At 53.9% G+C, this 52,709-nt stretch carries 44 protein-coding genes, 1 tRNA gene and 2 rRNA genes (1 of these 47 cut by a window edge); 29 read left to right on the top strand and 18 right to left on the bottom strand.

Features of this window, described 5'->3' with window-relative positions:
* Positions 1 to 140: 140 nt before the first annotated feature.
* From SK47_RS01615 to SK47_RS01605, 3 genes are all read right to left on the bottom strand, one after another.
* Positions 141 to 3,044, bottom strand: a 23S ribosomal RNA gene (locus SK47_RS01615).
* A gap of 182 nt (positions 3,045 to 3,226) precedes the next feature.
* Positions 3,227 to 3,302: transfer RNA gene (locus tag SK47_RS01610), tRNA-Glu, on the bottom strand.
* A gap of 84 nt (positions 3,303 to 3,386) precedes the next feature.
* A 16S ribosomal RNA gene (locus SK47_RS01605) occupies positions 3,387 to 4,928 on the bottom strand.
* Together the 16S and 23S rRNA genes with 1 tRNA gene alongside form the textbook arrangement of a ribosomal RNA operon.
* A gap of 455 nt (positions 4,929 to 5,383) precedes the next feature.
* On the opposite strand from SK47_RS01605, the gene SK47_RS01600 reads away from it, so the two are divergent.
* Both SK47_RS01600 and mdtD read left to right on the top strand, forming a co-directional pair.
* Complete coding sequence (locus tag SK47_RS01600; protein WP_003862405.1) at positions 5,384 to 6,091, top strand: FadR/GntR family transcriptional regulator; 708 nt, start codon at positions 5,384 to 5,386, stop codon at positions 6,089 to 6,091.
* Positions 6,088 to 7,521 (top strand): multidrug transporter subunit MdtD, encoded by a 1,434-nt coding sequence (mdtD, locus tag SK47_RS01595; protein ID WP_022652092.1) that lies wholly within the window; start codon positions 6,088 to 6,090, stop codon positions 7,519 to 7,521. The genes SK47_RS01600 and mdtD overlap by 4 nt, the downstream gene beginning before the upstream one ends.
* Here mdtD and rbsR read toward each other — a convergent pair.
* The 7 genes from rbsR to kup all read right to left on the bottom strand — a co-directional run bounded on the left by rbsR (position 7,487) and on the right by kup (position 15,435).
* Positions 7,487 to 8,479, bottom strand: coding sequence for a ribose operon transcriptional repressor RbsR (gene rbsR, locus SK47_RS01590; protein ID WP_072200116.1), 993 nt, complete (start codon positions 8,477 to 8,479; stop codon positions 7,487 to 7,489). The two genes, mdtD and rbsR, sit on opposite strands and share 35 nt — an antisense overlap.
* A gap of 3 nt (positions 8,480 to 8,482) precedes the next feature.
* Positions 8,483 to 9,412 (bottom strand): ribokinase, encoded by a 930-nt coding sequence (gene rbsK, locus SK47_RS01585; RefSeq protein WP_022652094.1) that lies wholly within the window; start codon positions 9,410 to 9,412, stop codon positions 8,483 to 8,485.
* A 108-nt stretch (positions 9,413 to 9,520) separates the two neighbouring features.
* Positions 9,521 to 10,411 carry a ribose ABC transporter substrate-binding protein RbsB gene (gene rbsB, locus SK47_RS01580; RefSeq protein ID WP_048243382.1) on the bottom strand — a complete coding sequence of 297 codons (891 nt, stop codon included), beginning with the start codon at positions 10,409 to 10,411 and terminating at the stop codon, positions 9,521 to 9,523.
* A 27-nt stretch (positions 10,412 to 10,438) separates the two neighbouring features.
* Positions 10,439 to 11,404, bottom strand: a complete 966-nt coding sequence (rbsC, locus tag SK47_RS01575; RefSeq protein ID WP_003862395.1) for a ribose ABC transporter permease — start codon at positions 11,402 to 11,404, stop codon at positions 10,439 to 10,441.
* Positions 11,405 to 11,408: 4 nt separating this feature from the next.
* Positions 11,409 to 12,914, bottom strand: a complete 1,506-nt coding sequence (gene rbsA / locus SK47_RS01570; protein ID WP_003862393.1) for a ribose ABC transporter ATP-binding protein RbsA — start codon at positions 12,912 to 12,914, stop codon at positions 11,409 to 11,411.
* 7 nt (positions 12,915 to 12,921) lie between these two features.
* Entirely contained in the window at positions 12,922 to 13,341 is a 420-nt protein-coding gene (gene rbsD / locus SK47_RS01565) for a D-ribose pyranase (protein WP_003862392.1), read from the bottom strand.
* Positions 13,342 to 13,566: 225 nt separating this feature from the next.
* Positions 13,567 to 15,435 carry a low affinity potassium transporter Kup gene (gene kup, locus SK47_RS01560; RefSeq protein WP_003862390.1) on the bottom strand — a complete coding sequence of 623 codons (1,869 nt, stop codon included), beginning with the start codon at positions 15,433 to 15,435 and terminating at the stop codon, positions 13,567 to 13,569.
* 222 nt (positions 15,436 to 15,657) lie between these two features.
* Between kup and ravA the strand changes: the two genes are divergently transcribed.
* Positions 15,658 to 17,154: an ATPase RavA gene (ravA, locus tag SK47_RS01555; protein ID WP_003862389.1), complete on the top strand. Its 1,497-nt coding sequence runs from the start codon at positions 15,658 to 15,660 to the stop codon at positions 17,152 to 17,154.
* Positions 17,148 to 18,599 carry an ATPase RavA stimulator ViaA gene (gene viaA, locus SK47_RS01550; protein WP_048243380.1) on the top strand — a complete coding sequence of 484 codons (1,452 nt, stop codon included), beginning with the start codon at positions 17,148 to 17,150 and terminating at the stop codon, positions 18,597 to 18,599. The genes ravA and viaA overlap by 7 nt, the downstream gene beginning before the upstream one ends.
* On the opposite strand, the gene asnA is transcribed toward viaA, so the two are convergent.
* The gene (gene asnA, locus SK47_RS01545) at positions 18,600 to 19,592 is read right to left on the bottom strand and encodes an aspartate--ammonia ligase (protein ID WP_003862385.1); all 993 of its coding nucleotides are present in this window, start codon (positions 19,590 to 19,592) and stop codon (positions 18,600 to 18,602) included.
* Positions 19,593 to 19,743: 151 nt separating this feature from the next.
* On the opposite strand from asnA, the gene asnC reads away from it, so the two are divergent.
* The 24 genes from asnC (at position 19,744) to phoU (ending at position 45,032) form a co-directional block, all read left to right on the top strand.
* Positions 19,744 to 20,202, top strand: coding sequence for a transcriptional regulator AsnC (gene asnC, locus SK47_RS01540; RefSeq protein WP_003862383.1), 459 nt, complete (start codon positions 19,744 to 19,746; stop codon positions 20,200 to 20,202).
* A gap of 90 nt (positions 20,203 to 20,292) precedes the next feature.
* A complete protein-coding gene (gene mioC / locus SK47_RS01535; RefSeq protein WP_003862381.1) occupies positions 20,293 to 20,742 on the top strand; it encodes an FMN-binding protein MioC in 450 nt (149 codons plus the stop codon).
* A 374-nt stretch (positions 20,743 to 21,116) separates the two neighbouring features.
* Positions 21,117 to 23,006, top strand: a complete 1,890-nt coding sequence (gene mnmG, locus SK47_RS01530) for a tRNA uridine-5-carboxymethylaminomethyl(34) synthesis enzyme MnmG (protein ID WP_003862379.1) — start codon at positions 21,117 to 21,119, stop codon at positions 23,004 to 23,006.
* A gap of 107 nt (positions 23,007 to 23,113) precedes the next feature.
* Positions 23,114 to 23,737, top strand: a complete 624-nt coding sequence (rsmG, locus tag SK47_RS01525) for a 16S rRNA (guanine(527)-N(7))-methyltransferase RsmG (RefSeq protein ID WP_003862377.1) — start codon at positions 23,114 to 23,116, stop codon at positions 23,735 to 23,737.
* Positions 23,738 to 24,353: 616 nt separating this feature from the next.
* The gene (gene atpI / locus SK47_RS01520; RefSeq protein WP_003862375.1) at positions 24,354 to 24,734 is read left to right on the top strand and encodes a F0F1 ATP synthase subunit I; all 381 of its coding nucleotides are present in this window, start codon (positions 24,354 to 24,356) and stop codon (positions 24,732 to 24,734) included.
* Between the two features lie 8 nt (positions 24,735 to 24,742).
* Positions 24,743 to 25,558 (top strand): F0F1 ATP synthase subunit A, encoded by an 816-nt coding sequence (gene atpB, locus SK47_RS01515; protein WP_003862373.1) that lies wholly within the window; start codon positions 24,743 to 24,745, stop codon positions 25,556 to 25,558.
* Positions 25,559 to 25,607: 49 nt separating this feature from the next.
* Positions 25,608 to 25,847 (top strand): F0F1 ATP synthase subunit C, encoded by a 240-nt coding sequence (gene atpE, locus SK47_RS01510; RefSeq protein WP_000429386.1) that lies wholly within the window; start codon positions 25,608 to 25,610, stop codon positions 25,845 to 25,847.
* Positions 25,848 to 25,895: 48 nt separating this feature from the next.
* Positions 25,896 to 26,366, top strand: a complete 471-nt coding sequence (gene atpF / locus SK47_RS01505; RefSeq protein ID WP_003862370.1) for a F0F1 ATP synthase subunit B — start codon at positions 25,896 to 25,898, stop codon at positions 26,364 to 26,366.
* Positions 26,367 to 26,380: 14 nt separating this feature from the next.
* Entirely contained in the window at positions 26,381 to 26,914 is a 534-nt protein-coding gene (atpH, locus tag SK47_RS01500) for a F0F1 ATP synthase subunit delta (protein WP_003862369.1), read from the top strand.
* Positions 26,915 to 26,926: 12 nt separating this feature from the next.
* Complete coding sequence (gene atpA, locus SK47_RS01495) at positions 26,927 to 28,468, top strand: F0F1 ATP synthase subunit alpha (RefSeq protein ID WP_003862367.1); 1,542 nt, start codon at positions 26,927 to 26,929, stop codon at positions 28,466 to 28,468.
* A 51-nt stretch (positions 28,469 to 28,519) separates the two neighbouring features.
* Positions 28,520 to 29,383 (top strand): F0F1 ATP synthase subunit gamma, encoded by an 864-nt coding sequence (gene atpG, locus SK47_RS01490; RefSeq protein WP_003862364.1) that lies wholly within the window; start codon positions 28,520 to 28,522, stop codon positions 29,381 to 29,383.
* Between the two features lie 31 nt (positions 29,384 to 29,414).
* A complete protein-coding gene (gene atpD / locus SK47_RS01485; protein WP_003862362.1) occupies positions 29,415 to 30,797 on the top strand; it encodes a F0F1 ATP synthase subunit beta in 1,383 nt (460 codons plus the stop codon).
* Positions 30,798 to 30,817: 20 nt separating this feature from the next.
* Positions 30,818 to 31,237 carry a F0F1 ATP synthase subunit epsilon gene (locus SK47_RS01480; protein WP_003862360.1) on the top strand — a complete coding sequence of 140 codons (420 nt, stop codon included), beginning with the start codon at positions 30,818 to 30,820 and terminating at the stop codon, positions 31,235 to 31,237.
* A gap of 138 nt (positions 31,238 to 31,375) precedes the next feature.
* A complete protein-coding gene (gene glmU, locus SK47_RS01475) occupies positions 31,376 to 32,746 on the top strand; it encodes a bifunctional UDP-N-acetylglucosamine diphosphorylase/glucosamine-1-phosphate N-acetyltransferase GlmU (protein ID WP_023315069.1) in 1,371 nt (456 codons plus the stop codon).
* Between the two features lie 240 nt (positions 32,747 to 32,986).
* Positions 32,987 to 34,816, top strand: a complete 1,830-nt coding sequence (glmS, locus tag SK47_RS01470) for a glutamine--fructose-6-phosphate transaminase (isomerizing) (protein WP_048209822.1) — start codon at positions 32,987 to 32,989, stop codon at positions 34,814 to 34,816.
* 448 nt (positions 34,817 to 35,264) lie between these two features.
* Positions 35,265 to 35,828 carry a chaperone-usher fimbrial major subunit gene (locus tag SK47_RS01465; protein ID WP_023315071.1) on the top strand — a complete coding sequence of 188 codons (564 nt, stop codon included), beginning with the start codon at positions 35,265 to 35,267 and terminating at the stop codon, positions 35,826 to 35,828.
* An 81-nt stretch (positions 35,829 to 35,909) separates the two neighbouring features.
* Positions 35,910 to 36,602: a fimbrial chaperone gene (locus SK47_RS01460; RefSeq protein WP_044596304.1), complete on the top strand. Its 693-nt coding sequence runs from the start codon at positions 35,910 to 35,912 to the stop codon at positions 36,600 to 36,602.
* 21 nt (positions 36,603 to 36,623) lie between these two features.
* Positions 36,624 to 39,155: a fimbria/pilus outer membrane usher protein gene (locus tag SK47_RS01455; RefSeq protein WP_048243378.1), complete on the top strand. Its 2,532-nt coding sequence runs from the start codon at positions 36,624 to 36,626 to the stop codon at positions 39,153 to 39,155.
* Positions 39,152 to 40,195, top strand: a complete 1,044-nt coding sequence (locus SK47_RS01450) for a fimbrial protein (protein WP_052686666.1) — start codon at positions 39,152 to 39,154, stop codon at positions 40,193 to 40,195. Before SK47_RS01455 ends, SK47_RS01450 begins: the two co-directional genes overlap by 4 nt.
* Positions 40,196 to 40,441: 246 nt before the next feature.
* Complete coding sequence (gene pstS, locus SK47_RS01445) at positions 40,442 to 41,482, top strand: phosphate ABC transporter substrate-binding protein PstS (RefSeq protein ID WP_022652104.1); 1,041 nt, start codon at positions 40,442 to 40,444, stop codon at positions 41,480 to 41,482.
* Between the two features lie 127 nt (positions 41,483 to 41,609).
* Positions 41,610 to 42,569 carry a phosphate ABC transporter permease PstC gene (pstC, locus tag SK47_RS01440; protein ID WP_003861158.1) on the top strand — a complete coding sequence of 320 codons (960 nt, stop codon included), beginning with the start codon at positions 41,610 to 41,612 and terminating at the stop codon, positions 42,567 to 42,569.
* On the top strand, positions 42,569 to 43,459 hold the full coding sequence (gene pstA / locus SK47_RS01435) for a phosphate ABC transporter permease PstA (RefSeq protein ID WP_003861156.1): 891 nt from the start codon (positions 42,569 to 42,571) through the stop codon (positions 43,457 to 43,459). The genes pstC and pstA overlap by 1 nt, the downstream gene beginning before the upstream one ends.
* Before the next feature lie 47 nt (positions 43,460 to 43,506).
* Positions 43,507 to 44,280, top strand: a complete 774-nt coding sequence (gene pstB / locus SK47_RS01430; protein ID WP_003861154.1) for a phosphate ABC transporter ATP-binding protein PstB — start codon at positions 43,507 to 43,509, stop codon at positions 44,278 to 44,280.
* A 26-nt stretch (positions 44,281 to 44,306) separates the two neighbouring features.
* Positions 44,307 to 45,032 carry a phosphate signaling complex protein PhoU gene (gene phoU, locus SK47_RS01425; protein ID WP_003861153.1) on the top strand — a complete coding sequence of 242 codons (726 nt, stop codon included), beginning with the start codon at positions 44,307 to 44,309 and terminating at the stop codon, positions 45,030 to 45,032.
* A 94-nt stretch (positions 45,033 to 45,126) separates the two neighbouring features.
* On the opposite strand, the gene yieH is transcribed toward phoU, so the two are convergent.
* Positions 45,127 to 45,792, bottom strand: coding sequence for a 6-phosphogluconate phosphatase (gene yieH / locus SK47_RS01420; protein WP_003861151.1), 666 nt, complete (start codon positions 45,790 to 45,792; stop codon positions 45,127 to 45,129).
* A gap of 165 nt (positions 45,793 to 45,957) precedes the next feature.
* Here yieH and adeP point away from each other — a divergent pair, with 165 nt between their 5' ends.
* Positions 45,958 to 47,295: an adenine permease AdeP gene (adeP, locus tag SK47_RS01415; protein WP_003861149.1), complete on the top strand. Its 1,338-nt coding sequence runs from the start codon at positions 45,958 to 45,960 to the stop codon at positions 47,293 to 47,295.
* Between the two features lie 86 nt (positions 47,296 to 47,381).
* On the opposite strand, the gene SK47_RS01410 is transcribed toward adeP, so the two are convergent.
* From SK47_RS01410 to yidC, 6 genes are all read right to left on the bottom strand, one after another.
* Complete coding sequence (locus SK47_RS01410) at positions 47,382 to 47,948, bottom strand: NADPH-dependent FMN reductase (protein WP_003861147.1); 567 nt, start codon at positions 47,946 to 47,948, stop codon at positions 47,382 to 47,384.
* 36 nt (positions 47,949 to 47,984) lie between these two features.
* Positions 47,985 to 48,731: a 4'-phosphopantetheinyl transferase family protein gene (locus tag SK47_RS01405; protein ID WP_003861145.1), complete on the bottom strand. Its 747-nt coding sequence runs from the start codon at positions 48,729 to 48,731 to the stop codon at positions 47,985 to 47,987.
* A gap of 122 nt (positions 48,732 to 48,853) precedes the next feature.
* The gene (gene yidZ, locus SK47_RS01400) at positions 48,854 to 49,825 is read right to left on the bottom strand and encodes an HTH-type transcriptional regulator YidZ (protein ID WP_022652106.1); all 972 of its coding nucleotides are present in this window, start codon (positions 49,823 to 49,825) and stop codon (positions 48,854 to 48,856) included.
* A complete protein-coding gene (locus tag SK47_RS01395) occupies positions 49,794 to 50,969 on the bottom strand; it encodes an MFS transporter (protein WP_003861141.1) in 1,176 nt (391 codons plus the stop codon). Before SK47_RS01395 ends, yidZ begins: the two co-directional genes overlap by 32 nt.
* A 111-nt stretch (positions 50,970 to 51,080) precedes the next feature.
* Positions 51,081 to 52,445: a tRNA uridine-5-carboxymethylaminomethyl(34) synthesis GTPase MnmE gene (mnmE, locus tag SK47_RS01390; RefSeq protein ID WP_048243376.1), complete on the bottom strand. Its 1,365-nt coding sequence runs from the start codon at positions 52,443 to 52,445 to the stop codon at positions 51,081 to 51,083.
* A 72-nt stretch (positions 52,446 to 52,517) separates the two neighbouring features.
* Positions 52,518 to 52,709, bottom strand: the 3' end of a protein-coding gene (gene yidC / locus SK47_RS01385; RefSeq protein ID WP_003861138.1) for a membrane protein insertase YidC. Its footprint extends 1,452 nt past the window's final position; 192 of the gene's 1,644 nt are visible here — the last part of the coding sequence; its start codon lies beyond the right edge, outside the window; its stop codon occupies positions 52,518 to 52,520.

The raw sequence follows: 52,709 nt of genomic DNA, 5'->3' as shown, positions 1-52,709 counted from the left end.
TCGGCGCTACGGCGTTTCACTTCTGAGTTCGGCATGGGGTCAGGTGGGACCACCGCGCTAAAGCCGCCAGGCAAATTCTGTTAATCTGTATCAGGCTGAAAATCGTGTCTGTCTCTTCGCCAAAACACCTTCGGCGTTGTAAGGTTAAGCCTCACGGTTCATTAGTATCGGTTAGCTCAACGCATCGCTGCGCTTACACACCCGACCTATCAACGTCGTCGTCTTCAACGTTCCTTCAGGAGACTTAAAGTCTCAGGGAGAACTCATCTCGGGGCAAGTTTCGTGCTTAGATGCTTTCAGCACTTATCTCTTCCGCATTTAGCTACCGGGCAGTGCCATTGGCATGACAACCCGAACACCAGTGATGCGTCCACTCCGGTCCTCTCGTACTAGGAGCAGCCCCCCTCAATTCTCCAGCGCCCACGGCAGATAGGGACCGAACTGTCTCACGACGTTCTAAACCCAGCTCGCGTACCACTTTAAATGGCGAACAGCCATACCCTTGGGACCTACTTCAGCCCCAGGATGTGATGAGCCGACATCGAGGTGCCAAACACCGCCGTCGATATGAACTCTTGGGCGGTATCAGCCTGTTATCCCCGGAGTACCTTTTATCCGTTGAGCGATGGCCCTTCCATTCAGAACCACCGGATCACTATGACCTGCTTTCGCACCTGCTCGCGCCGTCACGCTCGCAGTCAAGCTGGCTTATGCCATTGCACTAACCTCCTGATGTCCGACCAGGATTAGCCAACCTTCGTGCTCCTCCGTTACTCTTTGGGAGGAGACCGCCCCAGTCAAACTACCCACCAGACACTGTCCGCAACCCGGATCACGGGTCTACGTTAGAACACCAGCCATTAAAGGGTGGTATTTCAAGGGCGGCTCCACGCAGACTGGCGTCCACGCTTCAAAGCCTCCCACCTATCCTACACATCAAGGACCAGTGTTCAGTGTCAAGCTATAGTAAAGGTTCACGGGGTCTTTCCGTCTTGCCGCGGGTACACTGCATCTTCACAGCGAGTTCAATTTCACTGAGTCTCGGGTGGAGACAGCCTGGCCATCATTACGCCATTCGTGCAGGTCGGAACTTACCCGACAAGGAATTTCGCTACCTTAGGACCGTTATAGTTACGGCCGCCGTTTACCGGGGCTTCGATCAAGAGCTTCGCGTTGCCGCTAACCCCATCAATTAACCTTCCGGCACCGGGCAGGCGTCACACCGTATACGTCCACTTTCGTGTTTGCACAGTGCTGTGTTTTTAATAAACAGTTGCAGCCAGCTGGTATCTTCGACTGATTTCAGCTCCGCCCGCAGGGGCTTCACCTACATATCAGCGTGCCTTCTCCCGAAGTTACGGCACCATTTTGCCTAGTTCCTTCACCCGAGTTCTCTCAAGCGCCTTGGTATTCTCTACCTGACCACCTGTGTCGGTTTGGGGTACGATTTCGTGTTACCTGATGCTTAGAGGCTTTTCCTGGAAGCAGGGCATTTATCACTTCAGCACCGTAGTGCCTCGTCATCACACCTCAGCGTTAAAAGGTACCGGATTTACCTGGAACCTCCGCCTACATGCTTAAACCGGGACAACCGTCGCCCGGCTGACATAGCCTTCTCCGTCCCCCCTTCGCAGTAACACCAAGTACAGGAATATTAACCTGTTTCCCATCGACTACGCCTTTCGGCCTCGCCTTAGGGGTCGACTCACCCTGCCCCGATTAACGTTGGACAGGAACCCTTGGTCTTCCGGCGAGCGGGCTTTTCACCCGCTTTATCGTTACTTATGTCAGCATTCGCACTTCTGATACCTCCAGCATGCCTCACAGCACACCTTCAACGGCTTACAGAACGCTCCCCTACCCAACAACACATAGTGTCGCTGCCGCAGCTTCGGTGCATGGTTTAGCCCCGTTACATCTTCCGCGCAGGCCGACTCGACCAGTGAGCTATTACGCTTTCTTTAAATGATGGCTGCTTCTAAGCCAACATCCTGGCTGTCTGTGCCTTCCCACATCGTTTCCCACTTAACCATGACTTTGGGACCTTAGCTGGCGGTCTGGGTTGTTTCCCTCTTCACGACGGACGTTAGCACCCGCCGTGTGTCTCCCGTGATAACATTCTTCGGTATTCGTAGTTTGCATCGGGTTGGTAAGCCGGGATGGCCCCCTAGCCGAAACAGTGCTCTACCCCCGAAGATGAGTTCACGAGGCGCTACCTAAATAGCTTTCGGGGAGAACCAGCTATCTCCCGGTTTGATTGGCCTTTCACCCCCAGCCACAGGTCATCCGCTAATTTTTCAACATTAGTCGGTTCGGTCCTCCAGTTAGTGTTACCCAACCTTCAACCTGCCCATGGCTAGATCACCGGGTTTCGGGTCTATACCCTGCAACTTAACGCCCAGTTAAGACTCGGTTTCCCTTCGGCTCCCCTATACGGTTAACCTTGCTACAGAATATAAGTCGCTGACCCATTATACAAAAGGTACGCAGTCACCCCATGAAGGTGCTCCCACTGCTTGTACGTACACGGTTTCAGGTTCTTTTTCACTCCCCTCGCCGGGGTTCTTTTCGCCTTTCCCTCACGGTACTGGTTCACTATCGGTCAGTCAGGAGTATTTAGCCTTGGAGGATGGTCCCCCCATATTCAGACAGGATACCACGTGTCCCGCCCTACTCTTCGAGTTCACAGCATGTGTGTTTTCGTGTACGGGACTATCACCCTGTACCGTCGGACTTTCCAGACCGTTCCACTAACACACAAGCTGATTCAGACTCCGGGCTGCTCCCCGTTCGCTCGCCGCTACTGGGGGAATCTCGGTTGATTTCTTTTCCTCGGGGTACTTAGATGTTTCAGTTCCCCCGGTTCGCCTCGTTAACCTATGTATTCAGTTAACGATAGTGTGTCGGATTGCACTGGGTTTCCCCATTCGGACATCGCCGGGTCAAGGGTTCATATCACCTCGCCGGCGCTTTTCGCAGATTAGCACGTCCTTCATCGCCTCTGACTGCCAGGGCATCCACCGTGTACGCTTAGTCGCTTAACCTCACAACCCGAAGATGTTTCACTTCTGATTGCGAAAATTTGAGAGACTCGAACACACATGAGCTGTGTGTCGTTTCAATTTTCAGCTTGATCCAGATTTTTAAAGAGCAAATATCTCAAACGTGACTCGTAAGTCAGTTTTGAGATATGACGGCAGGTGACTTTCACTCACGAACCAGCAAGTGGCGTCCCCTAGGGGATTCGAACCCCTGTTACCGCCGTGAAAGGGCGGTGTCCTGGGCCTCTAGACGAAGGGGACGTACAGTCTCAATCGCAAGACGCCTTGCTATTTACTTTTCATCAGACAATCTGTGTGAGCACTACAAAGGCAGGTTCTTTAAGGTAAGGAGGTGATCCAACCGCAGGTTCCCCTACGGTTACCTTGTTACGACTTCACCCCAGTCATGAATCACAAAGTGGTAAGCGCCCTCCCGAAGGTTAAGCTACCTACTTCTTTTGCAACCCACTCCCATGGTGTGACGGGCGGTGTGTACAAGGCCCGGGAACGTATTCACCGTGGCATTCTGATCCACGATTACTAGCGATTCCGACTTCATGGAGTCGAGTTGCAGACTCCAATCCGGACTACGACGCACTTTATGAGGTCCGCTTGCTCTCGCGAGGTCGCTTCTCTTTGTATGCGCCATTGTAGCACGTGTGTAGCCCTACTCGTAAGGGCCATGATGACTTGACGTCATCCCCACCTTCCTCCAGTTTATCACTGGCAGTCTCCTTTGAGTTCCCGGCCTAACCGCTGGCAACAAAGGATAAGGGTTGCGCTCGTTGCGGGACTTAACCCAACATTTCACAACACGAGCTGACGACAGCCATGCAGCACCTGTCTCAGAGTTCCCGAAGGCACCAAAGCATCTCTGCTAAGTTCTCTGGATGTCAAGAGTAGGTAAGGTTCTTCGCGTTGCATCGAATTAAACCACATGCTCCACCGCTTGTGCGGGCCCCCGTCAATTCATTTGAGTTTTAACCTTGCGGCCGTACTCCCCAGGCGGTCGACTTAACGCGTTAGCTCCGGAAGCCACGCCTCAAGGGCACAACCTCCAAGTCGACATCGTTTACGGCGTGGACTACCAGGGTATCTAATCCTGTTTGCTCCCCACGCTTTCGCACCTGAGCGTCAGTCTTTGTCCAGGGGGCCGCCTTCGCCACCGGTATTCCTCCAGATCTCTACGCATTTCACCGCTACACCTGGAATTCTACCCCCCTCTACAAGACTCTAGCCTGCCAGTTTCGAATGCAGTTCCCAGGTTGAGCCCGGGGATTTCACATCCGACTTGACAGACCGCCTGCGTGCGCTTTACGCCCAGTAATTCCGATTAACGCTTGCACCCTCCGTATTACCGCGGCTGCTGGCACGGAGTTAGCCGGTGCTTCTTCTGCGGGTAACGTCAATTGCTGAGGTTATTAACCTCAACACCTTCCTCCCCGCTGAAAGTACTTTACAACCCGAAGGCCTTCTTCATACACGCGGCATGGCTGCATCAGGCTTGCGCCCATTGTGCAATATTCCCCACTGCTGCCTCCCGTAGGAGTCTGGACCGTGTCTCAGTTCCAGTGTGGCTGGTCATCCTCTCAGACCAGCTAGGGATCGTCGCCTAGGTGAGCCGTTACCCCACCTACTAGCTAATCCCATCTGGGCACATCCGATGGCAAGAGGCCCGAAGGTCCCCCTCTTTGGTCTTGCGACGTTATGCGGTATTAGCTACCGTTTCCAGTAGTTATCCCCCTCCATCAGGCAGTTTCCCAGACATTACTCACCCGTCCGCCACTCGTCAGCGAAGCAGCAAGCTGCTTCCTGTTACCGTTCGACTTGCATGTGTTAGGCCTGCCGCCAGCGTTCAATCTGAGCCATGATCAAACTCTTCAATTTAAAAGTTTGATGCTCAATGAATTAAACTTCGTAATGAATTACGTGTTCACTCGTTGAGACTTGGTATTCATTTATCGTCCGAGGACGTTAAGAATCCATGTCACTTTGAGTGCCCACACAGATTGTCTGATAAATTGTTAAAGAGCAGTGCCGCTTCGTTTTCGCTGCGGCGCGGGGTGTGCATATTACGCTTTCCCGCTTCAGAGTCAAGCGTTTGTTTTGCTTTTCTCTGCTGACCCGGCGGCTTGCGTGCCGTTGTTCCGTGTCAGTGGAGGCGCATTATAGGGAGTTCTTCTGAAGTGACAAGAGGAAATTTAAAAAAAATTTCTGACCGTGTTTTTTTTCACCAAAAGAGATGAGATCCAGCTACAAATTGTTCTATTTGATGTATCTGCAACCACAATCACACCTGAGATGGCATAATTAGCCGCATCAATATCTAAGGAATAAAAGCGATGCCATTAAGCGCACAACAGCTGGCAGCTCAAAAAAACCTGTCCTATGTGCTGGCAGAGAAACTGGCGCAGCTGATCTTAGCGGGTAAATATGCTCCAGGTAGCATCCTGCCCAGCGAGATGGAGCTGGGAGATCAGTTTGGCGTTAGCCGTACAGCCGTTCGCGAAGCGGTAAAAACATTAACGGCGAAAGGGATGGTGCTTCCACGCCCGCGCATTGGCACCCGCGTTATGCCTCAGGGAAACTGGAACTTTCTCGATCAGGAGTTGCTCACCTGGTGGATGACCGAAGATAACTTTAATCAGGTCGTCGATCACTTTCTGGTCATGCGCAGCAGTCTTGAACCTCAGGCCTGTCTGCTTGCCGCCACGCTCGGCACAGCAGAGCAAAAAGCGCAGCTCAATACTTTGATGGAAGAGATGGTGGATCTGAAAAAGCACTTTAACCGCGAGCGCTGGATAGCGGTCGATATGGCCTGGCATGAACATATCTATAATATGAGCGGAAATCCTTTCCTGACCTCCTTTGCTTCTTTATTCCATTCTGTGTACCACACTTACTTTACCTCTATCACACAGGATGAGGTGGTGAAGCTGGATCTGCATCAGGCGATAGTCGATGCCATTCAGGAGAGCGACGGGCAGCGAGCCCTGAGTGCGTGCCAGGCGTTGCTGGCCGCGCCAACCCACCAGCAGGTAAATAAATGACAGAGAAAAAAGCACGCAGTATGGCCGGATTGCCGTGGATTGCAGCCATGGCGTTCTTTATGCAGGCACTTGATGCCACTATCCTCAATACCGCCCTTCCCGCCATAGCCCAAAGCCTTAACCGCTCCCCGCTGGCGATGCAATCCGCCATCATCAGCTACACCCTGACGGTGGCGATGCTTATTCCGGTCAGCGGCTGGCTGGCCGATCGTTTCGGCACGCGTAAAGTATTCATGCTGGCGGTGACGTTGTTCACCCTCGGTTCTCTGGCTTGCGCCCTCTCCACCTCTCTGATGGAACTGGTTATCTTCCGCGTTCTACAGGGGATAGGCGGCGCGATGATGATGCCCGTCGCGCGTCTGGCGTTATTGCGCGCCTATCCGCGCAGCGAACTGCTCCCGGTGCTCAACTTTGTGACTATGCCGGGGCTGGTCGGCCCGATACTTGGCCCGGTTCTCGGCGGCGTCCTGGTGACCTGGGCAAGCTGGCACTGGATCTTCCTGATTAATATTCCGATTGGTGTGGCAGGGCTGATTTATGCTCGCAAATATATGCCGAACTTCACCACGCCAAGACGCAGCTTCGATATGGGCGGCTTCTTTCTGTTTGGCCTGAGCCTGGTCCTGTTCTCCAGCGGGATGGAGCTGTTTGGCGAGAAAATCGTAGCGACGTGGCTGGCGCTGGCCGTCATCCTCAGCGGTATTCTGCTGTTCCTTCTATATATACGTCATGCGCGTCGCCATCCGACACCGCTTATCTCTTTATCTCTGTTTAACACCCGAACGTTCTCCGTCGGGATTGCGGGCAACATTGCCTCACGTCTGGGCACGGGCTGCGTACCGTTCCTGATGCCGCTGATGCTCCAGGTCGGTTTCGGCTATCCGGCCCTGATTGCTGGCTGCATGATGGCGCCCACGGCGATGGGCTCGATTCTGGCAAAATCGACGGTCACGCAGGTGCTGCGCTGGTTTGGCTATCGTAAGACGCTGGTTGGCGTGACGATCTTTATCGGATTGATGATTGCGCAGTTCTCTCTGCAATCTGCGGCGTTACCAATCTGGATGCTGATCCTGCCGCTGTTTGTGCTGGGTATGGCCATGTCGACGCAGTTTACGTCGATGAACACCATCACCCTTGCGGACCTCACCGACGAGAATGCCAGCAGCGGCAACAGCGTACTGGCGGTCACTCAACAGCTGTCGATCAGCCTCGGGGTTGCCGTGAGCGCGGCGGTACTGCGGTTTTATGAAGGGTTTGACGGTACAAATACCGTTGAGCAGTTCCACTATACCTTTATCACCATGGGCGCGCTTACCGTCGTATCGGCGGTGGTCTTTATGTTGTTAAAACCAAAAGACGGCCGGAACCTGATTAAAGAGCGTCACAAAGAGAAGGCTAAACCGAACCGCGTTCCATCAGAACAGGAGTAAGCTGCAAACGTTGCTGTTGCAGCGTGGGCTGGGCCATGCGGTGGATCAACACATCGATGGCCAGCTCGCCCAGTTCATCTTTCGGCTGATGGATGGTGGTCAGCGGCGGCGTCATGTAGCGCGCCAGTTCGATATCATCGTAACCGACGATCGCCATGTCGTCCGGGACACGTAATCCCGCCTGATAAAGCGCCTGATAAGCTCCGAATGCCATCGCATCATTACCGATAAACACCGCCTGCGGGCGCGGCTCTTGCGCCAGCAATTTCTGCATTGCTTCAAATCCACCGTTAAATTCGAAATCGCCGGTGATGCAATAGCCATCAGGAATGGCAAGCCCCGCACGTTCCATGGCCGAAAGATAGCCTTCCAGACGCAGGCGCGCCGGGGTTTTATCCAGCGGGCCGGTAATACAGGCAATGCGGGTATGACCTTTATCGATCAGATGCTGAGTCGCCATATCGCCGCCCAGCAGCGAGTTATCCTGGATCAGATCGCTGGTGCCGTCGAACGGCGCCCAGTCCATCATCACCGTGGGAATAGAAGGGTAGCGCTGGATGATCTCTTTCGAAGGTTGATGCGTTTCGGTACAGAGCAGCAGCAGCCCGTCGACGCGTTTTTGCATCAGCGTTTCCAGGTTACGGTTCATGCGCTGCTCATCGCCTTCGGTATTGCACAGCACCAGGCTGTAGCCGCGCTCGAAGCAGCTGCGCTCCACGCCGCGCACCAGTTCAGAATAGAAAGGATTGGTACTGGCCGTGATCAGCATGCCGATGGTGCGCGTCTGGTTAAGCTTAAGGCTGCGCGCCAGCGCGGACGGCGCATAGTTGAGTTCTTTAATTGCAGCGTCAACTTTCTCCCGAATCGCCTCGCTGACGAAGCGATCGTTATTGATAACGTGGGAAACAGTCGAGGTAGAAACGCCCGCCATACGGGCGACATCTTTCATTGTGGCCAAGCGTTACCCCTGCTGACTTAAGAATTCATCAATCTCTTTACGCCATGGAACAGAAGGCTGAGCGCCTTTACGCGTCACCGCGATCGCAGCGGCGGCATGCGCGAAGCGGATCGCTTCATCCATTGCTTTTCCTTCCAGCAGCGCCGTTACCAGCGCACCGTTGAAGGTGTCTCCTGCGGCGATGGTATCAATGGCTTTGACCTTAAAGCCCGGCACGCGACGACCTTCGCCATTGACGCTAGCCCACACCCCACGGCTGCCGAGGGTGATGATCACGGTGCCGATGCCTTTATCATGCAGCGCAAGCGCGGCACGCGCTGCATCGTCATCATTTTCGACACGGATACCCGTCAGCTTTTCCGCTTCGGTTTCGTTCGGGGTGATAATATCCACCAGCGCCAGCAGCTCGTCTGATAATACACGGGCAGGTGCCGGGTTAAGTACGACAGAGGTATGATTTTCATGCGCAATTTTCGCAGCGGCCAGCACGCTTTCAACCGGTGACTCCAGCTGCATCAGCAGGGCTTCCGCTCCGGCGATGATTCCACGCTGCGCTTCGACGCGTTCAGTCGTTAACGCGGCATTAGCCCCCGCATGAATACCGATGACATTCTCACCTTCCGCATTGACGAAAATCAGCGCCACGCCGGTAGATTCCCCTGCAACCACGCTGACGGGTGCGATGTCGATGTTGTCGCTTGCGAGCTGTTTGCGTACGCGTTCGCCGGTATCGTCATCACCCGTACAGGCGATAAACGCGATATTCGCCCCGCTGCGTCCGGCGGCAACCGCCTGGTTTGCGCCCTTACCGCCGAACGCCACCTGATACTGATTGCCGGTGACGGTTTCGCCCGGAGTGGGGAACGTTTCAAGGTTAAGAATGTGATCGGCATTGATACTGCCAAGGACGACGAGGTTGCCTGCGGTTTTCATGTATTGAGGTGTCCATCTGAGAGCGCCACCGGTATTACCCGGTGGCGTATGCCACACTTTTCTTTTATTTGGTGTCCCTCAGGCAGCCAGCGACTGCCTGAATCGCCTTTACTGCTTAATGACCAGTTTCAGGTCAACAGGATATTTGGCCTGAACTTTTTCGCCCTTCAGCACTTTATCGGCAGTTTGCACGCCAGTCGCGCCAATCTGCTCAGGCAGCTGAGCGATGGTCGCAGCCAGTTTGCCATCATTTACTGCTTTTTCACCATCCGGCGTGCCGTCAAATCCGACAACCATCACATCTGATTTACCCGCAGTCTGGAGCGCACGCAGCGCACCGAGCGCCATTTCGTCGTTCTGTGCGAATACCGCCTGCACATCAGGATGCGCGGTCAGCAGGTTCTGCATGACGTTCAGACCCTTTGTACGGTCGAAGTCTGCCGGCTGGCTCGCCAGCACGTTGAATTTGTGCGCCGCTACAGCCTGCTGGAAACCTTCACCACGTTCACGGGCCGCGGAAGTCCCGGCGATACCCTGCAACTCAATCACTTTCGCGCCTTCACCGGCTTTCTTCGCGATGTAGTCGCCGGCGATTTTTCCGCCCAGTACGTTATCAGACGCAATGTGGCTGACCACATCCCCTTTCGTTGCCTGACGGTCAAGGGTGATTACCGGGATCTTCGCCTGGTTTGCCATCTTCACGGCATTACCGACCGCGTCGGAATCGGTTGGGTTGATCAGCAGGATTTTGGTGCCACGAACGGTTAAGTCCTGAACGTTAGCCAGCTCTTTCGCCGGGTTGTTCTGAGAATCCAGCACCACCAGGTTGTAGCCCAGTTTATCTGCTTCTTTCTGCGCGCCATCCTTCAGGGAGACGAAGAACGGGTTGTTCAGGGTAGAGACAACCAGCGCGATGGTGTCCTTCGCCATGGCGTTAGCACTTACGGTTGCGCTCAGCGCGACAGCAGAAACCAGGGTAGTCAGTTTTTTCATGTTCATATCTAAGATGTCCTGTAGTGTCGTCAGTTACTGTTTTTTGTTGTCTACCAGTACCGCCAGCAAAATCACCACTGCCTTAACGATCATCTGGTAATAGGAGGAAACACCTAACAAATTCAAACCATTATTCAGGAAACCGAGGATCAGTGCGCCGATCAATGTCCCAACAATGCGACCTTTACCGCCCGCAAGACTCGTACCGCCCAGAACCACTGCCGCGATGGCATCCAGCTCATAGCCCGTACCCGCCGTTGGCTGTGCGGAAGAGAGGCGCGCCACTTCGATGATGCCCGCCAGAGACGCCAGCAGGCCGCACAGGGAGTAAACGATAATTTTGACTTTATTAACGCTGATACCGGACAGGCGCGTTGCCGCTTCGTTACCGCCCAGCGCATAGATATAACGACCCAGACGGGTATGGTGCAGCATGTACCACGCCGCCAGGAAAACGATAGCCATGATCCAGACCGGGGTCGGGACACCCAGCGGGCGACCGATACCGAACCAGCCAAACAGATCGGCGTTATCGGTAAAGCCGGTATTAATCGGGCTGCCGTTGGTGTACACCATGGTCACACCGCGCAGCAGCAGCATCATCACCAGCGTGGCGATGAACGCCTGAACGCGACCTTTCGCCACAATTACGCCGGTTACGGCGCCAATTGCCGCACCTGCCGCCAGCGCAGCGGCAACGGCCACCAGCGCGTTGACCTCAATACCGACAATCGACGCGGCGATCGCGCCGGTGAGGGCCAGCAGGGAACCGACGGACAGATCGATACCCGAGGTCAAAATCACCAGCGTCATCCCCACCGCCATAATGGCGTTGACAGAGGTCTGCTGAAGAATGTTGAACAGGTTATTGACGGTAAAAAAGTTCGGGCTCATGGTCGAGACAATCGCGATCAGCACCAGCAGGGCAATCAGCGATTTTTGTTCCATCAGCCATGCCTTTGTGAAATAGCGGCGACCAGAAACAGCCTGGGTAGTCATCTTCTTACTCCTGATTCACGCGATTAAGCTTGCCCACAGCGGCAGCCATCAGAACTTCCTGGGTGGCCTGCTCGCGAGTGAATTCACCACCGAGATGCCCTTCATGCATGACGATAATGCGATCGCTCATGCCTAATACTTCTGGCATCTCGGAAGAGACCAGAATGATGCTCAGACCGTCGGCCTTGAACTGGTTAATCAGCTGATAGATCTCTTTTTTCGCGCCCACGTCCACGCCGCGGGTGGGCTCATCGAGGATCAGTACTTTCGGGCGCGTCATCAACCCGCGGGCAATCGCCACTTTCTGCTGATTACCGCCGGACAACAGGCCAATCGCCTGCTCCATCGATGGGGTTTTAACGTTAAAGAGACGGATAAAATCGCTGACCGCCTGCTGCTCATCTTTGTGTTTCAGGCTGCCGCCGCTGCGGCTGAAATAGCCTAGCGCAGTCAGGGACATGTTCTCTTTTACCGACATGCCCAGCACTAAGCCGTCGCGCTTACGGTCTTCAGAGATATAGACGATGCCATTCGCCAGCCCGTCCTGCGGCGAGCGGGTGACCACTTCATGGCCGTCAAGGGTAACGTAGCCGCTGGTGCGCGGCAGTGCGCCATAGAGCACTTTCATCAGTTCAGTACGCCCCGCCCCCATCAGGCCCGCGACGCCAAGGATCTCGCCCTTGCGCAGGGTAAAGGAGACGTCATTCACGCCCGGTCCGCAGAGGTTATCCACCTTCAGGCGGATCTCACCCGGCGCTTTCTCCAGATGTGGATACTGATCTTCGAGCTTACGTCCCACCATCATTTCGATCAGCGAATCTTCGGTCAGGGTTGCTACTTCGCGCTCGGCAATAAACTGCCCGTCGCGAAAGACGGTGACGTCGTCGCAGATTTCGAAGATCTCTTTCATGCGGTGTGAGATATAGACAATGCCGCGGCCCTGGGATTTCAGCTCACGGATCACGCGGAACAAGGATTCGGTTTCGGTATCGGTCAGGGCGTCGGTCGGTTCATCCATAATGATGACCTTCGACTCGAAGCTCAGCACCTTCGCGATTTCCACCATCTGCTGATCGCCGATGGAAAGGTCGCCCACCAGTCGGTCGCTCTTAAAGCGCAGATTCAGCTTCGCCAGCAGTTTGTCCGCTTCGGCATACATGGTTTTCCAGTCGATTTTGCCAAACCGGTTCACGAACTCACGGCCGAGGAAGATGTTCTCCGCAATGGTGAGCTGCGGGATCAGGTTCAGCTCCTGGTGGATGATGCCGATGCCCGCTTCCTGAGAGGATTTCGGGCCGTTGAAGGTGGTCTCTTTACCCAGCCACAGCAGCGAACCGGCATCGCGTTGGTAGATACCGGTCAGCACTTTCATCATGGTGGATTTGCCGGCGCCGTTTTCGCCCACCAGCGCCATGACGCGCCCGGAATAGACGTTCAGCGCCGCGCCGGAGAGGGCTTTTACGCCCGGGAACGATTTATCGATCCCTTTGAGTTGCAGTAATGCGTCCATGATGGCCTCAGAAGGTGACGCCAGCACAGAGAATGATATTCGCATACGGGGAACACTCCCCGCTGCGAATCACCGCCTGACTGTCTGCGGTTTGTTGTTTGAACTGCTCGTGCGTTGTGTAACGAATTTCTATGGTGTTTCCCTGGTGCTGTTGCAGTTGCTCAATGTGGCTGAGCAACGTTTCGTGGAGTTGCGGATTATGTTGTTTGATTTCCGCCGCGAGAATGGCCGCCTCAACCTGCATCTCCGCGGTGACCACTTCCAGTACCTGCATGAACGAGGGCACGCCCTGCGTTAACGCCATATCGATACGGGTTGTGCTGCGCGGAACCGGTAAGCCTGCATCGCAAACCACCAGCGTATCGGTATGCCCAAGACGGGAAATCACCGATGAGATTTCTGAGTTGAGTACTGTGCCTTTCTTCATTTTTTGCTCCACTAGCGAAACGTTTCGCTAAAAACAGTGTAGCCGCAGAAGTGTTCAGAAAACCATCATGACGTAACGGATTTGTGATCAACGTCGAAACGTTTCGCTAAGTGAAATGCAGAGGAGGTAAATGCAAAACGGTAACCGTCAGGTTACCGTATTTTATGGTTGCGCCCTCTCCCTGTGGGAGAGGGTCGGGGTGAGGGCATCAGCCCGCACGGAGTCTTAAATCTCGACCTGCGTGCCCAGCTCAATCACGCGATTAGGCGGGATCTCAAACTGGTCAGGCGCACGCAGGGCGTTACGTTGCAGAATGAGATACAGCTTGCCGCGCAGGCGCAGATACCATGGGCGCTTGCCGATGATCAGCGACTCGTGGGACATAAAGAACGACGTCTCCATCATGCGGCAACTCAGGCCTTCCAGACCGCAGCGGTGGAACACCTCTTCCACGTTCGGCGTTTCGCGCCAGCCGTAGCTTGCCACCACGCGCCAGAAGGTTGGCGACAGCTGTTCAATCTGTACGCGACGCACGTTGTGAACGTACGGCGCATCTTCAGTACGCAGCGTCAGCAGGATCACGCGCTCGTGCAGCACTTTGTTGTGCTTGAGGTTATGCATCAGCGCAAACGGGATTACGTTCAACGCGCGAGACATATACACCGCCGTGCCCGGCACGCGCACCGGTGGGGATTTCTCCAGCGAGGCAATCATCGCCTCCAGAGAGTTACCGTGCTCATGCATACGACGCAGCAGGCGGAAACGTTCGCTCTTCCACGTCGTCATCACAATAAACATCACCAGACCCAGCGTCAGCGGCAGCCAGCCACCGGAGACAATCTTGTCGAGATTCGCAGAAAACAGCGGCACGTCGATACAGAGGAAGCCAACCAGGATCAGCCCCACGAGGAACTTATTCCAGTGCCAGTTACGGTACGCCACGGTGGTGGAGAGAATAGAGGTCAACACCATCGTTCCGGTTACCGCGATACCGTACGCCGCCGCCAGATTACTGGAGTGCTCAAAGCTGACGATGACAATCACCACCGCGAAGTAGAGCAGCCAGTTGACGAACGGAATGTAGATCTGGCCAGACTCCATCTCTGAGGTATGGATAATGCGCATTGGGGAGAGATAACCCAACCGCACGGCCTGACGCGTCAGGGAGAATACGCCGGAAATGACAGCCTGAGAGGCAATGACCGTCGCCAGCGTCGCCAGGATCAGCATCGGAACCAGCGCCCAGTCCGGCGCCAGCAGGAAGAACGGGTTTTTAATCGCTTCAGGGTGTGCAAGCAGCAGCGCGCCCTGACCGAAGTAATTCAGCACCAGTGAAGGCAAGACCACGCTAAACCATGCGACGCGAATAGGGAGTTTCCCGAAGTGGCCCATATCCGCATACAGCGCTTCAACACCGGTAATGGAAAGTACCACCGCGCCCAGCGCCACAAACGACACCACTTTATATTCCAGGAAGAAATGCACCGCCCACAATGGGTTCAGCGCGTGCAGGACATCCGGGTTGGCGATAATACTGCGTAAGCCCAGCGCCGCCAGGATCAGGAACCAGGCCAGCATAATAGGCGCGAACAGCTTACCCACCAGCCCGGTACCGTGTTTTTGTATAGCAAACAGCAACGTCAGCACGATAATAGCGAGTGGCACCACCCAAGTATCAAGCTGTGGCGCGACAATCTCCAGCCCCTCTATGGCCGACATTACCGAAATCGCCGGCGTAATCACGACTTCTCCATAGAAGAAGCTGCCGCCAATCAGGCCAATGATAACCAGCACGGAGGTCATTCTTGCAGACGTATTGCGCCCGGCAAGGGACATCAGGGTCAGAATACCGCCCTCGCCCGCGTTATCAGCCCGCATAACGAAAGAGAGATACTTAAGGGAGACCACCAGGATCAGCAGCCAGAAGATGAGCGAGAGGAAACCAAATACGGCGTCACGCTCTACACCAAAACCAAACTGACCGGACAGACATTCACGAAGCGTATAAAGCGGGCTGGTGCCGATATCACCGTAGACAACCCCGATCGCCGCAAGCGTTACTGCGGGTAATGATTGCTTATTATCAGTGCTCATAGACTAGTCTTTTCGTTTGAATAACAAATGTGTGCTTAGTCCCTTGGCCCACAAAAAGCGCACAGTATGCACGATTCAATGCAAAATCGTACCCCTAAATGCAGCCACATTAATGTAGCGCAAAGAAAATAGCGCCGCACTTCAGCCTATTACCAGGCCAGACCGAAACGTCTATACTCGCTTCAATTAGCCGCCACGACGGCGAAAGGATGCAAAACTATTATGGCTCACTCACATTTATTAGCAGAAAGAATTTCCCGCCTTAGCAGTGCGCTGGAAAAAGGCCTTTACGAGCGTAGCCACGCCATTCGTCTCTGTTTACTGGCGGCGCTGAGCGGGGAAAGCGTGTTTCTGCTGGGGCCGCCGGGCATTGCCAAAAGTCTGATCGCACGCCGCCTCAAATTCGCTTTCCAGAACGCGCGCGCATTCGAGTATTTGATGACGCGCTTCTCCACGCCGGAAGAAGTTTTCGGCCCACTCTCCATTCAGGCGCTAAAAGATGAGGGACGCTATGAACGTCTGACGGCGGGCTATCTCCCGGAAGCGGAAATCGTCTTTCTTGATGAGATCTGGAAAGCCGGCCCGGCCATTCTGAATACCCTGCTGACGGCAATTAACGAACGCCGATTCCGCAACGGCGCCAGCGAAGAGAAGATCCCCATGCGCCTGCTGGTGGCCGCGTCAAACGAATTGCCCGAAGCCGACAGCAGCCTGGAAGCGCTGTATGACCGTATGTTGATCCGCCTGTGGCTGGATAAAGTCCAGGATAAATCAAACTTCCGTTCTATGCTGGTAAGCCAGCAGGATGAAAACGAAAATCCGGTGGCAGCGTCATTGCAGGTCACGGACGAGGAATACCACCAGTGGCAGGAGGAGATCGGCAAGATAAAACTGCCCGATCCCGTTTTTGAGCTGATCTTCATGCTGCGCCAGCAGCTTGATTTACTGCCCTCCGCGCCGTACGTCTCCGATCGTCGCTGGAAAAAAGCCATTCGTCTGCTCCAGGCAAGCGCGCTGTTTAGCGGCCGCGATGCTGTCGCTCCCATCGATCTGATCCTGCTGAAAGACTGCCTGTGGCACGACGCAGAAGGGATGAATCTGATGCAGCAGCAGCTGGACGTTTTGATGACCGGACACGCGTGGGGTCAGCAATCCATGCTTAATCAACTGGGGGCGATTGCTCAACGTCGCCTTCAGCTCCAGCAGCAGCAAAGTGACAAAACCGCGCTGAAGGTGAACCGTCTTGGCGGGATGTTTGCCCGTAAACCGCACTACGAACTGCCAGCCGGGCTGACTGACGCCTCGCTCACGCTTCTTCTTCAGCAGCCGCTGAAGCTTCATGATATGCAGGTTGTGCATGTGACTATCGAACGCGTTGCGCTGGTTCAGTGGCTGGATAAGGGCGGTGAGATCCGCGGTAAACTCAACGGTATCGGCTTTGCACAGCCGTTGTCGATGGAAGTCGACAGCAGCCAGCACCTTGTGATCCGCGACGTCAGCCTTCAGGGATCGCGCCTGGCTCTGCCGGGCACGGCCTCCGACACTGTGCCGGAGGAGATCAAACAGCAGCTCGACGCGCTGGATAACGAATGGCATCAGCAGCACACCCGCTTCAGCGAGCAGCAGAAATGCCTCTTTATCCATAGCGACTGGTTAGGTCGCATTGAAGCCAGCTTGCAGGATGTCAGCGCGCAGATCAAACAGGCTCGTCAATGCTAACGCTGGACACGCTTAACGTCATGCTGGCGGTTAGCGAGGAAGGGTTGATCGAAGAGGTCGTCATTACCCTGCTCGCTTCACCGCAGCTGGCGGCCTTCTTTGAAAAATTCCCCAAGCTCCGAAAAGCAATGACGGACGATCTTCCCCGCTGGCGCGATAACCTGCGCCAGCGGTTTAAGGAGACGGAAGTCCCGCCGGAACTGACAGAGGAAGTGGCTGGTTACCAGCAGTGCCAGCGGCTTTCAACGCCGCAGTTTATTGCCCAGCTACAGCAAACCCTGACGCTGCTTGATAACGTTCACTCCCCGTTTGCCAGCCAGGCCAGAGCGCTGGTCACGGACAACCCCAGCTTCACTCCCGCCCTGCATACGCTGTTTTTACAGCGCTGGCGACTGAGCCTTGTGGTCCAGGCCACGGCCCTCAATCAGCAGTTGCTGGACGAAGAGCGCGAACAGTTGCTCAGTGAGGTCCAGGAGCGAATGACCCTGAGCGGCCAGTTAGAACAGGTGCTGGTGGAGAATGAAAACGCCGCTGGTCGACTCTGGGATATGAGTGCCGGCCAGTTAAAGCGGGGCGATTATCAGCTGATCGTGAAGTACGGCGACTTTCTGGCGCAACAGCCGGAGCTGATGAAGCTCGCAGAACAGCTCGGCCGCTCCCGGGAGGCCCGGTCGGTCCCAAAGAAAGATGCGCCGATGGAGACCTTCCGAACGCTGGTACGCGAACCCTCCACCGTACCGGAGCAGGTGGACGGGCTACAGCAAAGCGATGACATCCTGCGCCTGCTGCCAACGGAACTCAGCACGCTGGGAATGACCGAACTGGAGTATGAGTTTTATCGTCGGCTGGTGGAAAAACAGCTCATTACCTATCGACTGCATGGCGAAGCCTGGCGCGAGAAGATCAGCCAGCGTCCGGTGGTGCACCAGGATTTTGATGAGCAACCGCGCGGCCCATTCATTGTTTGCGTCGATACGTCCGGATCGATGGGGGGCTTTAATGAACAGTGCGCAAAAGCGTTCTGCCTGGCCCTGATGCGCGTGGCGCTCGCCGATCGTCGTCGCTGCTACATCGTGCTCTTTTCCAGCGAAGTGGTGGGGTATGAACTGACCAGCCCGCAGGGGCTGGAGCAGGCGATCCGCTTTTTAAGCCAGCGCTTTCGCGGCGGCACCGATCTGGCCAGCTGTTTTCGCAGTATCATTGAGCGCATGCAGGGCGGTGACTGGTACGACGCGGATGCGGTGGTGATTTCCGATTTTATTGCCCAGCGGCTGCCGGACGAGGTCGTGAATAAAGTGAAGGAGATGCAGCGCGTGCACCAGCACCGTTTCCATGCCGTGGCGATGTCTGCACATGGAAAACCCGGCATCATGCGCATCTTCGATCATATCTGGCGCTTTGATACCGGGTTGCGTAGCCGCCTGCTCAGACGCTGGCGACGTTAATTAAAGAAGAGAACCGACGCTCTCACGTACCTGCTGCGGCCAGACCCCACACTGCACCTGACCGATATGGGACAGTTGCAACAGCAGCATGGTCAGACGAGACTGGCCAATACCACCGCCGATGGTCTGCGGCATTTCACCGCGCAGCAGCGCCTGGTGCCATTCCAGTTGCAGACGATCCTCATCACCGGTCACGGCCAGCTGACGCTTCAGTGCTTCAGCATCCACGCGGATCCCCATTGAAGAGAGTTCAAACGCATCTTCCAGAACCGGGTTCCAGACCAGAATATCGCCGTTCAGACCAGCATATTCGCTTTCGCCCACTGTGCTCCAGTCATCGTAATCCGGCGCACGGACGTCGTGACGTTTACCATCAGACAATTTTCCGCCAATGCCGATCAGGAATACCGCGCCAAGCTCTTTGGCAATCGCGCGTTCACGGCCTTTGGCATCCAGATCCGGGAAACGGCTCAGCAATTCCTGACTGTGAACAAAGTGGATCGTTTCCGGCAGGAACGGTGCCAGACCAAACTCTTTGCTTACGGCCGCTTCGGTCGCTTTGATCCCGGCGTAGATCGCCTCAACGGTAGACTTCAGCGTGCCAACGTGGCGCTCGCCGTCACCCATTACGCGCTCCCAGTCCCACTGGTCAACGTAGACAGAGTGAATTGGGGAGAGACGGTCTTCATCGGGGCGAAGGGCTTTCATGTGCGTGTAAAGCCCTTCGCCCGCGCTGAAGTCGTGTTGTCCCAGGGTTTGACGCTTCCACTTCGCCAGGGAATGAACCACTTCGAACTGGGCGTCTGGCAGTGTTTTCACTTTTACCTGTACCGCTTTTTCGCAACCAGACAAGTTATCCTGCGTCCCGTCACCCACGCGGCTCAGAATCGGCGCCTGAACTTCAATAAGGCCAAGCTTCTCTTCCAGCTGGCGGGAAAAATGGGATTTAACGAAACTGATCTGGCGTTGTTTTGCGATGTAAGCGGTTTTCATTATTTATACTCCTGCGTCCTGTTGATACTGATTAAGCAACAGAACAGGCGCTTAATTCAATAACCCATCAACAAAAAGCCTCCTTCACTTTTGATTCGTTAAAATAAGACGCTAGAATAGAAGGAATCATTAATCTTCATAAGAAAAACCTATGGAAAATTATCAGATCGACAATCTGGACCGCGGCATTCTGGAAGCGCTCATGGCCAACGCACGCACCGCGTATGCCGAACTAGCTAAACAATTTGGCGTCAGCCCGGGGACCATTCACGTTCGCGTAGAGAAAATGAAGCAGGCCGGGATCATCACCGGCGCACGCATTGATGTCAGCCCGAAGCAACTCGGCTACGACGTCTGCTGCTTCATTGGCATTATTCTGAAAAGCGCCAAAGATTACCCCTCCGCGCTGGAGAAACTGAACGCGCTGGATGAAGTCACTGAGGCGTACTACACCACCGGGCACTACAGCATCTTTATAAAGGTCATGTGCCGATCCATTGACGCCCTCCAGCAGGTACTTATCAACAAGATCCAAACAATCGATGAAATTCAGTCCACTGAAACCCTGATCTCCCTGCAAAACCCGATCATGCGTACTATCCGCCCGTGATCGGGAAATTTCATTCCCACATTTTCCACAGGTAGATCCCAGCTCGTTCACAGCGTACAATGGCCGCCTCTTTATCTGAGCGAGCGATCAATGGCGGACATTACTCTTATCAGCGGCAGCACCCTGGGCGGTGCGGAATATGTAGCGGAACATCTGGCTGAGAAGCTGGAAGACGCGGGCTTTTCTACACAAACGCTGCACGGACCGCTGCTGGAAGATCTCCCGACTGACGGGGTCTGGCTGCTGATCACCTCCACGCACGGCGCGGGCGATCTGCCAGATAACCTGCAACCTTTATATGACGAACTGCTGGAACAACAGCCCGATCTGTCAAACGTTCGGTTTGGCGCTGTGGGGATCGGCAGCCGTGAATATGACACTTTCTGTGGCGCCATAGAGAAAGTAGAAGCTGCGGTGACCGCCTGCGGAGCAAAACAGCTGGGTGAAACGCTGAAGATCAACATCCTCGATCATGATATTCCCGAAGATCCAGCCGAGATCTGGCTCGCGGAATGGAAAAATTTACTCAAAAACGATTAAAGATCGTGCGAACAGATGTGGATAACTCTGGTTAAAAGCTCGTATTAAGCCGTAGTTATCCAAATAACAATGTTGGTTTAGTTTTTGACCTGTGTATAAAGTGGCGATCTGATCCCAGCTTATACGGTCCAGGATCACCGATCATTCACAGCAAACGATCCTTCCTAACCGCATGATCTTATTTATGGGATCGGACTTATCCACAAAGGTCTGCGATCCTAATAAGAGATCACAATAGAACAGATCTCTAAATAAAAAGATCTTCTTTTTAATAGCCCAGGATCCCAATGCTTTCTCGAAAGACTAAAGTTGAGTAGAATCCACGGCCCGGGCTTCAATCCATTTTCATACCGCTTTACGCGAGGCAGACCACCATGTTTTATCAGGATCCTTTTGACGTCATCATCATTGGCGGGGGTCACGCAGGCACTGAGGCCGCAATGGCCGCAGCGCGAATGGGTCAGCAGACCCTGCTTTTGACACACAATATCGACACGCTGGGACAAATGTCCTGTAATCCGGCGATTGGCGGCATTGGGAAAGGACACCTGGTAAAAGAAGTGGATGCACTTGGCGGCCTGATGGCGAAAGCGATCGATCATGCAGGCATCCAGTTTAGGATACTAAACGCGAGTAAAGGTCCGGCTGTTCGCGCCACCCGTGCACAGGCAGACCGTGTGCTTTACCGTCAGGCTGTGCGCACCGCGCTGGAAAACCAACCGAACCTGATGATCTTCCAGCAGGCGGTAGAAGATCTTATCGTGGAGAACGATCGTGTTGTTGGCGCCGTGACCCAAATGGGTCTCAAATTCCGCGCAAAAGCGGTGGTGCTGACGGTCGGGACATTCCTGGACGGTAAAATCCATATTGGTCTGGACAATTACAGCGGTGGTCGTGCTGGCGATCCGCCGTCAATTCCGTTATCTCGTCGTCTGCGTGAGCTGCCGCTGCGCGTAAGCCGCCTGAAAACCGGCACGCCGCCGCGTATTGATGCGCGCACCATTGATTTCAGCGTGCTGGCACAGCAGCACGGCGATAACCCGATGCCGGTGTTCTCGTTCATGGGCAATGCGGCGCAACATCCGCAGCAGGTGCCGTGCTACATCACGCACACCAATGAAAAAACCCATGACGTGATCCGCAATAATCTCGATCGCAGCCCAATGTATGCTGGTGTGATCGAAGGGATCGGCCCGCGTTATTGCCCGTCGATCGAAGACAAAGTGATGCGCTTTGCCGATCGTAATCAGCACCAGATCTTCCTCGAACCGGAAGGGCTGACCTCTAACGAAATTTACCCGAACGGCATCTCCACCAGCCTGCCGTTCGACGTGCAGATGCAGATTGTGCGTTCAATGCAGGGCATGGAAAACGCGAAGATCGTTCGTCCTGGCTACGCTATTGAGTACGATTTCTTCGATCCGCGTGACCTGAAGCCGACGCTGGAAAGCAAATTCATCCAGGGTCTGTTCTTCGCAGGCCAGATTAACGGCACCACCGGGTACGAAGAAGCTGCCGCGCAAGGGCTGCTGGCCGGTCTGAACGCCGCTCGCTTCTCTGCCGAGAAAGAGGGCTGGGCACCGGCGCGTTCTCAGGCTTACCTGGGCGTTCTGGTCGACGATCTCTGCACGCTGGGGACCAAAGAACCGTACCGCATGTTTACTTCTCGTGCGGAATATCGCCTGATGCTGCGCGAAGACAATGCCGATCTGCGTCTGACCGAGGTGGGCCGCGAGCTGGGTCTGGTGGATGACGAGCGCTGGGCGCGCTTCAACGAGAAGCTGGAACGCATTGAACAGGAACGTCAGCGCCTGAAAACCACCTGGGTGAATCCGCAGGCGGAAACTGCTGCTGAAGTGAATGCTCACTTAACAGCACCGCTGTCGCGCGAAGCCAGTGGGGAAGATCTGCTGCGCCGTCCTGAAGTCACCTACGAGAATCTGGTCAAACTGACGGCGTTCGCACCGGGCCTTGAAGACGCTGAAGCGGCCGAGCAGGTCGAAATTCAGGTGAAGTACGAAGGCTACATCGCGCGTCAGCAGGATGAGATCGAAAAACAGCAGCGCAACGAAAACACGCTGCTGCCGGAAATGCTGGACTACCGTCAGGTGACGGGCCTTTCCAACGAAGTGATCGCTAAGCTGAACGATCACAAACCTGTGTCGATTGGCCAGGCCTCACGTATCTCTGGCGTCACACCTGCCGCGATTTCGATTCTGCTGGTGTGGCTGAAAAAGCAGGGCATGCTGCGCCGTAGCGCGTAATGCTCTGTAAATAGCCCGGTGGCGCTGCGCTTACCGGGCCTACTGAACCCGTAGGGCGGGTTAGCGAAGCGCCACCCGCCACTTAAGTTTCTCAACAGGTATCCACCGTGCTCAATAAACTCTCTCGTCTGCTGGAACAGGCAGGTATTTCGCTCACCGATCACCAGAAAAATCAGCTGGTGGCCTATGTCGATATGCTGAACAAATGGAATAAAGCGTACAACCTCACCTCCGTACGCGATCCCAACGAGATGCTGATTCGCCATATTCTCGATAGCATCGTCGTGGCGCCGTATCTGAACGGTGAACGTTTTATCGATGTGGGCACCGGTCCGGGCTTGCCGGGCGTTCCGTTGTCTATTGTTCGACCGGAGAGTCATTTCACGCTGCTGGACAGCCTGGGCAAGCGCGTACGCTTTTTACGCCAGGTTCAGCATGAGCTGAAGCTGGAAAACATTACGCCCGTACAGAGCAGGGTAGAGGAGTTCCCGGCAGAGCCACCGTTTGACGGTGTTATCAGCCGCGCGTTTGCCTCACTCAATGACATGGTGAGCTGGTGCAAACACCTGCCAGCGGAGAAGGGGCGTTTTTATGCGCTGAAAGGGCAACTTCCGGGGGACGAAATCGAGCAGCTTCCGGACGGTTTTGTTGTCGAATCCATTGAGAAACTCCAGATCCCTCAGCTCGAAGGTGAGCGTCATCTGGTGATAATTAAGCCAAACACTTTTTAAAAAATTAATAAAAAATGTGGAATTTGTGCTGTTCTGATCGTGTTAAAAAGCAGCACATCCAGTCTGATTTGGTCGTCGTTAATTTAACCTTGTTGTTACCATGGATTTTCTTATGGTTAACCTGACGTGATTCGTTCACTCAGAGGATAGTCAACCATGAAATTATCAGTCTGCTAAAAGTGGGTAAAAGCAACAAGAATGGAATGTTAAATATTTATTAAGAATGTCAATAAAAGGTTTTTGTTGTATACGGCTCTGTTTTAAAAATAGTTGCGGTTTTTTTGCTTTAATTTCATGCAGATGAAATTAATCGTTTTACGTCTTTGATAAATACCATTTTATCGCAAATGTGTATTTTGTGATCTCGTGCACGCTTTATCACCAACGTTTCCGCGCTGTTTGCAGTTTTGCCTGAAGGTCAACGCTTGGGTCAAAAGTTGAAAAATAGGACTGGGGAAAAATATTTAAACATTTATTCACCTTTTCGCTACTTAATGTTTGAAATCACGGGTACGCACCGTATAATTTGACCGCTTTTTGATGCTTGACTCTGAGCCTTAAAGGACGTTTTATACGACACGCGGCATACCTCGAAGGGAGCAGGAGTAAAAACGTGATGTCTGTGTCGCTCTTGAGTAGAAACGTTGCTCGTAAGCTTCTGTTCATTCAGTTTCTGGCTGTGATAGCAAGTGGACTGCTGTTTAGCCTCAAAGACCCCTTCTGGGGCATCTCCGCCGCGTGCGGAGGTTTGGCGGTGGTTCTGCCAAACGTGTTGTTTATGATTTTTGCCTGGCGTCATCAGGCGCATACACCTGCCAAAGGCCGCGTGGCCTGGTCCTTCGCTCTCGGCGAAGTGTGTAAGGTGTTGCTGACCTTTGCTCTACTGGTGATGGCGCTGGCGGTTTTGAAAGTGGTATTCATGCCGCTGATAGCAACGTGGGTTTTGGTGCTGGTGGTACAAGTTCTGGCTCCAGCTGTAATCAATAACAAAGGGTAAAAGGCATCATGGCTTCAGAAAATATGACGCCGCAGGATTACATAGGTCACCATCTGAATAACCTTCAGCTGGACCTGCGTACATTCTCGCTGGTGGATCCACATAACCCCCCGGCCACCTTCTGGACGATCAACATCGACTCCATGTTCTTCTCGGTGGTTTTGGGTCTTCTGTTCCTGGCCATGTTCCGTAGCGTTGCTAAAAAGGCGACCAGCGGTGTTCCAGGGAAATTCCAGACGTTCATCGAGATGATCATCGGCTTCGTCCATGGCAGCGTGAAAGACATGTACCATGGTAAGAGCAAACTGATTGCTCCGCTGGCCCTGACCGTGTTCGTTTGGGTCTTCCTGATGAACCTGATGGACCTCCTGCCTATCGATTTCTTACCTTGGATCGGTGAGCACGTACTCGGCCTGCCTGCACTGCGCGTGGTTCCGTCTGCCGACGTGAACATCACCCTGTCGATGGCGCTGGGCGTATTTATCCTCATTCTGTTCTACAGCATCAAAATGAAAGGCGTAAGCGGCTTTGTGAAAGAGCTTACCTTGCAGCCGTTCAACCACTGGGCGTTTATTCCGGTCAACCTGATCCTGGAAGGCGTTAGCCTGCTGTCCAAACCTGTTTCACTGGGTCTGCGACTGTTCGGCAACATGTATGCGGGTGAGCTGATTTTCATTCTGATCGCGGGTCTTCTGCCGTGGTGGTCACAGTGGATTCTGAATGTGCCATGGGCCATTTTCCACATCCTGATCATTACGCTGCAAGCCTTTATCTTCATGGTTCTGACGATCGTCTATCTGTCGATGGCGTCTGAAGAGCACTGATTTTTTACCAACACTACTACGTTTTAATTGAAACAAACTGGAGACTGTCATGGAAAACCTGAATATGGATCTGCTGTACATGGCTGCCGCTGTGATGATGGGTCTGGCGGCTATCGGTGCTGCGATCGGTATCGGCATCCTCGGGGGCAAATTCCTGGAAGGCGCAGCGCGTCAACCTGATCTGATTCCTCTGCTGCGTACTCAGTTCTTTATCGTTATGGGTCTGGTGGATGCAATCCCAATGATCGCTGTAGGTCTGGGTCTGTACGTGATGTTTGCTGTCGCGTAGTAGTTGTTTTAAAACCCCAAGCCACAGAAATTTAAGAGGTATTGTGCTGTGAACATGAACGCAACAATCCTCGGCCAGGCCATCGCGTTTATTCTCTTTGTCTGGTTCTGCATGAAGTATGTATGGCCGCCTTTAATGGCTGCCATCGAAAAACGTCAGAAAGAAATTGCTGACGGTCTGGCTTCCGCAGAACGCGCTAAGAAAGATTTGGACCTTGCACAGGCCAACGCGACAGACCAGCTGAAAAAAGCGAAAGCTGAAGCTCAGGTAATCATTGAACAGGCTAACAAACGCCGTTCTCAGATCCTGGACGAAGCCAAAGCTGAAGCAGAACAGGAACGTACTAAGATCGTGACACAGGCTCAGGCTGAAATTGAAGCTGAGCGTAAACGTGCTCGTGAAGAACTGCGTAAGCAGGTTGCGATTCTGGCTGTTGCTGGCGCCGAGAAGATCATCGAACGTTCCGTGGATGAAGCTGCTAACAGCGACATCGTGGACAAACTTGTCGCTGAACTGTAAGGAGGGAGGGGCTGATGTCTGAATTTGTTACGGTAGCTCGCCCCTACGCCAAAGCAGCTTTTGACTTTGCTGTCGAACACCAAAATGTCGATCGCTGGCAGAATATGCTGGCGTTTGCCGCTGAGGTGACGAAAAACGAACAAATGGCCGAGTTGCTTTCTGGTGCGTTAGCGCCTGAAACCCTCGCCGCGTCGTTTATCGCCGTGTGCGGAGAGCAACTGGATGCCAACGGCCAGAACCTGATTAAGGTGATGGCGGAAAATGGTCGTCTCCGTGTGCTCCCGGATGTTCTCGAGCAGTTTGAGCACTTACGTGCCCTTAGTGAAGCTACCGCTGAAGTTGAAGTAACTTCCGCGACTGAACTGAGTGACGAACAGCTTGCGAAAATCACCGCCGCGATGGAAAAACGTCTGTCACGCAAAGTTAAGCTGAATTGCAAAATCGATAAGTCTGTAATGGCAGGCGTAATCATCCGCTCGGGTGATATGGTCATTGATGGCAGCGTACGCGGCCGTCTTGAGCGCCTTGCAGACGTCTTGCAGTCTTAAGGGGACTGGAGCATGCAACTGAATTCCACCGAAATCAGCGAACTGATCAAGCAGCGCATTGCTCAGTTCAATGTTGTGAGTGAAGCTCACAACGAAGGTACTATTGTTTCTGTAAGTGACGGTGTTATCCGCATCCACGGCCTGGCCGATTGTATGCAGGGTGAGATGATTTCCCTGCCGGGTAACCGTTACGCTATCGCACTGAACCTGGAGCGCGACTCCGTAGGTGCCGTTGTGATGGGTCCATACGCTGACCTCGCCGAAGGCATGAAGGTTAAGTGTACTGGCCGTATTCTGGAAGTGCCGGTTGGCCGTGGCCTGCTGGGTCGCGTTGTTAACACCCTGGGTGCGCCAATCGACGGTAAAGGTCCGGTTGAGCACGATGGCTTCTCACCAATCGAAGTTATCGCACCAGGCGTTATTGACCGTCAGTCTGTTGATCAGCCAGTACAGACGGGTTATAAGTCTGTTGATGCCATGATCCCAATCGGTCGTGGTCAGCGTGAACTGATCATCGGTGACCGTCAGACCGGTAAAACCGCGATGGCAATCGACGCCATCATCAACCAGCGTGATTCCGGCATCAAATGTGTGTACGTGGCTATCGGCCAGAAAGCGTCCACCATTTCCAACGTGGTTCGTAAACTGGAAGAGCACGGCGCACTGTCTAACACCATCGTTGTGGTAGCAACCGCGTCTGAATCTGCTGCACTGCAATACCTGGCACCATACGCCGGTTGCGCAATGGGCGAATACTTCCGTGACCGCGGTGAAGATGCGCTGATCGTATACGATGACCTGTCTAAACAGGCTGTTGCTTATCGTCAGGTTTCCCTGCTGCTCCGTCGTCCACCAGGACGTGAAGCATTCCCGGGCGACGTATTCTACCTCCACTCTCGTCTGCTGGAGCGTGCTTCCCGCGTTAACGCGGAATACGTCGAGAACTTCACCAAAGGTGAAGTGAAGGGTAAAACAGGTTCTCTGACCGCCCTGCCGATCATTGAAACCCAAGCGGGTGACGTTTCTGCGTTCGTTCCGACCAACGTAATCTCCATTACCGATGGTCAGATCTTCCTGGAAACCAACCTGTTTAACTCCGGTATTCGTCCGGCGGTTAACCCGGGTATCTCCGTATCCCGTGTGGGTGGTGCTGCTCAGACCAAGATCATCAAGAAACTGTCCGGTGGTATCCGTACCGCGCTGGCACAGTATCGTGAACTGGCTGCGTTCTCTCAGTTCGCATCCGATCTGGACGAAGCAACCCGTAAACAGCTGAGCCACGGTCAGAAAGTGACCGAGCTGCTGAAGCAGAAACAGTACGCGCCAATGTCTGTTGCTCAGCAGGGCCTGGTACTGTTCGCGGCTGAACGCGGTTACCTCGAAGATGTGGAACTGGCGAAAATCGGTAGCTTCGAAGCCGCTCTGCTGGCTTACGTCGACCGTGATCACGCTCCGCTGATGCAAGAGATCAACCAGACCGGTGGCTATAACGACGAAATCGAAGGCAAGCTGAAAGCTATCCTCGATTCCTTCAAAGCAACCCAATCCTGGTAATCGTCCGGCGGCTTGTCTCAGGACAAGCCGTCTGGCATTGAGGAGAAGCTCATGGCCGGCGCAAAAGAGATACGTAGTAAGATCGCAAGCGTCCAGAACACGCAAAAGATCACTAAAGCGATGGAGATGGTCGCCGCTTCCAAAATGCGTAAATCGCAGGATCGCATGGCGGCCAGCCGTCCTTATGCAGAGACCATGCGCAAAGTGATTGGTCACCTTGCAAACGGTAATCTGGAATATAAGCACCCTTACCTGGAAGAACGCGACGTTAAGCGCGTGGGCTACCTGGTGGTGTCGACTGACCGTGGTCTGTGTGGCGGCTTGAACATTAACCTGTTCAAAAAACTGCTGGCGGATATGAAAGGCTGGTCCGATAAAGGCGTTCAGTGCGATCTGGCACTGATTGGCTCTAAAGGCGTCTCTTTCTTTAACTCCGTTGGTGGCAACATTGTCGCTCAGGTGACCGGTATGGGTGATAACCCGTCCCTGTCCGAACTGATCGGCCCGGTTAAAGTGATGTTGCAGGCCTACGATGAAGGCCGTCTGGACAGACTGTACGTTGTCAGCAACAAATTTATTAACACCATGTCTCAGGTGCCTACGCTCACTCAGATGCTGCCGTTACCGGCATCAGAAGATGACGAGCTGAAACAGAAAGCCTGGGATTACCTGTATGAACCCGATCCGAAACCGCTGCTGGATACCCTGCTGCGTCGTTACGTTGAATCTCAGGTTTATCAGGGCGTTGTAGAAAACCTGGCCAGCGAGCAGGCCGCACGAATGGTGGCGATGAAAGCCGCGACCGATAATGGCGGCAGCCTGATTAAAGAGCTGCAGTTGGTTTACAACAAAGCTCGTCAGGCCAGCATTACTCAGGAACTCACCGAGATCGTCTCGGGGGCCGCCGCGGTTTAACCAGGTTTACGAATTACGTAGAGGATTCAAGATGGCTACTGGAAAGATTGTCCAGGTAATCGGCGCCGTGGTGGACGTCGAGTTCCCTCAGGACGCCGTACCACGCGTGTACGACGCGCTTGAGGTACAGAATGGTAACGAGAGCCTGGTGCTGGAAGTTCAGCAGCAGCTCGGCGGCGGTATCGTGCGTACCATCGCCATGGGTTCTTCCGACGGTCTGCGTCGTGGTCTGGAAGTAAAAGACCTTGAGCACCCGATCGAAGTCCCGGTAGGTAAAGCAACACTGGGTCGTATCATGAACGTATTGGGTCAACCAATCGACATGAAAGGCGACATCGGTGAAGAAGAGCGTTGGGCTATCCACCGCGCGGCACCTTCCTACGAAGAGCTGTCCAGCTCTCAGGAACTGCTGGAAACCGGCATCAAAGTTATCGACCTGATGTGTCCGTTCGCGAAGGGCGGTAAAGTCGGTCTGTTCGGTGGTGCGGGTGTAGGTAAAACCGTAAACATGATGGAGCTGATCCGTAACATCGCGATCGAGCACTCCGGTTACTCCGTGTTTGCGGGCGTAGGTGAACGTACTCGTGAGGGTAACGACTTCTACCACGAAATGACCGACTCCAACGTTCTGGATAAAGTATCCCTGGTTTACGGCCAGATGAACGAGCCACCAGGAAACCGTCTGCGCGTTGCGCTGACTGGCCTGACGATGGCTGAGAAGTTCCGTGACGAAGGCCGTGACGTTCTGCTGTTCGTTGATAACATCTACCGTTACACCCTGGCCGGTACTGAAGTATCTGCACTGCTGGGTCGTATGCCTTCAGCGGTAGGTTATCAGCCTACGCTTGCGGAAGAGATGGGTGTTCTTCAGGAACGTATCACCTCTACCAAAACTGGTTCTATCACCTCCGTTCAGGCGGTATACGTACCTGCGGATGACTTGACTGACCCATCTCCAGCCACCACCTTTGCTCACTTAGATGCAACCGTGGTACTGAGCCGTCAGATCGCGTCTCTGGGTATCTACCCGGCCGTTGACCCGCTGGACTCCACCAGCCGTCAGCTGGATCCACTGGTTGTTGGCCAGGAGCACTACGACACCGCGCGTGGCGTACAGTCCCTGCTGCAACGTTATCAGGAACTGAAAGACATCATCGCCATCCTGGGTATGGATGAACTGTCTGAAGAAGACAAACTGGTGGTAGCACGTGCGCGTAAGATCCAGCGCTTCCTGTCCCAGCCGTTCTTCGTTGCGGAAGTATTCACCGGTTCTCCAGGTAAATACGTTTCCCTGAAAGACACCATCCGTGGCTTTAAAGGCATCATGGAAGGCGAATACGATCACCTGCCAGAGCAGGCGTTCTACATGGTTGGTTCCATCGAAGAAGCCGTGGAAAAAGCCAAAAAACTTTAACGCCTTAATCGGAGGGTGATATGGCAATGACTTACCACCTGGACGTCGTCAGCGCAGAGCAACAAATGTTCTCTGGTCTGGTCGAGAAAATCCAGGTAACGGGTAGTGAAGGTGAACTGGGTATTTTCCCGGGTCACGCACCGCTGCTCACCGCCATTAAGCCTGGTATGATCCGCATCGTTAAACAGTTCGGTCATGAAGAGTTTATCTATCTGTCCGGCGGCATTCTTGAAGTGCAGCCAGGCAGTGTGACCGTTCTGGCCGATACCGCTATTCGTGGCCAGGATCTCGACGAAGCGCGAGCCCTGGAATCGAAGCGTAAGGCTGAAGAGCACATTAACAGCTCTCATGGTGACGTGGATTACGCTCAGGCGTCTGCGGAGCTGGCCAAAGCGATCGCGAAACTGCGCGTTATCGAGTTGACCAAAAAAGCGATGTAACACCGGCTTGAAAAGCACAAAAGCCAGTCTGGATCCCAGGCTGGCTTTTTTTTTCGGCCTTAATTCATGATGAAAAAGATGTAGAATTTTAAGCATCAAACGTTTTTACTTCTCACACAAACTACCGTCAGGATGCGTATGTTAAACAGTGCGATGAGCGTGGTGATCCTTGCCGCAGGCAAAGGTACCCGCATGTATTCCGATCTGCCTAAGGTGCTCCACACGCTGGCAGGAAAGCCAATGGTTCAGCATGTTATTGATGCAGCGAATGAATTAGGCGCCAGCCAGGTGCATCTGGTTTATGGACATGGCGGCGATCTGCTGAAAAAAACGCTGCGTGACGACAATCTCAACTGGGTGCTTCAGGCAGAACAGCTGGGTACGGGTCATGCAATGCAGCAGGCTGCACCCTTCTTCGCTGATGATGAAGATATCCTGATGCTCTACGGCGACGTCCCGCTGATCTCCGTTGAAACCCTCACCCGCCTGCGTGAAGCCAAACCGCAGGGTGGCATCGGTTTGTTGACCGTCGTGCTGGACGATCCAACCGGCTATGGCCGCATTACGCGTGAAAACGGCAACGTGACGGGGATTGTTGAGCATAAAGATGCCACTGACGAACAGCGCCAGATTCAGGAGATCAACACCGGCATCCTGATTGCGAACGGTGCGGATATGAAGCGCTGGCTGTCCAGACTCAACAATAACAACGCGCAGGGTGAATACTACATCACCGACATCATTGCGATGGCTTACCAGGAAGGGCGTGAGATTGCTGCCGTTCATCCGGCGCGTATCAGCGAAACGGACGGGGTAAACAACCGTCTCCAGCTTTCCCGTCTTGAGCGTATTTACCAGTCCGAGCAGGCAGAAAAGCTGTTGCTCGCGGGCGTTATGCTGCGAGATCCGGCGCGTTTCGATCTGCGTGGCACGCTGACCCACGGGCGCGACGTTGAAATAGATACTAACGTTATCCTGGAAGGTAACGTCACGCTGGGCAACCGCGTCAAAATCGGCACCGGCTGTGTGATTAAAAACAGCGCGATCGGTGACGACTGCGAAATCAGCCCGTACAGCGTGGTGGAAGATGCCCATCTTGAGGCGGCCTGTACGATTGGCCCATTTGCGCGTCTGCGCCCGGGCGCTGAGCTGCTGGAAGGTGCTCACGTAGGTAACTTCGTGGAAATGAAAAAAGCGCGTCTGGGTAAGGGCTCTAAAGCGGGTCATCTGACCTATCTGGGCGATGCGGAAATTGGCGACAACGTAAACATTGGTGCAGGGACGATTACCTGTAACTATGACGGCGCCAATAAGTTTAAAACCATCATTGGTGATGACGTGTTTGTAGGCTCCGATACCCAGCTGGTGGCGCCTGTTACCGTGGGCAAAGGCGTGACCATTGCCGCCGGGACAACCGTTACGCGCGATGTGGCCGAGAACGAGCTGGTGTTAAGCCGCGTTCCGCAGGTCAGCAAGCAGGGCTGGAAACGCCCGGTGAAGCAGAAGTAACGGATTTATACCCCTCACCCTAACCCTCTCCCCACAGGGGAGAGGGGATTGTTCGGTGCGGTGTTTTTCTCCCTCGCCCCTTTGGGGAGAGGGCCGGGGTGAGGGGATAACATAATCCTCCCCCCACAAGCAGTACCCATAAAAATAACCCCACTCTCTACAAGGCTCGGGGCGCCCGGAAAGGGCAAATACAGGTCAGCGACAACGCATGGCATAACGCCATAATCAGGAAATATAACTATGTGTGGAATTGTTGGCGCAGTTGCGCAGCGTGATATTGCTGAAATCCTTCTCGAAGGTTTACGTCGTCTGGAATACCGTGGTTACGACTCAGCCGGGCTGGCTGTCGTTGATGCAGAAGGTCATATGACCCGTCTGCGCCGTCTCGGTAAAGTGCAGATGCTGGCCCAGGCTGCGGAAGAACATCCGCTGCACGGTGGCACCGGTATTGCGCATACCCGCTGGGCGACCCACGGTGAGCCATCTGAAGGCAACGCACACCCGCATGTGTCTGAACACATCGTGGTCGTGCATAACGGCATTATCGAAAACCACGAACCGCTGCGTGAAGAACTGAAAGCGCGCGGCTATACCTTCGTCTCTGAAACCGACACCGAAGTGATTGCTCACCTGGTGCACTGGGAGCTGGCAAAGGGCGGTACACTGCGTGATGCGGTGCTGCGCGCTATCCCTCAGCTACGTGGTGCTTACGGTACGGTGATCATGGATTCCCGCGACCCGTCCACGCTGCTGGCCGCGCGTTCCGGTAGTCCGATGGTGATTGGTCTGGGCATGGGTGAAAACTTTATCGCTTCCGACCAGCTGGCGCTGCTGCCGGTTACCCGTCGCTTTATCTTCCTGGAAGAGGGAGACATTGCCGAGGTGACACGTCGCAGCGTGACCGTATTCGACACAAAAGGCGAGCAGGTTAAGCGTCAGGAGATCGAATCAAACCTGCAATACGACGCGGGCGACAAAGGTGCTTACCGTCACTACATGCAGAAAGAGATCTACGAACAGCCAAACGCCATTAAAAACACCCTGACTGGTCGCATCAGCCATGGTGAAGTGGATCTGAGCGAGCTGGGCGCCAATGCCAACGAACTGCTGAGCAAAGTCGAGCACATTCAGATCGTGGCCTGCGGCACCTCCTACAACTCCGGTATGGTCTCTCGCTACTGGTTTGAATCTCTGGCGGGCGTGCCGTGCGACGTAGAAATTGCGTCTGAGTTCCGCTATCGCAAATCTGCCGTACGTCGTAACAGCCTGATGATCACCCTTTCCCAGTCAGGTGAAACGGCAGATACCCTGGCGGCGCTGCGTCTCTCTAAAGAGCTGGGTTATCTGGGTTCTCTGGCCATCTGTAACGTCCCGGGCTCATCGCTGGTGCGTGAATCCGATCTGGCGCTGATGACCAAAGCGGGTACCGAAATCGGCGTGGCCTCCACCAAGGCGTTTACCACTCAGCTGACGGTTCTGCTGATGCTGGTGGCGAAACTGGCGCGTCTGAAAGGTGAAGATGCCTCTGTTGAGCATGACATCGTTCACGGTCTGCAGGCGCTGCCGAGCCGTATTGAGCAGATGCTCTCTCAGGACAAACGCATTGAAGCTCTGGCGGAAGATTTCTCTGACAAACATCACGCCCTGTTCCTGGGCCGTGGCGATCAGTATCCGATTGCGCTGGAAGGCGCGCTGAAGCTGAAAGAGATCTCTTATATTCACGCTGAAGCCTATGCGGCAGGCGAGCTGAAGCATGGCCCGCTGGCGCTGATCGATGCGGATATGCCAGTTATCGTGGTGGCACCTAACAACGAACTGCTGGAAAAACTGAAATCTAACATCGAAGAAGTGCGCGCCCGTGGTGGTGTTCTGTACGTCTTTGCGGATAAAGATGCCGGTTTCGCCAGCAGCGACAACATGCACATCATCGAGATGCCGCATGTGGAAGAGGTGATTGCGCCGATCTTCTACACCGTACCGCTGCAACTGCTGGCTTATCACGTCGCGCTGATCAAGGGCACCGACGTAGACCAGCCACGTAACCTGGCTAAATCGGTTACCGTTGAGTAATCACTTCCTGTAAAAAGGCTGCCATTTGCGTGGCAGCCTTTTTATTTGTTGCTACTTCTTTACACGCCTCATTTTTACTTTCTTGTGTACCCTATGGCGTAAAATGTTTCATGTAAAACATGTGGTTACATTTTTTTCGCTCTCCGTTTTTTGGACTTGTGCTGTTGCAAAAACGATCAAATAATAATTGTTTATTATTAAGATATTAATATATTCCTAAAATAATCCTCCTGCCAGTAGATATCGCATTTATTGTTTGTGGCTGATATTTATAACATGATTGAATCTGATACATTTCATTCATCCTTCTTAAAATAAAATATTACAAGCTGGAAAACTTATTTGTCAGAGGCGTTTTTAGGATCGTAATATTACGCCGCTTCAAATTTAATCATTTTATTTGGTTAATAAATAAAATATCAGCGATATAAAATTAATAGGGGTTGTCATGAAACTAAATGCTATCGCCAGCGCAATAATCTTGTCTTCATCCATATTATCTGGTGCTGCTCTGGCATCTGATGGTACTGTACATTTCCGTGGTGAGATCATTGATAGCGCTTGTGAAATTACCACCGTTACGAAAGAACAAAACGTTGATTTAGGTAAAGTCAGTAAAACGGCATTCAACGGTGTAGGCAGCACCTCCGCACCAACGCAATTCACTATCAGCCTGGAGAAATGCCCGCCAACCTATACCAAGGCATCGGTTCGATTTGACGGTACTGAAGCTGGCAATGGCGATCTGGCGATAGGTAACCCGGAAAAAACAGGCACGCCAGGCGACTTTACGGGTACAGGCGACGCGGTCACTGCAACGGGCGTAGCGATTCGTATCTATAACCGCGCAGACAACTCTCAGGTTGAGTTATACAAAGATTCTGCCACAACTGATATTGTGGATACTAAGGCCGATTTAAAATTCATTGCACGTTATATTGCAACCTCTACGACCGTAACGCCAGGTACAGCTAACGCTGACTCTCAGTTCACCGTTGAATATGTGAAATAATTACATTTATTAGTTAAAAGACGCCCTTATTCGCGTTGCTAATAATAAACATTTTAAGGGCGTCAACTAATGAGAGGCTGTATGGTTGCTTTTACACGTTTATTTAAAACATTCATGGCTGCGACAATGTGTCTCAGCTCGTCAATAGCCTGTGCAGGCATCATTGTCGGCGGCACGCGCGTCATTTTTTTGGCTGATAGTCCTGATGCCACCATATCGATTTACAACAAAGAGAGCGATCTGCCGTACCTGATACAAACCTGGGTCGACCCCTTTGACAAAGAAGATAAACATAAACCGCCTTTTACCGTCATACCACCCGTTTCCAGGCTTGAGCCAATGCAAGAAAAGGTCTTACGCGTACTTAAAATGGCCGGGACGTTGCCCACCGATCGCGAATCCGTTTTTTGGCTGAACATAAAAAATATTCCGCCATCCAGCAGTAAAAAAGAGACCAGCTCGCTGGAAATTGCGATTAAGACACGTATCAAACTGTTCTGGCGACCGGCGGCTATTACGTTAATCCCTGAGAAGGCGGTAGCGAACGTCGCATGGTCAAAACAAGGTCGGCAACTTATTGTTCAGAATAATAATCCTATCCATATCAATATCATGGATGTATCAGTTGATGGTAAAGACATACCAGTCAATATGATCAAACCCTTTGAAAAACTCTCGCTGACATTACCACCAGGAAGTGCAGGCCATACGCTTGTTTGGCGTTTTATTAATGATTACGGCGCCGTCAGCAACCCAGTAAAACAGGTGCTTTAATATTCTGATAGGGATGTCTTAATGATTGGCTTACGTCACTGCATTGCCATGATATCGGGGTTATGTCTGAGCATTCCTGTTCAGTCATTAGCACAGGACAGCCTGTTTAACCCGAAACTTCTGGAAATCGATCATCCGGTCGATGTCGATATTCGTCAATTTAACCGTTCCAACGCGCTTCCCCCTGGCAGCTATAAAGTTGATGTATTCATTAACGGCAAATTTTTTGAACGTAAGGAAGTGACGTTTGTGCAGGATGCTCCCGAGGACGAACTCCATCCTTGCTACGTCGCTATCAATGATGTCCTTATATCTTACGGCGTAAAGGTTGAGGCGTTGAAAACGCTGCGTGGAGTGGATAGCACCGCCTGCGTCAACCCCGCTCCGTTGGTGGAGGGATCACGCTGGCTATTCGACGGCAACAAGCTGGTGTTGAACATCTCCATTCCACAAATTTATCTTGATTCAGCGGCGTATGATTATATTAGTCCCTCGCGATGGGATGAAGGCATTAACGCCTTGATGACCAACTATGACTTTTCCGGTTCGCATACTCTTCGATCAAATTATGATTCTGAGGAGGATGACAGCTACTACCTGAATTTGCGCAATGGTCTTAATCTCGGGTCCTGGCGGCTTCGCAACTACAGCACAGTGGATTCGACAGCAGGCAGCGCTGAGTACCACTCCATCAGCAGCTATGTGCAGCGAGATATCGCCGCGCTACGCAGCCAGATCATGGTTGGCGATACCTGGACCGCAAGCGACATCTTTGACAGTACGCAGATCCGCGGCGTCAGACTCTATACCGATGACGACATGCTACCGTCCAGTCAGAATGGCTTTGCGCCGATAGTGCGCGGTATCGCAAAAAGCAACGCGACCGTGACGATCCGCCAGAATAACTATGTGATCTATCAGTCGGCGGTACCGCAGGGCGCGTTTGAAATCACCGATCTGAATACCACCAGCGGTGGCGGCGATCTGGACGTAACAATCAAAGAGGAAGACGGCAGCGAGCAGCGTTTTACACAGCCTTACGCTTCTCTGGCAATACTGAAACGCGAAGGACAGACCGACGTTGATGTCAGCGTCGGTGAAATGCGCGCTGAGAGCGGCTTTACACCCGATGTGTTACAGGCGCAGGTATTACACGGGATGCCGTGGGGATTAACGCTCTACGGTGGAACGCAGGTTGCGCAAGATTATGCCTCCGCAGCTATAGGGATGGGGAAGGATATGGGTGCGCTGGGTGCGATGTCGCTAGATATAACCCAGGCTCGCTCGTCTTTTGACAATGGCGACGAGGAAAAAGGGCAATCATACCGTTTCCTCTATTCCAAACGATTTGATGATACAGATACCAATTTTCGTCTCGTAGGATACCGGTACTCTACAGAAGGCTTTTATTCACTAACCGAGTGGGCATCTCGCCAGAATGATGTTTCTGATTTCTGGAACATGGGAAACCGGCGTAGTCGCCTGGAAGGTACCTGGACCCAATCGTTGGGGCCCGATCGGGGAAATTTCTACCTGACGCTGAGCCGTCAGCAGTACTGGCACACCGATGAGGTCGAGCGTCTGCTTCAGCTTGGTTACAGCAATAACTGGCGGCAGATATCATGGAACCTGACATGGAATTATACCGACTCGATCAACCGCTATTCCAGCGGCAGCCACAGCGACGACTACACCGATAGCGAACATATTTTTATGTTCACGGTTTCTTTGCCGCTCTCTGGCTGGTTGGAAGGGAGTTACGTTAACTACTCCATGACCCAGAATAATCATAACGACAGTAGCATGCAGGCCGGGATCGGCGGCACTCTGTTGGAAGGCCACAATCTGGCGTATAGCGTGCAGGAGTCCTGGACGAATACATCGAATAATACCCATAGCAGCAATGCCAGCCTGAACTACGACGGCACCTACGGATCGGTAAATGGCAGCTACGCCTATAGCCAGGATTCGCAGCGTATAAACTACGGGGCGCGTGGCGGTATTCTGATTCACCGCGACGGCGTGACCTTTTCCCAGGAGTTGGATGAAACGGTGGCGCTAGTGGAAGCGCCAGGAGCGGGCGGCCTGTCGGTTGAAAACACGACCGGGGTAGCGACGGACTGGCGTGGATACACCGTCAAAACGCAGCTTAATCCTTACGAAGAAAACCGTATAGCGATTAACAGCAACTATTTTTCACGTGCTAACGTCGAACTGGATAATACCGTTGTTAATCTTGTACCTACCCGCGGCGCGGTAGTGAAAGCAGCGTTTAAAACTCGCATCGGCTATCGCGTTTTATTCAGCGTCATTATGGCTAACGGCAAACCTGCGCCGTTTGGCGCAATGGCGACGGCCGATCTGGATACGGGAACGGTAACCGGGATTGTGGGGGATAACGGCGAGCTTTATCTTTCAGGAATGCCCTTAGTTGGCCGTTTTAATATTACTGGTCAATCCATCTGCCAGGTTGAGTATCATCTCGAAGCGCCAAAGGACAATGGGCTGTTACAACTGCCGGTAACATGCGCTAATAACGGAGTATCAAATTGAATATCGTTAAATTAATCATCGTGCTGTGCATCTGCGCAGTGTGCCAGCACGCATGGTCTGCGGATACATATTGCGAAGCTAAAGGCGGTACACACCACAGCATACTTTCGTTTTCCGGCACTACGCTCAGCGCCTCACAGAATAAAGCTGGCCAGACAATTAGCAAACAAGTAGATAACGGTGGTCAGTATGAAGGGGTATGCCACTGTAATCGCGATTATAACTATGTTTACTTTACAGCCAAAGATAACCCCGCCTTGCGGAAAAGCGTCAGCCGAAATAAAGTGCAATACTATGTATTAGATGAGTATTTAGATGTTGGATTGTCGATCATGATCATGGGGCGCGGTTATATCAACGTTCCCTTTGAGGACCGGCCTAACAACCCCAGTGGTTATTACAACTGCGTTAATTCCCTTAATACGACCACCTTTACAAGCGGTTCCGACGCAACCATTTATTTTTATGTCAAAGAACCGTTTATCGGCACCGTTACTATTCCGTTGACGTTACTCGCTTCGCTGTATGCTAATACTTCTAGTGTATTAGCCACCGACTATGGCAATAAACTGGCTGATGTTTTTATTCAAGGGGATATTACCGCGCCGCAGGAGTGTGAAGTTAACGGCGGTCAAATCATTGAAGTGGATTTTGGTAAAATCTCTGCGTCTTCATTTTCATCTGTAGCGGGCACTGGCCTTTCCGATAAGAAAATACCCATCAAGGCGTCGGTAAGATGCACTGGGATGAGCTCAGGGCAAGATGTTGAAGTTTCACTCCATGCCACCCAGGCAGGCGCGTTTTCAACCATGATTGAGACAACAAACCAGGATGTGGGTATTAAGGTCTACGACGAGTTTAATCAAGAAGTGGATGTTAACGGCGGACGCATGGAAACGGACATGGGAACCCGTTCTCGACTGGGTGTGGAGACGGGTGAGTTTAATTTTTCTGCTGCGCCGGCGAGCGCGACGGGAGCCAGGCCTGAGCCAGGAACGTTTACCGCGACTGCCACCATTACGATGGAAATTAAAAACTGATTCGTCAACGGCTGTTTATGACAGCCGTTGTCATATTGCGCTTTTTGAACCAGACTAAACATGCTTATTGTGACAATTTTATGGCAGGGGGTTGAATATATAATTATCATTTTCAATGACTTATATCCAACGCCTTGATTGTCATAAAACTGTCATATTTCGTACATTTATCTGTCACCTGTTTGTCCTATTTTGCTCATCGTAGCCACTTAAACAATGATTTACGAAATCCTTGCAGGAGACATTATGAAAGTTATGCGTACCACTGTCGCAACTGTTGTCGCCGCGACCTTATCGATGAGCGCTTTCTCTGCCTTCGCAGCAGCAAGCCTGACTGGCGCTGGTGCAACCTTCCCTGCGCCGGTGTATGCCAAATGGGCGGATACCTACCAGAAAGAGACCGGTAACAAGGTCAACTATCAGGGTATCGGCTCCTCCGGTGGCGTAAAACAAATTACCGCGAATACCGTTGATTTCGGCGCATCCGACGCTCCGCTGTCTGATGAGAAACTGAATCAGGAAGGCCTGTTCCAGTTCCCGACCGTGATTGGCGGCGTTGTGCTGGCTGTTAACATCCCTGGCCTGAAATCAGGCGAGCTGGTGCTGGACGGCAAAACCCTGGGTGACATCTACCTGGGCAAAATCAAAAAATGGGATGACGAAGCCATCACTAAGCTGAACCCGGGCGTTAAGCTGCCTTCGCAGAATATCGCGGTGGTTCGTCGTGCTGACGGCTCTGGCACCTCTTTCGTGTTCACCAGCTATCTGGCGAAAGTGAACGAAGAGTGGAAATCTAAAGTCGGTTCCGGCTCTACCGTTAACTGGCCAACCGGTCTGGGCGGTAAAGGCAACGACGGTATCGCAGCCTTCGTACAGCGTCTGCCTGGCTCTATCGGCTACGTAGAGTACGCCTACGCTAAGCAGAACAATCTGGCCTACACCAAACTGGTTTCTGCCGACGGCAAACCGGTTAGCCCGACCGAAGAGAACTTCGCCAACGCCGCCAAAGGCGCTGACTGGAGCAAATCCTTCGCTCAGGACCTGACTAACCAGAAAGGTGAAGACGCGTGGCCAATCACCTCTACCACCTTCATTCTGGTTCACAAAGAGCAGAAGAAACCAGAGCAGGGCGCAGAAGTGCTGAAGTTCTTCGACTGGGCATACAAAAACGGCGGCAAACAGGCTAATGACCTGGATTACGCCAGCCTGCCAGACAGCGTGGTTGAGCAGATTCGTGCTGCATGGAAAACCAACGTGAAAGACAGCAGCGGTAAAGCGCTGTACTAACAGGATATTTTTAACGAAGATGGCGGGTGGCGCGCAGCGATCCCGCCCTACGGTTTACTCTGTAGGCCCGGTAAGCGTCAGCGCCACCGGGCATATTCGTAAGACGTCTCATAAAGAAGAGTAATTTATGGCTGCAACCAAGCCTGCATTTAACCCTCCGGGTAAAAAAGGTGACATGATTTTCAGCGCGCTGGTGAAACTGGCTGCGCTGATTGTGCTATTGCTGCTGGGCGGCATTATCGTGTCCCTGATTTTCTCCTCCTGGCCGAGCATTCAAAAATTTGGTTTCGCCTTCCTGTGGACCAAAGAGTGGGATGCGCCGAACGATATTTACGGTGCGCTGGTGCCGATTTACGGCACGCTGGTGACCTCTTTTATCGCCCTGCTAATTGCGGTTCCGGTGAGCTTCGGTATTGCCTTGTTCCTGACGGAACTGGCGCCAGGCTGGCTGCGGCGTCCGCTGGGTATCGCCATTGAACTGCTGGCGGCCATCCCAAGTATCGTTTACGGCATGTGGGGCCTGTTTATTTTTGCTCCGCTGTTTGCAACGTACTTCCAGGAGCCGGTCGGTAACGTGCTTTCTGCCGTTCCGTTTGTGGGGGCGCTGTTCTCCGGCCCGGCATTCGGTATCGGCATTCTGGCGGCGGGTGTGATCCTCGCCATCATGATTATTCCGTACATTGCGGCGGTCATGCGCGATGTCTTCGAACAAACCCCGGTGATGATGAAAGAGTCCGCCTACGGCATCGGCTGCACCACCTGGGAAGTTATCTGGCGCATCGTCCTTCCGTTCACCAAAAATGGGGTGATTGGCGGCATTATGCTGGGCTTAGGTCGCGCGCTCGGTGAAACCATGGCGGTCACCTTTATCATCGGCAACACCTACCAGCTCGATAGCGCTTCGCTCTATATGCCGGGGAACAGTATTACTTCTGCGCTGGCGAACGAATTTGCCGAAGCGGAATCCGGGCTGCACGTCGCGGCGCTGATGGAACTGGGCCTGATCCTGTTTGTTATCACCTTTATTGTGCTGGCTATCTCCAAGCTGATGATTATGCGTCTGGCTAAAAACGAGGGGGCACGCTAATGGCAACTCTCGATATGCAAAATACCGCTCAGCTTGCGGAATCCCGTCGCAAAATGCAGTCAAAGCGCCGGATTAAAAACCGCATTGCGCTGACGCTTTCCATGGCGACGATGGCGTTTGGCCTGTTCTGGCTGATCTGGATCCTGATGTCAACCATCACCCGCGGCATCGATGGAATGTCCCTGGCGCTGTTCACGGAAATGACGCCGCCGCCGAACACGGCGGGCGGTGGTCTGGCAAACGCCCTGGCGGGTAGCGGCCTGCTGATCCTGTGGGCGACCGTTTTCGGTACACCGTTGGGCATCATGGCGGGTATCTATCTGGCGGAGTATGGGCGCAAGTCCTGGATCGCTGAAGTCATCCGCTTTATTAACGACATTCTGCTTTCTGCCCCGTCGATTGTCGTGGGTCTGTTTGTTTACACCATCGTGGTGGCGCAAATGGAACACTTCTCCGGCTGGGCGGGTGTGATTGCGCTGGCGCTGTTGCAGGTGCCTATCGTTATTCGTACTACTGAAAACATGCTGAAACTGGTGCCGGACAGCCTGCGTGAAGCGGCTTACGCGCTGGGCACGCCGAAATGGAAAATGATTTCGGCGATCACCCTGAAAGCATCCGTCTCGGGGATCATGACCGGTATCCTGCTGGCTATCGCCCGTATCGCCGGTGAAACCGCACCGCTGCTGTTTACCGCCCTCTCCAACCAGTTCTGGAGCACGGACATGATGCAGCCGATCGCCAACCTGCCGGTGACGATCTTTAAATTTGCGATGAGCCCATTCGCGGAATGGCAGCAGCTGGCCTGGGCCGGGGTGCTGATCATCACCCTTTGCGTACTGTTGCTGAACATTCTGGCGCGCGTCATTTTCGCGAAGAAGAAACACGGTTAAATTTTTACGGCGCGGCAGCTCGCGGCGCCGAATGAGGAAATGAGTCAATGAGTATGGTTGATACTGCCCCGGGTAAGATTCAGGTTCGTGATTTGAACTTCTACTACGGCAAATTCCATGCCCTGAAGAATATCAATCTGGATATCGCGAAGAACCAGGTAACGGCATTCATCGGTCCGTCCGGCTGTGGTAAATCCACGCTGCTGCGCACCTTTAACAAAATGTATTCGCTCTATCCGGAGCAGCGCGCAGAAGGTGAAATTCTGCTGGACGGTGACAACATCCTGACCAATACCCAGGATATCGCCCTGCTGCGTGCGAAAGTGGGGATGGTATTCCAGAAACCCACGCCGTTCCCGATGTCGATCTATGACAACATCGCCTTTGGTGTGCGTCTGTTTGAGAAGCTCTCCCGTGCGGATATGGACGAGCGCGTGCAGTGGGCATTGACCAAGGCCGCATTATGGAACGAAACCAAAGATAAACTTCACCAGAGTGGGTACTCTCTCTCCGGTGGTCAGCAGCAGCGTCTGTGCATTGCGCGCGGTATCGCCATTCGCCCGGAAGTCTTGCTGCTGGATGAGCCGTGCTCAGCCCTGGACCCGATCTCAACCGGGCGTATCGAAGAGCTGATCACCGAGCTGAAGCAGGATTACACCGTGGTGATCGTGACCCACAACATGCAGCAGGCTGCACGTTGTTCTGACCACACGGCGTTTATGTACCTGGGCGAGTTGATTGAGTTCAGCGATACGGATGCGCTGTTCACCCGTCCGGCGAAGAAACAAACCGAAGATTATATTACTGGCCGCTACGGTTGATTTGCCTTAGTGCATGTGGAGAAACCATGGACAACCTCAATCTTAATAAACACATTTCCGGCCAGTTTAACGCAGAGCTGGAAAGCATTCGCACCCAGGTGATGACCATGGGCGGCATGGTCGAGCAGCAGCTTTCTGATGCGATCACGGCGATGCACAACCAGGACAGCGAGCTGGCGAAGCGCGTTATTGAAGGCGACCACAACGTCAATATGATGGAAGTCGCCATCGACGAAGCCTGCGTGCGCATCATTGCGAAGCGTCAGCCGACGGCGAGCGACCTGCGTCTGGTGATGGCGATCATCAAAACCATCGCCGAGCTGGAGCGTATCGGTGACGTGGCGGATAAAATCTGCCGCACCGCGCTGGAGAAATTCTCCCAGCAGCACCAGCCGCTGCTGGTGAGTCTGGAGTCTCTCGGTCGCCACACCGTGCAGATGCTGCACGACGTGCTGGACGCTTTCGCGCGCATGGATCTGGACGAAGCGGTCCGTATCTACCGTGAAGACAAGAAAGTTGACCAGGAATACGAAGGCATAGTGCGTCAGCTGATGACCTACATGATGGAAGATTCCCGTACCATTCCAAGCGTACTCACCGCGCTGTTCTGCGCGCGCTCAATCGAGCGTATCGGTGACCGCTGCCAGAACATTTGCGAATACATCTTCTACTTCGTGAAGGGGCAGGATTTCCGACACGTGGGCGGCGACGAGCTGGACAAGCTGCTGGCGGGCAAAGATCCGAAAGAGTGATTTTTACCCTCACCCTAACCCTCTCCCACAGGGAGAGGGGACCATTCGGTTTTCTCCCTCTCCCTGTGGGAGAGGGCCGGGGTGAGGGGAAAACTCAGCGAGTAATATCCCACCCGCGCGCCTTCCACAACGCTGGCAGTTGCGCCAGATCGGTAAAGGTCGTCACTTTTGGATGATCGATCGGCTTGTTGTGCGGATCGGCGCAGAAGTAAAACACCTCCATCCCCGCATCAATCCCCGACTGCGCGCCCGCAGACGAGTCATCCACCAGGATGCAGTTCTCCACGTTGACGTTCATCGCCTTCGCCGCGTGGAACATCAATGCCGGATCCGGCTTCCAGCGCTGGATATCGTAGCCACTGAACAGTTTTTCCGGGAAGTGGTGCAACATGTTCAGCTTGCCGAGCGAGTGCTGCATTTTGCTGACCGGGCCGTTAGAGACCACGCAGATCGGCACCGTCATCGCATCCAGCAGCGTGTTAGCGCCAGCGATAACTTCCAGCTCGGCGTCGAAGAGGCGTGCGACCTCGGCGCGGTACACCGGTTCCAGATCCGCTTTCGCCAGATCCACCCCGTGCTCTTCGTTAATGATGTCGATGATCTCGTACAGCTTCACGCCCTTAAAGCGTTTAAACACCTCTTCGAGATCGAGCGTAATACCAAATTCCTGGAACATGGCGACATACGCGCGGGAACAAATGACCTCACTGTCGACCAGCGTACCGTCACAGTCGAAAAATACCGCTTCAATTCCGGACATGCCTTTCCCTTTTAACAAGTTTAACGTTTTCGTACGGCAGTTCACCGGGACGCAATCGTTGCCGTATAAGCAAAATCAATGAAAAAAGTATCCCGTAACCGCCACTATTGTCGCATTTTGGTATAGGATAGCGACGAATTTTCCCTCCTTGTTCGGAAATTGATGATGAGTCAACAACACACTACCCAGACGTCTGGTCAGGGGCTGCTTGAGCGCGTGTTCAAACTGCGCGAGCACGGCACAACGGCACGCACCGAAGTGATCGCCGGTTTTACTACCTTCCTGACGATGGTCTATATCGTTTTCGTTAACCCGCAAATTCTGGGCGTGGCTGGCATGGACACCAGCGCCGTCTTCGTGACCACCTGTCTGATCGCGGCGCTTGGCAGCATCCTGATGGGCGTTTTCGCTAATCTGCCCGTGGCGCTGGCCCCGGCAATGGGCCTGAATGCGTTCTTTGCGTTCGTGGTGGTTCAGGCGATGGGCCTACCGTGGCAGGTCGGGATGGGCGCTATTTTCTGGGGCGCGGTCGGCCTGCTGCTGCTGACCATCTTCCGTGTGCGCTACTGGATGATTGCGAACATTCCCGTGAGCCTGCGCGTGGGTATCACCAGCGGTATCGGTCTGTTTATCGGCATGATGGGGCTGAAAAACGCTGGCGTTATCGTGGCGAACCCGGAAACGCTGGTGAGCATTGGTAACCTGACCTCTCACAGCGTGCTGCTGGGCGTGCTGGGCTTCTTTATCATCGCGATCCTGGCGTCGCGCAACATCCATGCTGCGGTGCTGGTCTCTATCATTGTGACCACGCTGCTGGGCTGGATGCTGGGTGACGTACATTACAACGGTATCGTCTCTGCGCCACCAAGCGTCTCTACCGTGATTGGCCACGTTGATCTGGCGGGCTCGCTGAACCTGGGTCTGGCCGGGGTGATTTTCTCCTTCATGCTGGTCAACCTGTTTGACTCCTCCGGTACGCTGATTGGCGTGACCGACAAAGCGGGTCTGGCGGATGAAAAAGGCAAATTCCCGCGCATGAAGCAGGCGCTGTATGTGGATAGCATCTCGTCCGTCGCTGGCTCTTTCATCGGCACCTCGTCTGTTACCGCTTACATTGAATCCTCTTCCGGTGTGTCCGTGGGCGGTCGTACTGGCCTGACGGCGGTAGTTGTGGGTCTGCTGTTCCTGCTAGTGATCTTCCTCTCTCCGCTGGCGGGGATGGTGCCACCATACGCGGCAGCTGGCGCGCTGATTTACGTCGGCGTGCTGATGACCTCAAGCCTGGCGCGCGTGAAGTGGGAAGATTTGACGGAAGCCGTTCCGGCGTTTATTACCGCGGTGATGATGCCGTTCAGCTTCTCGATCACCGAAGGTATCGCGCTGGGCTTTATCTCTTACTGCGTGATGAAGATCGGTACCGGCCGCTTCCGCGAACTCAGCCCGTGCGTGATTATTGTTGCGCTGCTGTTTGTGCTGAAGATTGTGTTTATTGATTCACACTAAGATGCTGGTGGTGTCAGGTGGCGCTTCGCTTACCTGACCTACGGGCAAAGTTCCCTCTCCCTGTGGGAGAGGGTTAGGGCGAAGGCTTACGCCTTCACCCGCTTAATATAATCCCCAAACGCGGTCAGCTGGCCAGAGAGATGGTCACGCGTACTCTGATCCACCACTTCACCCGTCTGCGGGTCGACCTTGTTCTGAATCACGCCGCCCATAAATTCCGGCTTGTTCATCACCATCGCATCCAGGAACACCAGGATCTGACGCAGGTGATACTGGCAGCGCGCGCCGCCAATGGCGCCCATTGAGCTGGTCTGGATCAGCACAGGTTTACCAGACAGTGGCTGCTCCGGTAAACGGGACAGCCAGTCAATGGCGTTCTTCAGACCACCCGGCACCGAGTAGTTATACTCAGGCGTCACAATCACCACGCCGTCAGCCTGACGGATCTGCTCGGCTATCGCTTCCACGCTTTGCGGGAACCCTTCTTCCTGCTGAACGTCAGCATCATAAAGCGGGATGTCGCCAATGGACGGCAGGGCACTGATCTCCATTCCCGCAGGCGCCAGCTGCGGCAGCGTACGGGCAACCATCCCGTTAAAAGAACCTTTGCGCAGGCTTCCCAGTAACGTAACAACTTTCAACGTATCAGACATGATTACTCCTGTTTCATCATGATGACCCTGGACGGATCAGCTATGGGTGTATGCTTTTTCTGCCGGTAAACTGGTTAATCGCATCAGGCGCGCGGCGGGCTCGTTGGCGCGCTCAGGGACATCCGGAAGACTACGCCAACCGCGAATACTGTCAAATTCCCAGATTTTCAGACGTTCGATGGCGGGGCTCACCGCAACGGACCAGATCAGTACGTCCTCAGCGTCGCTGAGCGCCTCTACCAGCGAGGCTTTTGTCGCGCGCAGGCGTCCGGAGCCGGGGAGCAGCTGCAACAGGCTGGCGTCGTCTGACGCCGCGCCGTTCAGTTTGCGGATGCTCTGGCGAAGGGTGATGAGCTGCGCTCTGGCTTCAACAGGGTCGTTCTGGTTACGTATCCACAGCTTTTCATTGCTGGAGAGCGGGTATTCATCGAGCGCGTTAGCACCATGGAAGCTACGCGTGACGCGTTGCAGCTCCATATCCAGGCCACAATCACCTTCAGTCGTCAGCGCGACGCCAACAATGTTGCCGGTGTACGCAATGGAAAAATGGGGGAGTGCCGGGTCCGCAAAAACCGGGCGACCTTCTGGCTGGGTGAGTATGTCCGGTAGTTCGCTAGTGCCGTAGAGCATAAAAAGCAGTTCTGCGAGGAGCGCTCTGGAAGCTAAAAACCGCGTCCTGCGGTGTTCAGGTAGTTTGAGCGCCTCACTGTGACAGGCTGAAGAAAGTCTGGCCGATACGAGATGCCCTTCCGTTAATGTTCCTCGTGCAAAGTGCGTAGCCATTTTTCGCTCCTTGATAATGGTCGTAGTCGGTTAAACGGTTACATGATTATCGCTTAACTTAGCTTCTGTTTTAATCAGTAAATGGAAATAAGAGAAGCCTGAGCACCGAACTTTACATTATCTTAGGCAAAAACCTGATCTGGTGCGGTATACAGCGCTTTAATCGTCTCACGCAGCCAGAGGATTTTCGGATTATGGCTGTTCCGTTTATGCCAGATCAGCGTGAAGGGTACGGTGAGCTTTTCTGCCTGCGCCTCATCGATGGGAATGGGCAGACAGACCAGATTACGCTGGTGGAGTTGGTTGTAGTGATGGCAGTAGTGCGGCGCAGTGGCTATGTAGTTGTGATCCGGCTGGGCCGCCATAAACATCGACTGTTCAAAACCGGGCAAACTCATGGCGATGTTACGCTCCCGGCCCATCTCCCTTAGCACCTCGTCGAGCGCCCAGGTGTCACTGCGTTCCCAGAAGATGCTGATATGCGGGTAGCGCAGAAACGTCTCCAGATCCCACGCTTCCTGGAGCGCGGGATGATCCTCGCGCAAATACACGCACGGACGGTCACTGAACAGGATTTCGTAGTCGATAAACCACGGCATCAGCTTTAGCAGTTCGCGCGAGCGAGGGTGCGTTTCACGCCCGGTGAAGCCCAGATCCACTTCTCCGCGCGTAATGGCGTCCAGCGAATCGTAATCCCATTGCCGCAGCTTCACCGTCGCCTGTGGGTAGCGTTCATTCACCTGCTCCAGCAGGGTATTAAAGCGGATCAGCATCAGCGGTGTTTCGGCGGCGAGCACAAACTTAAGCCCGCCAGGAGAGCTATGGTGGAATTTATCGAGGATCTGGTTGCCAATCTGCATCCAGTCGGCCAAATCCTGTTCCAGACTCACCGTCAGCGGTGTGGGCAATAGCCCTAAAGGCGTTTTCACAAACAGCGGATCGTCGAACCAGTCGCGCAGCTTCGCCAGCGATTTACTCACCGCGGACGGCGTCACGTTCATCCGCTTCGCGGCTTTGGTGACGCTGCGCTCCTGCAACAAAAGTTGCAGGCAAAGTAAAAGATTAAGATCGAGACTGCTGATGGGCTTCTTCATAGTGCGCCGCGGGCTGGATGACCATAAGTAAGGTAATGCAGAGTATGCTACAGCCAATCAGAACCCCGATCAGCATATTCAGCGCGTTAAGGCCGATCACCGCCGCCAGCCAAATCCATAGCGAAGAACCGCAGACCTGCGCAATGCCCAGCACCGAGCTGGCCACGCCTGCCCGCAGCGAGAAGGGGCCAAGCGCCTGACTCATCGCCACACCAAAGCCGACGGAGAATCCGGCGCAGATCAGAGTAATGCCCACCAGCATTACAGCGTGTGAGGTGGCGGTCGCCAGGATCACGCCTGCGGCGAGAAACAGCGTCTGTGAGGTGAGCATCAGCGTGCGCTGGCGGAAGATGTTGAGCGCAAAGGGCGTTGAGAATGAAACCGCCATGCTCACCATCGCGGTTAGCGCCATCACCGTCGAATACTCACCGCGATCGAAGCCCATCGTCTCCATCAGCAACACCGGGGAAACGTTTACATAGGTGAGGATCACCGCCACGCTAAGCGTGGTGATTGCCAGCCGACTCAGGAAAAAGCGATTCACCAGCTTTTCAGCCGGATGGAGGGTTGCGGTGTGATATGGCTGTTGCGAACCGGGATGGGTCTCTTTCAGCACCGTCACGGACAGGATAAAGACGATGGCGCCCATGGCTGCCATGGTCCAGAAAAGACTCTGCCACGGAAATTTAAGCATAATCAGGTAGCCTACAACCGGTGCCAGCACCGGGATGATGCAGGTAATGCCGTTCAGCATCGACAGCACCTTGGCGCGGCGCTGGGCGCTCAAGGTATCGCGCAGAATGGCAAAGGCCACCACGTAACAGCCGCCTGCGCCAATGCCCTGGATAAAACGTCCTGACAGGAACATTGTGCTTTCCTGAGCCACTGAACAGAGTACTGATGCCAGCGCAAAGATAACTGCACCCGTAATCGCGACGGGCTGGCGGCCTGCTTTATCCGCGATTTTCCCGGCAAATACCATCGACGACGCCATTCCCGCGAGGTAGGCCGAAAACGCGATGTGCAGTTGCGCCTCGCTGGCACCCAGATCGCGGGCAATATGCGGTAGCCCCACCAGATACATATCAATGCCGGACGGATAAAGCAGAACTAATGCGAAACTACAAAACAGAAAACGCGCCATAAACCCCCCATAGATGCAGGCATGCAGGATAGGGGGTGAAAGGGGATTAGGCGAGTTGCCATTTGGACAATGGTGATTTCCCTGGAGGAAATCACCCTGTATTAACGTGAATTACTTACCAATGCAGAAGCTCGAGAAAATCCCTCCCAGCAGATCGTCCGACGTAAACTCCCCGGTGATCTCGCTCAGATTCTGTTGCGCCAGACGCAGCTCTTCCGCCAGCAGTTCACCGGCCCACGCGCCGATCAGCTGGGCTTTACCCTGCTCAAGGTGGCGAGCCGCCTCTTCCAGCGCCTGCAAGTGACGACGACGCGCCAGGAAGCCACCCTCCATGCTGGTGTCGAACCCCATGCTCTGTTTGAGATGGCTACGCAGGGCTTCCACGCCTTCACCGGTACGGGCCGACAGGCGAATAAGTGAGTGACCATTCACATCGCTGATGCCCAGCGTTTCGCCGGTAACGTCGGCCTTGTTGCGCACCACGGTGATCGGCAGTTTAGCCGGGAGACGGGCGATAAAGTCTGGCCAGATTTCAGCCGGGTCAACGGCGTCGGTTGTGGTGCCGTCCACCATAAACAGCACGCGGTCGGCCTGCTCGATCTCCTGCCAGGCGCGTTCGATACCGATACGCTCGACTTCATCGCTCGCATCGCGCAGGCCAGCGGTGTCGATGATGTGCAGCGGCATGCCGTCGATATGGATATGCTCGCGCAGCACGTCGCGGGTGGTGCCGGCTATGTCGGTGACGATCGCCGCTTCACGGCCCGCCAGGGCGTTCAGCAGGCTCGATTTCCCAGCGTTGGGGCGTCCGGCAATGACCACCTTCATGCCTTCACGCAGCAGGCTGCCCTGGCGCGCTTCGGCGCGGACGGCATCGAGATCGTTCATCACCTGGTTGAGCTGAGCTTCAATTTTACCGTCTGAGAGGAAGTCGATCTCCTCGTCCGGGAAGTCGATAGCCGCTTCGACATAGATTCGCAGGTGAGTAAGTGCTTCCACAAGGTGATTCACGCGTGCGGAAAACGCGCCCTGCAACGAGTTCAGCGCGGAGCGGGCCGCCTGTTCGGAGCTGGCGTCGATCAGATCAGCAATCGCCTCGGCCTGCGCCAGGTCGAGCTTATCGTTGAGGAAAGCACGCTCGGAGAACTCACCCGGCTTCGCAATGCGCAGGCCAGGCAGGGTCAGAATACGTTTTAACAGCAGGTCGAGGATCACCGGGCCGCCGTGGCCCTGAAGTTCCAGCACATCTTCGCCGGTAAAGGAGTTTGGGCCGGGGAACCACAGCGCGATGCCCTGGTCCAGCGGTGTGCCGTCAGCATCTTTAAACGGCAGATAATCAGCGTAGCGCGGCTTTGGCAGTTTACCCAGCACCGCTTCGGCCACCTCACGCGCCTTCAGGCCGGAGATACGCAGAATGCCTACACCACCGCGTCCCGGTGGGGTTGCCTGGGCGACGATAGTGTCGTTATGGCTCATGGTTGCTCTCGTTCAATACAAATAAAAAAGGCGGTCAATCGACCGCCCTTATTTTAGCGTTAAGTTACCGAATCAGGACTTTTTCTTTTCGCGGCTATGCAGGCCACGTTTTTCCAGACCACGGTAAATCAGCTGCTGCTGGATGATGGTCACCAGGTTGCTGACGATATAGTACAGCACCAGACCTGACGGGAACCACAGGAAGAACACGGTGAAGATGACCGGCATAAAGGTCATGATCTTCTGCTGCATCGGGTCGGTCAC

The sequence above is a fragment of the Enterobacter sp. BWH52 genome, assembly GCF_001037565.1.
Lineage (GTDB): Bacteria > Pseudomonadota > Gammaproteobacteria > Enterobacterales > Enterobacteriaceae > Enterobacter > Enterobacter hormaechei_C.
Note: the sequence above shows the minus strand (reverse complement) of the source record. Positions and strands in the feature narration are given on the sequence as shown.

Bases quoted from the DNA above. Each gene is read 5' to 3' on its own strand.
- ravA (WP_003862389.1), top strand. From the start codon at position 15,658: ATGGCTCACTCACATTTATTAGCAGAAAGAATTTCCCGCCTTAGCAGT.
- rbsB (WP_048243382.1), bottom strand. From the start codon at position 10,411: ATGAACATGAAAAAACTGACTACCCTGGTTTCTGCTGTCGCGCTGAGC.
- asnC (WP_003862383.1), top strand. From the start codon at position 19,744: ATGGAAAATTATCAGATCGACAATCTGGACCGCGGCATTCTGGAAGCG.
- atpA (WP_003862367.1), top strand. From the start codon at position 26,927: ATGCAACTGAATTCCACCGAAATCAGCGAACTGATCAAGCAGCGCATT.
- pstS (WP_022652104.1), top strand. From the start codon at position 40,442: ATGAAAGTTATGCGTACCACTGTCGCAACTGTTGTCGCCGCGACCTTA.
- glmU (WP_023315069.1), top strand. From the start codon at position 31,376: ATGTTAAACAGTGCGATGAGCGTGGTGATCCTTGCCGCAGGCAAAGGT.
- SK47_RS01600 (WP_003862405.1), top strand. From the start codon at position 5,384: ATGCCATTAAGCGCACAACAGCTGGCAGCTCAAAAAAACCTGTCCTAT.
- pstB (WP_003861154.1), top strand. From the start codon at position 43,507: ATGAGTATGGTTGATACTGCCCCGGGTAAGATTCAGGTTCGTGATTTG.
- atpD (WP_003862362.1), top strand. From the start codon at position 29,415: ATGGCTACTGGAAAGATTGTCCAGGTAATCGGCGCCGTGGTGGACGTC.
- SK47_RS01460 (WP_044596304.1), top strand. From the start codon at position 35,910: ATGGTTGCTTTTACACGTTTATTTAAAACATTCATGGCTGCGACAATG.
- kup (WP_003862390.1), bottom strand. From the start codon at position 15,435: ATGAGCACTGATAATAAGCAATCATTACCCGCAGTAACGCTTGCGGCG.
- pstC (WP_003861158.1), top strand. From the start codon at position 41,610: ATGGCTGCAACCAAGCCTGCATTTAACCCTCCGGGTAAAAAAGGTGAC.
- atpH (WP_003862369.1), top strand. From the start codon at position 26,381: ATGTCTGAATTTGTTACGGTAGCTCGCCCCTACGCCAAAGCAGCTTTT.
- SK47_RS01405 (WP_003861145.1), bottom strand. From the start codon at position 48,731: ATGGCTACGCACTTTGCACGAGGAACATTAACGGAAGGGCATCTCGTA.
- SK47_RS01410 (WP_003861147.1), bottom strand. From the start codon at position 47,948: ATGTCTGATACGTTGAAAGTTGTTACGTTACTGGGAAGCCTGCGCAAA.
- atpE (WP_000429386.1), top strand. From the start codon at position 25,608: ATGGAAAACCTGAATATGGATCTGCTGTACATGGCTGCCGCTGTGATG.
- yieH (WP_003861151.1), bottom strand. From the start codon at position 45,792: ATGTCCGGAATTGAAGCGGTATTTTTCGACTGTGACGGTACGCTGGTC.
- adeP (WP_003861149.1), top strand. From the start codon at position 45,958: ATGAGTCAACAACACACTACCCAGACGTCTGGTCAGGGGCTGCTTGAG.
- rbsK (WP_022652094.1), bottom strand. From the start codon at position 9,412: ATGAAAACCGCAGGCAACCTCGTCGTCCTTGGCAGTATCAATGCCGAT.
- asnA (WP_003862385.1), bottom strand. From the start codon at position 19,592: ATGAAAACCGCTTACATCGCAAAACAACGCCAGATCAGTTTCGTTAAA.
- viaA (WP_048243380.1), top strand. From the start codon at position 17,148: ATGCTAACGCTGGACACGCTTAACGTCATGCTGGCGGTTAGCGAGGAA.
- rbsA (WP_003862393.1), bottom strand. From the start codon at position 12,914: ATGGACGCATTACTGCAACTCAAAGGGATCGATAAATCGTTCCCGGGC.
- glmS (WP_048209822.1), top strand. From the start codon at position 32,987: ATGTGTGGAATTGTTGGCGCAGTTGCGCAGCGTGATATTGCTGAAATC.
- yidZ (WP_022652106.1), bottom strand. From the start codon at position 49,825: ATGAAGAAGCCCATCAGCAGTCTCGATCTTAATCTTTTACTTTGCCTG.
- atpB (WP_003862373.1), top strand. From the start codon at position 24,743: ATGGCTTCAGAAAATATGACGCCGCAGGATTACATAGGTCACCATCTG.
- SK47_RS01395 (WP_003861141.1), bottom strand. From the start codon at position 50,969: ATGGCGCGTTTTCTGTTTTGTAGTTTCGCATTAGTTCTGCTTTATCCG.
- mioC (WP_003862381.1), top strand. From the start codon at position 20,293: ATGGCGGACATTACTCTTATCAGCGGCAGCACCCTGGGCGGTGCGGAA.
- atpG (WP_003862364.1), top strand. From the start codon at position 28,520: ATGGCCGGCGCAAAAGAGATACGTAGTAAGATCGCAAGCGTCCAGAAC.
- pstA (WP_003861156.1), top strand. From the start codon at position 42,569: ATGGCAACTCTCGATATGCAAAATACCGCTCAGCTTGCGGAATCCCGT.
- mnmE (WP_048243376.1), bottom strand. From the start codon at position 52,445: ATGAGCCATAACGACACTATCGTCGCCCAGGCAACCCCACCGGGACGC.
- mnmG (WP_003862379.1), top strand. From the start codon at position 21,117: ATGTTTTATCAGGATCCTTTTGACGTCATCATCATTGGCGGGGGTCAC.
- SK47_RS01480 (WP_003862360.1), top strand. From the start codon at position 30,818: ATGGCAATGACTTACCACCTGGACGTCGTCAGCGCAGAGCAACAAATG.
- SK47_RS01465 (WP_023315071.1), top strand. From the start codon at position 35,265: ATGAAACTAAATGCTATCGCCAGCGCAATAATCTTGTCTTCATCCATA.
- SK47_RS01455 (WP_048243378.1), top strand. From the start codon at position 36,624: ATGATTGGCTTACGTCACTGCATTGCCATGATATCGGGGTTATGTCTG.
- phoU (WP_003861153.1), top strand. From the start codon at position 44,307: ATGGACAACCTCAATCTTAATAAACACATTTCCGGCCAGTTTAACGCA.
- atpI (WP_003862375.1), top strand. From the start codon at position 24,354: ATGTCTGTGTCGCTCTTGAGTAGAAACGTTGCTCGTAAGCTTCTGTTC.
- mdtD (WP_022652092.1), top strand. From the start codon at position 6,088: ATGACAGAGAAAAAAGCACGCAGTATGGCCGGATTGCCGTGGATTGCA.
- rbsC (WP_003862395.1), bottom strand. From the start codon at position 11,404: ATGACTACCCAGGCTGTTTCTGGTCGCCGCTATTTCACAAAGGCATGG.
- rbsD (WP_003862392.1), bottom strand. From the start codon at position 13,341: ATGAAGAAAGGCACAGTACTCAACTCAGAAATCTCATCGGTGATTTCC.